Source organism: Streptomyces sp. NPDC048751, from assembly GCF_043198595.1.
Lineage (GTDB): Bacteria > Actinomycetota > Actinomycetes > Streptomycetales > Streptomycetaceae > Streptomyces.
Genome location: NZ_JBICUX010000001.1, coordinates 338226 through 395896, shown reverse-complemented (window position 1 = coordinate 395896; position 57671 = coordinate 338226). Strand labels below are relative to the sequence as shown.

The 57671-nt window shown below is 71.0% G+C and carries 49 protein-coding genes and 1 pseudogene (2 of these 50 cut by a window edge); 31 read left to right on the top strand and 19 right to left on the bottom strand.

Annotation, left to right across the window (positions count from 1 at the left end; all coding sequences use genetic code 11):
* The 4 genes and pseudogenes from ACGFNV_RS01740 to ACGFNV_RS01725 form a co-directional block, all read left to right on the top strand.
* Positions 1–797: pseudogene (locus ACGFNV_RS01740) on the top strand (ABC transporter substrate-binding protein) (it extends 173 nt beyond the left edge of the window).
* Complete coding sequence (locus ACGFNV_RS01735; protein ID WP_393618537.1) at positions 794–1567, top strand: ABC transporter permease; 774 nt, start codon at positions 794–796, stop codon at positions 1565–1567. The pseudogene ACGFNV_RS01740 and the gene ACGFNV_RS01735 overlap by 4 nt, the downstream one beginning before the upstream one ends.
* Positions 1564–2352 (top strand): ABC transporter permease, encoded by a 789-nt coding sequence (locus ACGFNV_RS01730; protein ID WP_393618536.1) that lies wholly within the window; start codon positions 1564–1566, stop codon positions 2350–2352. The genes ACGFNV_RS01735 and ACGFNV_RS01730 overlap by 4 nt, the downstream gene beginning before the upstream one ends.
* Before the next feature lie 13 nt (positions 2353–2365).
* Positions 2366–3193 carry an ABC transporter ATP-binding protein gene (locus tag ACGFNV_RS01725; RefSeq protein WP_393618534.1) on the top strand — a complete coding sequence of 276 codons (828 nt, stop codon included), beginning with the start codon at positions 2366–2368 and terminating at the stop codon, positions 3191–3193.
* A gap of 17 nt (positions 3194–3210) precedes the next feature.
* Here ACGFNV_RS01725 and ACGFNV_RS01720 read toward each other — a convergent pair whose 3' ends face one another.
* Positions 3211–3882, bottom strand: coding sequence for a hypothetical protein (locus ACGFNV_RS01720; protein ID WP_393618532.1), 672 nt, complete (start codon positions 3880–3882; stop codon positions 3211–3213).
* Between the two features lie 230 nt (positions 3883–4112).
* Here ACGFNV_RS01720 and ACGFNV_RS01715 point away from each other — a divergent pair, with 230 nt between their 5' ends.
* The 3 genes from ACGFNV_RS01715 (at position 4113) to ACGFNV_RS01705 (ending at position 5733) form a co-directional block, all read left to right on the top strand.
* Entirely contained in the window at positions 4113–4769 is a 657-nt protein-coding gene (locus ACGFNV_RS01715) for a helix-turn-helix domain-containing protein (RefSeq protein WP_393618530.1), read from the top strand.
* A 43-nt stretch (positions 4770–4812) separates the two neighbouring features.
* On the top strand, positions 4813–5337 hold the full coding sequence (locus ACGFNV_RS01710; protein ID WP_393619968.1) for a toxin-antitoxin system, toxin component: 525 nt from the start codon (positions 4813–4815) through the stop codon (positions 5335–5337).
* Between the two features lie 159 nt (positions 5338–5496).
* The gene (locus ACGFNV_RS01705; protein WP_393618529.1) at positions 5497–5733 is read left to right on the top strand and encodes a hypothetical protein; all 237 of its coding nucleotides are present in this window, start codon (positions 5497–5499) and stop codon (positions 5731–5733) included.
* Positions 5734–6298: 565 nt separating this feature from the next.
* Here ACGFNV_RS01705 and ACGFNV_RS01700 read toward each other — a convergent pair.
* Positions 6299–6991 carry a 4'-phosphopantetheinyl transferase gene (locus ACGFNV_RS01700; RefSeq protein ID WP_393618528.1) on the bottom strand — a complete coding sequence of 231 codons (693 nt, stop codon included), beginning with the start codon at positions 6989–6991 and terminating at the stop codon, positions 6299–6301.
* Positions 6988–7875, bottom strand: a complete 888-nt coding sequence (locus ACGFNV_RS01695) for a metallophosphoesterase family protein (RefSeq protein ID WP_393618526.1) — start codon at positions 7873–7875, stop codon at positions 6988–6990. Before ACGFNV_RS01695 ends, ACGFNV_RS01700 begins: the two co-directional genes overlap by 4 nt.
* 368 nt (positions 7876–8243) lie before the next feature.
* Here ACGFNV_RS01695 and ACGFNV_RS01690 point away from each other — a divergent pair, with 368 nt between their 5' ends.
* Positions 8244–9368, top strand: coding sequence for an ATP-grasp domain-containing protein (locus tag ACGFNV_RS01690; RefSeq protein WP_393618524.1), 1125 nt, complete (start codon positions 8244–8246; stop codon positions 9366–9368).
* A gap of 98 nt (positions 9369–9466) precedes the next feature.
* On the opposite strand, the gene ACGFNV_RS01685 is transcribed toward ACGFNV_RS01690, so the two are convergent.
* From ACGFNV_RS01685 to ACGFNV_RS01665, 5 genes are all read right to left on the bottom strand, one after another.
* On the bottom strand, positions 9467–9976 hold the full coding sequence (locus ACGFNV_RS01685) for a cupin domain-containing protein (protein WP_393618522.1): 510 nt from the start codon (positions 9974–9976) through the stop codon (positions 9467–9469).
* 254 nt (positions 9977–10230) lie between these two features.
* Positions 10231–11481 carry an alpha-L-fucosidase gene (locus ACGFNV_RS01680; protein WP_393618521.1) on the bottom strand — a complete coding sequence of 417 codons (1251 nt, stop codon included), beginning with the start codon at positions 11479–11481 and terminating at the stop codon, positions 10231–10233.
* Between the two features lie 2 nt (positions 11482–11483).
* On the bottom strand, positions 11484–14549 hold the full coding sequence (locus ACGFNV_RS01675; protein WP_393618519.1) for an alpha-mannosidase: 3066 nt from the start codon (positions 14547–14549) through the stop codon (positions 11484–11486).
* A 71-nt stretch (positions 14550–14620) separates the two neighbouring features.
* Positions 14621–15958, bottom strand: coding sequence for a 6-phospho-beta-glucosidase (locus tag ACGFNV_RS01670; RefSeq protein WP_393618517.1), 1338 nt, complete (start codon positions 15956–15958; stop codon positions 14621–14623).
* Complete coding sequence (locus tag ACGFNV_RS01665) at positions 15955–16719, bottom strand: DeoR/GlpR family DNA-binding transcription regulator (RefSeq protein WP_393619966.1); 765 nt, start codon at positions 16717–16719, stop codon at positions 15955–15957. Before ACGFNV_RS01665 ends, ACGFNV_RS01670 begins: the two co-directional genes overlap by 4 nt.
* A gap of 167 nt (positions 16720–16886) precedes the next feature.
* On the opposite strand from ACGFNV_RS01665, the gene ACGFNV_RS01660 reads away from it, so the two are divergent.
* The 8 genes from ACGFNV_RS01660 (at position 16887) to ACGFNV_RS01625 (ending at position 28277) form a co-directional block, all read left to right on the top strand.
* The gene (locus ACGFNV_RS01660) at positions 16887–17906 is read left to right on the top strand and encodes a carbohydrate kinase family protein (protein WP_393619964.1); all 1020 of its coding nucleotides are present in this window, start codon (positions 16887–16889) and stop codon (positions 17904–17906) included.
* A 70-nt stretch (positions 17907–17976) separates the two neighbouring features.
* On the top strand, positions 17977–19263 hold the full coding sequence (locus tag ACGFNV_RS01655) for an ABC transporter substrate-binding protein (RefSeq protein WP_393618516.1): 1287 nt from the start codon (positions 17977–17979) through the stop codon (positions 19261–19263).
* Entirely contained in the window at positions 19263–20234 is a 972-nt protein-coding gene (locus tag ACGFNV_RS01650) for a carbohydrate ABC transporter permease (protein WP_393618514.1), read from the top strand. The genes ACGFNV_RS01655 and ACGFNV_RS01650 overlap by 1 nt, the downstream gene beginning before the upstream one ends.
* A gap of 11 nt (positions 20235–20245) precedes the next feature.
* Positions 20246–21085 (top strand): carbohydrate ABC transporter permease, encoded by an 840-nt coding sequence (locus ACGFNV_RS01645; protein WP_393618512.1) that lies wholly within the window; start codon positions 20246–20248, stop codon positions 21083–21085.
* On the top strand, positions 21082–24054 hold the full coding sequence (locus ACGFNV_RS01640; protein WP_393618511.1) for a glycoside hydrolase family 2 TIM barrel-domain containing protein: 2973 nt from the start codon (positions 21082–21084) through the stop codon (positions 24052–24054). Before ACGFNV_RS01645 ends, ACGFNV_RS01640 begins: the two co-directional genes overlap by 4 nt.
* A gap of 44 nt (positions 24055–24098) precedes the next feature.
* Positions 24099–25925, top strand: a complete 1827-nt coding sequence (locus ACGFNV_RS01635) for a LamG-like jellyroll fold domain-containing protein (protein WP_393618509.1) — start codon at positions 24099–24101, stop codon at positions 25923–25925.
* A gap of 17 nt (positions 25926–25942) precedes the next feature.
* Positions 25943–27604, top strand: a complete 1662-nt coding sequence (locus ACGFNV_RS01630) for a PHP domain-containing protein (protein ID WP_393618507.1) — start codon at positions 25943–25945, stop codon at positions 27602–27604.
* Positions 27605–27848: 244 nt separating this feature from the next.
* Entirely contained in the window at positions 27849–28277 is a 429-nt protein-coding gene (locus tag ACGFNV_RS01625; RefSeq protein ID WP_393618505.1) for a peptidase inhibitor family I36 protein, read from the top strand.
* Positions 28278–28358: 81 nt separating this feature from the next.
* Here ACGFNV_RS01625 and ACGFNV_RS01620 read toward each other — a convergent pair whose 3' ends face one another.
* The 4 genes from ACGFNV_RS01620 to ACGFNV_RS01605 are packed head-to-tail and all read right to left on the bottom strand — an operon-like array spanning position 28359 to position 32152.
* On the bottom strand, positions 28359–28814 hold the full coding sequence (locus ACGFNV_RS01620; protein WP_393618503.1) for a MaoC family dehydratase: 456 nt from the start codon (positions 28812–28814) through the stop codon (positions 28359–28361).
* Between the two features lie 29 nt (positions 28815–28843).
* Positions 28844–30349 carry a long-chain fatty acid--CoA ligase gene (locus tag ACGFNV_RS01615; protein ID WP_393618501.1) on the bottom strand — a complete coding sequence of 502 codons (1506 nt, stop codon included), beginning with the start codon at positions 30347–30349 and terminating at the stop codon, positions 28844–28846.
* A gap of 10 nt (positions 30350–30359) precedes the next feature.
* Positions 30360–31235 (bottom strand): amidohydrolase family protein, encoded by an 876-nt coding sequence (locus ACGFNV_RS01610; RefSeq protein WP_393618499.1) that lies wholly within the window; start codon positions 31233–31235, stop codon positions 30360–30362.
* Positions 31235–32152: an SDR family NAD(P)-dependent oxidoreductase gene (locus ACGFNV_RS01605; RefSeq protein ID WP_393618497.1), complete on the bottom strand. Its 918-nt coding sequence runs from the start codon at positions 32150–32152 to the stop codon at positions 31235–31237. The genes ACGFNV_RS01610 and ACGFNV_RS01605 overlap by 1 nt, the downstream gene beginning before the upstream one ends.
* 192 nt (positions 32153–32344) lie before the next feature.
* On the opposite strand from ACGFNV_RS01605, the gene ACGFNV_RS01600 reads away from it, so the two are divergent.
* The 3 genes from ACGFNV_RS01600 to ACGFNV_RS01590 all read left to right on the top strand — a co-directional run bounded on the left by ACGFNV_RS01600 (position 32345) and on the right by ACGFNV_RS01590 (position 35372).
* Positions 32345–32806 carry a MarR family winged helix-turn-helix transcriptional regulator gene (locus ACGFNV_RS01600; protein ID WP_393619962.1) on the top strand — a complete coding sequence of 154 codons (462 nt, stop codon included), beginning with the start codon at positions 32345–32347 and terminating at the stop codon, positions 32804–32806.
* A gap of 10 nt (positions 32807–32816) precedes the next feature.
* The gene (locus tag ACGFNV_RS01595; protein WP_393618496.1) at positions 32817–33581 is read left to right on the top strand and encodes an IclR family transcriptional regulator; all 765 of its coding nucleotides are present in this window, start codon (positions 32817–32819) and stop codon (positions 33579–33581) included.
* A 387-nt stretch (positions 33582–33968) separates the two neighbouring features.
* On the top strand, positions 33969–35372 hold the full coding sequence (locus ACGFNV_RS01590) for a glycoside hydrolase family 16 protein (RefSeq protein WP_393618494.1): 1404 nt from the start codon (positions 33969–33971) through the stop codon (positions 35370–35372).
* A gap of 28 nt (positions 35373–35400) precedes the next feature.
* Here ACGFNV_RS01590 and ACGFNV_RS01585 read toward each other — a convergent pair whose 3' ends face one another.
* Both ACGFNV_RS01585 and ACGFNV_RS01580 read right to left on the bottom strand, forming a co-directional pair.
* On the bottom strand, positions 35401–35616 hold the full coding sequence (locus ACGFNV_RS01585; protein WP_393618492.1) for an aldo/keto reductase: 216 nt from the start codon (positions 35614–35616) through the stop codon (positions 35401–35403).
* A 61-nt stretch (positions 35617–35677) separates the two neighbouring features.
* Positions 35678–36583 (bottom strand): helix-turn-helix domain-containing protein, encoded by a 906-nt coding sequence (locus ACGFNV_RS01580; protein WP_393618490.1) that lies wholly within the window; start codon positions 36581–36583, stop codon positions 35678–35680.
* Between the two features lie 146 nt (positions 36584–36729).
* Here ACGFNV_RS01580 and tkt point away from each other — a divergent pair, with 146 nt between their 5' ends.
* The 8 genes from tkt to ACGFNV_RS01540 all read left to right on the top strand — a co-directional run bounded on the left by tkt (position 36730) and on the right by ACGFNV_RS01540 (position 47213).
* Positions 36730–38805 carry a transketolase gene (gene tkt, locus ACGFNV_RS01575; RefSeq protein WP_393618488.1) on the top strand — a complete coding sequence of 692 codons (2076 nt, stop codon included), beginning with the start codon at positions 36730–36732 and terminating at the stop codon, positions 38803–38805.
* Positions 38806–38824: 19 nt separating this feature from the next.
* On the top strand, positions 38825–39970 hold the full coding sequence (tal, locus tag ACGFNV_RS01570; protein WP_393618486.1) for a transaldolase: 1146 nt from the start codon (positions 38825–38827) through the stop codon (positions 39968–39970).
* Positions 39967–41508 (top strand): glucose-6-phosphate dehydrogenase, encoded by a 1542-nt coding sequence (gene zwf, locus ACGFNV_RS01565; RefSeq protein WP_393618484.1) that lies wholly within the window; start codon positions 39967–39969, stop codon positions 41506–41508. Before tal ends, zwf begins: the two co-directional genes overlap by 4 nt.
* Positions 41505–42431: a glucose-6-phosphate dehydrogenase assembly protein OpcA gene (gene opcA / locus ACGFNV_RS01560; RefSeq protein WP_393618483.1), complete on the top strand. Its 927-nt coding sequence runs from the start codon at positions 41505–41507 to the stop codon at positions 42429–42431. Before zwf ends, opcA begins: the two co-directional genes overlap by 4 nt.
* Position 42432: 1 nt before the next feature.
* Entirely contained in the window at positions 42433–44094 is a 1662-nt protein-coding gene (gene pgi, locus ACGFNV_RS01555; protein ID WP_393618481.1) for a glucose-6-phosphate isomerase, read from the top strand.
* A 2-nt stretch (positions 44095–44096) separates the two neighbouring features.
* Positions 44097–44978 (top strand): phosphogluconate dehydrogenase (NAD(+)-dependent, decarboxylating), encoded by an 882-nt coding sequence (gene gnd / locus ACGFNV_RS01550; protein ID WP_393618480.1) that lies wholly within the window; start codon positions 44097–44099, stop codon positions 44976–44978.
* A 7-nt stretch (positions 44979–44985) separates the two neighbouring features.
* Entirely contained in the window at positions 44986–45573 is a 588-nt protein-coding gene (locus ACGFNV_RS01545) for a histidine phosphatase family protein (RefSeq protein ID WP_393618479.1), read from the top strand.
* A 197-nt stretch (positions 45574–45770) separates the two neighbouring features.
* Positions 45771–47213, top strand: a complete 1443-nt coding sequence (locus ACGFNV_RS01540; protein ID WP_393618477.1) for a membrane-associated oxidoreductase — start codon at positions 45771–45773, stop codon at positions 47211–47213.
* A gap of 14 nt (positions 47214–47227) precedes the next feature.
* Here the strand turns inward: ACGFNV_RS01540 and ACGFNV_RS01535 are convergent, their stop codons facing one another.
* Together ACGFNV_RS01535 and ACGFNV_RS01530 are read right to left on the bottom strand one after the other, a co-directional pair.
* On the bottom strand, positions 47228–49048 hold the full coding sequence (locus tag ACGFNV_RS01535) for a bifunctional sugar phosphate isomerase/epimerase/4-hydroxyphenylpyruvate dioxygenase family protein (RefSeq protein ID WP_393618475.1): 1821 nt from the start codon (positions 49046–49048) through the stop codon (positions 47228–47230).
* A gap of 24 nt (positions 49049–49072) precedes the next feature.
* Positions 49073–49957 (bottom strand): shikimate dehydrogenase, encoded by an 885-nt coding sequence (locus tag ACGFNV_RS01530; protein WP_393618473.1) that lies wholly within the window; start codon positions 49955–49957, stop codon positions 49073–49075.
* A 163-nt stretch (positions 49958–50120) separates the two neighbouring features.
* Here ACGFNV_RS01530 and ACGFNV_RS01525 point away from each other — a divergent pair, with 163 nt between their 5' ends.
* Together ACGFNV_RS01525 and ACGFNV_RS01520 are read left to right on the top strand one after the other, a co-directional pair.
* Positions 50121–50786, top strand: a complete 666-nt coding sequence (locus tag ACGFNV_RS01525; protein ID WP_393618471.1) for a TetR family transcriptional regulator — start codon at positions 50121–50123, stop codon at positions 50784–50786.
* Positions 50787–50917: 131 nt separating this feature from the next.
* The gene (locus ACGFNV_RS01520) at positions 50918–52267 is read left to right on the top strand and encodes an MFS transporter (RefSeq protein ID WP_393618470.1); all 1350 of its coding nucleotides are present in this window, start codon (positions 50918–50920) and stop codon (positions 52265–52267) included.
* A gap of 55 nt (positions 52268–52322) precedes the next feature.
* Here the strand turns inward: ACGFNV_RS01520 and ACGFNV_RS01515 are convergent, their stop codons facing one another.
* On the bottom strand, positions 52323–52733 hold the full coding sequence (locus tag ACGFNV_RS01515; RefSeq protein ID WP_393618468.1) for a VOC family protein: 411 nt from the start codon (positions 52731–52733) through the stop codon (positions 52323–52325).
* Positions 52734–52964: 231 nt separating this feature from the next.
* Between ACGFNV_RS01515 and helR the strand changes: the two genes are divergently transcribed.
* The gene (helR, locus tag ACGFNV_RS01510) at positions 52965–55136 is read left to right on the top strand and encodes an RNA polymerase recycling motor ATPase HelR (RefSeq protein WP_393618466.1); all 2172 of its coding nucleotides are present in this window, start codon (positions 52965–52967) and stop codon (positions 55134–55136) included.
* A 76-nt stretch (positions 55137–55212) separates the two neighbouring features.
* Positions 55213–56136 (top strand): phosphotransferase family protein, encoded by a 924-nt coding sequence (locus tag ACGFNV_RS01505; RefSeq protein WP_393618465.1) that lies wholly within the window; start codon positions 55213–55215, stop codon positions 56134–56136.
* A 9-nt stretch (positions 56137–56145) separates the two neighbouring features.
* On the opposite strand, the gene ACGFNV_RS01500 is transcribed toward ACGFNV_RS01505, so the two are convergent.
* Positions 56146–57213 carry an N-acetylmuramoyl-L-alanine amidase gene (locus tag ACGFNV_RS01500; protein WP_393618463.1) on the bottom strand — a complete coding sequence of 356 codons (1068 nt, stop codon included), beginning with the start codon at positions 57211–57213 and terminating at the stop codon, positions 56146–56148.
* A 121-nt stretch (positions 57214–57334) separates the two neighbouring features.
* Positions 57335–57671: the 3' portion of a PPOX class F420-dependent oxidoreductase gene (locus ACGFNV_RS01495; protein WP_393618461.1), read on the bottom strand. 110 nt of this gene lie beyond the right edge of the window; only the last 337 of its 447 coding nucleotides appear in the window; the start codon falls outside the window, past its right edge — the gene reads right to left on this strand; its stop codon occupies positions 57335–57337.

Sequence of the window (57671 nt, the reverse complement as noted above, 5' to 3'; positions counted from 1 at the left end):
AGCAGGGCTTCTACGCCAAACGCGGCCTCGAGTTGCAGCTGATCCCCGCCCAGGGCGGGGCGGCGATCGTGCCCGGCGTCGTCTCGGGCCAGTTCCAGTTCGGCTTCAGCAACACGACGTCCCTGCTGGTCGCCCAGTCCAAGAACCTGCCCGTCAAGGCCGTGGCGAACGGTGTCGCGTCCACGGCCGAGGACGGCGCCGACTTCGCGGGCGTCACGGTGAAGAAGGGCAGCCCCCTCACCTCACCCAAGCAGTTGGCGGGCAGGAAGGTCGCCGTCAACACGCTCAACAACATCTGTGACACCTCCATCAGGGAGTCGGTCCGCAAGGACGGCGGCGACCCCTCGAAGGTCGATTTCGTCGAGATGCCCTTCGACCAGATGCCGGCCGCGCTCGACGGCGACCGGATCGACGCCGCCTGTACCCCCGAGCCCGCGCTCTCCACCGTCAAGGCCGCGGGCGGCAGGTCCATCGCGTCCAACTTCTTCGACGTGTCACCGGACCTGACCGTCGCGATGTACTTCACCTCGCAGCAGTACGCCCAGAAGAACCCCGAGTCGGTGCGGAAGTTCCAGGAGGCGACCGTCGAGTCCCTCCAGTACGCCGACAGCCACCCGGACGAGGTCCGCCAGATCCTCACCACGTACACGAAGATCCCCGACACCCTGCTGGACAAGCTCACCCTGCCCCACTGGCCCGCCGAACCGGACCGGGCCTCCATCGAGCGGCTCTCCGAACTCGCCCAGCAGGACGGCCTGTTCAAGCAGAGCCCGGACCTGGACAAGCTGCTGCCGTGAGGGGCTCGGGTGCCGTCCTGGGCACGGCCGGGCTCGCGGGGTTCCTCGCCCTGTGCGAGGCCGTCCCGCGCCTCGGTCTCGTCGACGAGGACTACTTCCCGCCAGCGGCCCGCGTCGCCGACGCGCTCCTCACCGAACTCGGCGACCCCGCGTTCTGGACCGCGCTCGGCGACACCCTCACCGGCTGGGCGCTGGGCCTCGCGATCGCGGTGACGGCCGGGATCCTCGCCGGGGTCGTGATCGCGGTCGTGCCCTTCCTGCGCGAACTCACCGCGTCCACCATCGAGTTCCTGCGCCCGATCCCCTCGGTCGCCCTGATCCCGCTCGCGGTGCTGCTGTACGGCACCGCATTGCGCTCGGTGCTCCTGCTGGTCGTCTACGCCTCTTTCTGGCAGGTGCTCATCCAGGTCCTGTACGGCGTCCGGGACGTCGACCCGGTCGCGGAGGAGACGGCGCGCTCGTACGGTCTCGGCACCTGGGCGCGGATCCGGTACGTGCTGTGGCCGACCGCGCTGCCGTACGTCATGACCGGCGTCCGGCTGGCCGCGGCCGTCGCGCTGATCCTCGCCGTCACGGCCGAACTCGTCATCGGAGCACCGGGGTTGGGCGCGCGCATCGCCGTGGCGCAGACCTCGCAGGCGGTCCCCGAGATGTACGCGCTGATCGTGGTGACCGGGCTGCTCGGGCTGCTGATCAACGTCGGCGCCCGCACGGTGGAGCGACGGGCGCTGGCCTGGCACCAGTCGGTGCGCGGGGAGGTGACCGTGTGAGCCGGGTACTCGTACGGCTGCTGTACGTCCTCGCTCTGCCGGCCGTGCTCGTGGCGGTCTGGTGGCTGGCGTCCGCCGACAGCACGAACGTGTACTGGCCGCCCCTGCGGACCGTCCTGGAGACCTTCCCGGACGTCTGGACGGCCGACCGGCTGCGCGCGGACGTCGTGCCGAGTGTGCTGCGGCTGACGGGCGGCTACGTCACGGCGGCCGTCGTCGGCGTCGCGCTGGGCAGCGTCATCGGCTCGTACCGGCGGGTGCGCGCGGTGTGCGAACCGGTCCTGGAGTTCCTGCGCGCGGTGCCGCCGCCCGTCCTGATTCCCGTCATCATGCTGTTCGCGGGCATCGGCGACACCATGAAGGTTCTGGTGATCGCGAGCGGCTGCGTGTGGCCGGTCCTGCTCAACACGGTCGAGGGCGTGCGGGCCGTGGACCCGGTGATGGCGGAGACGGCCCGCTCGTACGGGGTGACGGGCGTCGCGCGACTGCGGAAGCTGGTCCTGCCGTCGGCGGGCCCGCAGATCTTCGCGGGGCTGCGCCAGGCGCTGTCGGTCGGGATCATTCTGATGGTCATCAGCGAGATGTTCGCCGCCGGCAACGGACTCGGCTTCGCCGTCGTGCAGTTCCAACGGGGCTTCGCCATCCCCGAGATGTGGACCGGGATCCTGGTGCTCGGCCTGCTGGGGTACCTCCTCTCGGTCCTCTTCCAGCTGGTCGAGCGGCGGGCGCTCGGCTGGTACCACGGTCTGCGCGCCGCCGGTCGGCGGCCCGGCGAGCGCTCGTGAAGGGGCGGGGCTGATGGGGGACGCGATGCTCGACGTACGCGATCTGCGGAAGGTGTACGAGGCTGCCGGGCGGCGCGTGGAGGCGGTGCGCGATCTGTCCTTCACCGTCGGGGCCGGTGAACTCGTCTGTCTCGTCGGCCCGTCGGGTTGCGGCAAGACGACGCTGCTGAGGTGTGTCGGTGGCCTCCTCACGCCGACGGCGGGCGAAGTGCTGCTGCGGGGGCGGCGGGTGACGGGGCCTCCGCCGGGGTTGGCGTTCGTGTTCCAGGAGTACGGACGCAGCCTGTTCCCGTGGATGAGGGTGGGCGAGAACGTCGAACTGCCGCTGAGACAGAAGAGGCTGACGCGGGACGCGCGGCGCGTGCTGGTCGCCGACGCCCTGCGCTCCGTCGGCCTGGCCGACACCGCAGGAGCCTACCCGTGGCAGCTCTCGGGCGGCATGCAGCAACGGGTGGCGATCGCACGGGCGTTGGCGTACGAGCCCGATGTGCTGCTGATGGACGAGCCGTTCGCGGCGGTGGACGCGCAGACCCGCGCCGATCTCGAGGACCTCGTCCGGGCGCTGTGGCGGGAGCGCGGGATCACGGTCCTGTTCGTCACCCACGACATCGACGAGGCCGTCTATCTGGGCCAGCGGGTGGTCGTCCTGTCCGCCTCCCCGACCGTTGTGCAAGAGGAGCTGGAGATCGATCTCCCCCTGGAGCGCGACCAGTTGACGACACGGGTGGCCCCGCGCTTCGCGGAGCTGCGGACCCGGGTGTACCGGCAGATCCAGGCGGCGAAGCGGGGTACGGCGGTGGAGAAGACGGATGCCGCCGACCAGGCGCCGTCGGCGACCTGAACGCCGACGGTGCCCGGTCAGGCCTCGGGGGCGGGGACCACGCTGAGGTGACCCGCGGCCCGGCGAACCCGGCGGGGTCCGCGCGATGTGTGCGCGGGCCTGCGGGACTCGCGCAGGACCATCGTCAGCCGCGTGTAGTCCAGCTCTCGCAGGGTCCTCGGGGTCTCGTCGACGATACGGCAGTCGGTGGCGCCCCAGCGCGGGTCGGGGTGGAGCACCGAACGGACGGCGCCGTCCGGTTCGACGGCGCCCTCACCGACCGCGCGGATCCAGTGCGGCAGGCCGTGCCGGTAGGCGGCCTCCATGATCGGGTCCTGGGCGATCTCGCGGCGGATCGCCTGCAGTCCGTGGTCGTGGCCGTGTCGCTCCAGGGCGGCGGCGAAGTGCGCCAGCATCGGCAGGCACCAGCTCGACTCGTGATCGCCGAGGACCGTGGCCGCGTCCGGGTGGAACAGCACGAACCGGAGGAAGTTGTCGCCCGGCATGGCCGTCGCATGCGGCCCCACCCCGCGGAAGAGTGACGCGAAAGCGGTGTTGGCCAGGACGACGTCCCAGCGGTGGTCGAGCACGACGGAAGGGAAGGGGACGGCTTCCAGAAGCGCGGTGTAGTCCTGGAGATACGCCTGGGCCTCGCCACTCTCGGGGACGGGCCGCGGTGCCGGCCGCTGCCCTCCTGCCTGATACGCCATCGGGAGGTCACCCCTCTTGCCTGATGCGGCCTTACGCGGCGCCCCGATCCTGCGGCCCCGACACGAGTCGTGTCAACTATCGTGGCATTCCACGCCCGTTGACGGCTGAAATTGGCCACAGTTGTGGCGAGACCTGGATGTGAGTTCGAACCACCCGCTACTCTCCGGTCAGTTCACGGCGCACTTCCGTGCCCGTGAAGGGGGCTGGGAGAGACGTAGGAGACCTGTCGGTGACGGATGGCTACGAGGTCCCGGGCGCCACGGCGACGGTTTCGCTGTCCGCCGTCGTCGCCCGTGTCACGGCACTCGCCGGCCGGCTCGGGATCCCGAACGCGGAGGTCTTCGACACCGGCCGCCTGTCCGTCGGCTGCGGTGTGCCCGAGCCCGTGGTCAAGGCGCTGCTGAGCGGCCGGCCCACGGGCGAACCGGATGTGCAGGCCCGCTTCCTGCAACGCCTCGACCTGCTGCGCCGTACCCGGCTCAAACCCAACGGGCGCAAGTACACCCAGCAGGAGATCGCCGACGGCGCGGGCATGTCCCGGCAGCAGGCCGGCGCCCTCCTCAACGGCGACCGCAGGCCCACCATGGAGCACTGCGACGCCCTCCAGCGTTTCTTCCGCGTGCACGCCGGCTTCCTCACCGCCGAGGACCCCGAGGCGCTCGCGGGCGCCCTCCAGCGCACCGAGCAGGAGTTGCTGCAGAAGCTCGCCGACCGGGAGCGGGAGGCGGCCGCCGCCGCCGCGGACCCCCTGGAGCGTCTGCTGCAGGACCACGGCGTGCGCGGAATCGCCTGGCGGGCCGCGCAACTGCCCACCGACCAGCACCGCGACAAGGTCGCCGAGTGGTTGGACATGCTCCTGGAGAGCGTCAAGCGGCCCGAGTCGTGAACCTGTCGTGAACCTGGGGAGGACCGTGGGCATCGGTAGGCACATGCGGCGCCTGTGCGGCGAGCTGGTCTCGGAGCTGACCGTCCCGGCCCCGGCTCCGCCCGCCGACCTGTACGCCGCGCTGTGCGCGGCGATGAGCCGGCGCCGCGGCCGCCCCGTCCACTTCCGTACGGCCGTCTTCCCGCCCGGCACCGCCAGCGGGCTGTGGGTCGACATGACCGACCAGGACCTCGTGGTCGTCGAGGAACGCACCGCGCCCGACCACCAGTTGGTGATCCTCGGCCATGAACTGTGGCACATGAAGGCCGGCCACTGCGGCCACCACGTCGAGGGCGCCCGGGTCGCGGCACGTCTCCTCCAGGACGGCGCCGACCTCGGCCCCACCGTCCTCAAGGTCGCCGCCCGCACCCACTTCGACCTCGCCGACGAACAGGAGGCCGAGAGCTTCGGCCTGCTGCTCGCCAGCAAGTGCAGGGCGTGGCTGGCCGGGTCGTCGTTGCGGGGTCCCGTGCAGCGGGACGACCTGGCGGGCCGGATCGAGGCGTCGCTCGGATACGTGGGGCTGTAGCCGGCCACGGGTTCCGCAGGGTTCCCCCTCCGCTGAGCGGGCGAACGGACGCGGAGCGGGGACCGATTGTCAGTGGTGGACGGCAAGCTGGGGATGCGCCGCCGTACGGGGGCGTGCGCGCCCGCGGGCGCGTGGAGGACGAGACGGGGAGAGGCGACCATGCGCACTGCCGTACTGACCGACCGCGAGCGCACCGCCGTACAGGCCTATCTGCGGCTGCTGCACACCGTGCGGGCCGCGTTCGACGACGCGTCCGGCCCGCTGGACTGCCCCCGACCACCCGTCGTCCCGCCCACGGTGCTCGCCGAGGCGGAACGGGCCCTGGCCGAGGCGGGCCTCACGGGCAACGAGGAGGCGTTCTTCCGGCTGTTGCAGGGGTGGTGCCCGGAGGCATAGGGGTCCTTGCACTATGAGCGCCCGATGAGGTCGCGTGGTCTGGCGCCGTGCATCGCGAGGCGCCGGAGAGCCGCAGTAGCGGAGCTGTGCCTGTCCGATTAGTGATCACTGATGCCATGTGGGACCGGATCGAGCCGCTGATGCCGGCCGATCCGGTCCGCGTGCGGCGGCGGGCGACCACCGCCGCACGCTCGATGCATCGCGTGGAAGTACCGCACCGAACTCGCCCCGGCGGGACCTCCCCGACGAGCTCAGCTCGTTCCAGACCGCTCACAAACGGCTGATCTGCTGTGCCGTCGGCGGCACAGAGGAGAAAGGGGGCCGAAGGACGAAACGAGCCGCCCGACCACTTACTCCGTTCGGAGTTGCCATTACGCGCAGAGGCAAGCACCGGAATCGTGTCGGCATGGTTACGAGGGGCTCGCCAGTCCGTTGTAGGGGGCGCAAAAAGAAGCTGCGCGAACTACAAAGGTCGTCCAAAGGGTGTGCATCACGACGGAGCAGTGGCGCGGCCTGGCCACACGAACCGACAAAGCTCGCCCTCGCCTACCAGGCCGCACTCCACCTAGCCGCCGAAGTGCGGCACCGTCACCGCCGTGGCGACCAGGCCCCGTTGGACCGTCCAGCGGCCCTCGAAGTGGTCGAGGCGGTGACCGTCGACCACGGGGCCGGGGACGAGGAGGCGGGCGCGGAAGCCGCCGCTGAGGCGTTCGCCGGGGTCGGCGTGGAGGTCGAGCTCGGCCTCCGTGAACTCCAGCCACAGGCCGGTGAGGGGGAACCACGCCTTGTAGACGGACTCCTTGGCGCTGAACAGGAGCCGATCCCAGTGGACCTCGGGACGGTCCGCGGACAGCCGGTCCAACCGCTGCACCTCCACGGGCAGGGACACGGCGGGCAGGACGCCCTCGGGCAGCGCCTGGTGGGGTTCCGCGTCGATACCGAGGGAGGCGAGGTCGGTGGCGCGGACCAGGGTGGCGGCGCCGTAGCCGTCGCAGTGGGTCATGCTGCCGACCAGGCCTTCCGGCCAGCGCGGCGCACCCCGCTCCCCCGGCAGCACGGGCTGGGGCGGCACGCCGAGCTTCTCCATGGCGCGACGGGCGCAGGAGCGGACGACAGCGAACTCACGGCGCCGCTTGGCGACGGCCCGCACCACGAGCGCCGCTTCCTGCGGAAGCAGGCCTCTCTCGGCCTCGTCGGCGCCCTCGTCGCCGTACGCCTCCACGGCGACCACCGACTGCGGCAGCAGCTCCTCGATCACCTGCCCGCACCCTCTCCGCCCGCTCCGTCTTCCCCCTCCGGCCTCGGCAGGATGCGGCGCAGCCGGCCCGGCGGCTGCGGGCGCTTGCGCCACTCGCGCGGGTAGCCCACCGACACCTCCTCGAAGCGGACGCCCTCGTGCCACGTGGTCCGCGGGATGTGCAGATGGCCGTAGACCATGGTGGCGACGCGGAACCGGCGGTGCCAGTCCGCGGTCAGCCGGGTGCCGCACCACATGGCGAACTCGGGGTGCCACAGGATGTCGGTGGGGTGCCGGTCCAGCGGGTAGTGGTTGACGAGCACCGTGGGCAGGTCGTCCGGCAGTTCGGCGAGCCGGCGTTCGGTCTCGGCGACCCGTGCCCGGCACCAGGCCTCGCGGGTCGGGTAGGGGTCCGGGTGGAGCAGGTACTCGTCGTTGCAGACGATCCCGGTCCCCTGCGCGTACGCCAGCCCCTCCTCCTTCGTCGCGCAGCCCTTGGGCAGGAACGAGTAGTCGTACAGCAGGAACAGCGGCGCGACGGCGACCGGGCCGCCGGGGCCCTCCCAGACGGCGTACGGGTCCTCGGGTGTCAGCACGCCCAGGTCGCGGCAGAGGGCGACCAGATGCTCGTAACGGGCGACCCCGCGCAGCGTGACCGGGTCCTTCGGGTGGGTCCACAGTTCGTGGTTGCCGGGCGCCCACACGACCTGGCGGAATCGGCTCGCCAGCGTCTTCAGCGTCCAGGAGATGTCGGCCACGTTCTCCGAGACGTCGCCGGCCACGAGGAGCCAGTCGTCGTCCGTCTCCGGGCGCATCTCCTCCACGAGAGCACGGTTCTCGGGATAGCCGACATGCAGGTCACTGATGGCCAGCAGCTGTCCGGCACCACCGGCCGTCGACGTCACCTCTCGCCCCCTCTCGAGCACACGAATGGGTCCACGAGAACACATTCGAAGTCGGCGGGCAAGGACACCGGGCCGTCGATGGATCCGTTTCCGGCCGACGCCGGCTCCCCCTCGAAGCGGCCTCGGCTCGGCCTCGGGTCGTGCGGCTCGTTCCGGCGGATCACCGGTGCCGGTGCTCACGACAAGTTCATGATCGCAAAATCCGTAACACCCACGTTGCACGAGAGGGCCTCGGGAAGCCGTATGATCGCCCCAACACCACGGCACTGACACCCCTTCGACAGGGGCGCTTTGGTGACCCTTCCCATACCCCTGGCCGGGCACGGCCCTGCTTCGCCGTGCCCGCACACCCCCGAAAGGCGGCCTGCATGCTCTCTCGCGTACGCGTCTGGCTCAACCGCACGTACGCGGAGAACGTGTTCTTCATGGATCAGTTGCGGCGAAATCCCAGCGATCGGGCCGTCGAGATCCATGCCACGCACGGCGACGCCGACTCCCCCGTCCTGGCCGCCGCCGACACCGCCGAGCTGGAGCCGGAGGGCCTGTCCCCGGCCGCGTACGTCGAGTTCGCGCTCGCCCAGTGCCGGCGCCGCGGCATCGACGTGTTCGTGCCGCGGCTGCACCAGTCGGCGATCGTGGCGCACCGCGCCGATTTCGCGGCGATCGGCACGGCGCTGCTGGCGCCGCCGCCGGAGGCCGTGGCCGTCTTCGAGGACAAGGTGATCGCCTACGAGGCGGTCCAGGCGATCGGCGTGCCGGTGCCGCCCTGGTACCGGGTCCGCACGGCGGACGAACTCCTCGCGGCCGTCGAGGAGTTGGAGGCAGACGGCCACAAGGCGTGCTTCAAGCCGGCGTCCGGCGCCGGCGGGGTGGGCTTCCGGGTCGTCACCCGCGCCCCCTTCTCCCTCGCGCAGCTCAACGGGTTCCCGAGCCCGTACGTCCAGCTGGACATGGTCGTCGAGACGCTGCGGCGGGCCGACGAGCCGGTGGACTGGCTCGTGATGCCGCGTCTGGAGCAGCCGGAGGTGTCCGTCGACTGCCTGACCGGCCCCGACAACCGGGTCCGCCTCGCCGTGGGCCGCACCAAGAACGGCCGCCGTCGTGGCTTCACGCTCCACGAGCAGTGGCTGGAGCCGGCCCGGCGGATCGCCGAGGGCTTCGGGCTGCACTACCTGTCCAACATCCAGTTCCGCATGTACGGCGAGCAGCCGGTGCTGATGGACGTCAACACGCGCCCCGCGGGGGGACTGCACCAGCTGTCGCTGTGCGGGATCAACGCCCCCTGGGCCGCCGTGCAGCTGGCGCTGGGTGAGGATCCCGGGGAGATCGTGCCACCCTTCCTGGGGCAGGACTACACGGTGGTGTCGGGTCCGCGCCCGTTGCGGGCGGTGTCGATCCCTCAGCAGCGGGAGATCGAGGCGGGGCCGTTGCTGCATGCGGTGCCGGCGCCGGTCGAGTCCGTCGAAGCCGCGGCGCAGGCGCTGCCGCTGTAGCCCGCGGTCCGGGGCGGGGAGTTCGTGGCTTGTCGCGCAGTTCCCCGCGCCCCTTACCCACGTCGGCTCGTCCGGCGTGACAAGCAACTGCCCTGGCGTCAGCCCCGCGCCGCGAGCGCCTCGCGCCACACCGGGCTGTCGACGTAGTGGTTGTCGAACCGCTCCGAGGAGTCCTTGATCTCCTGCGGATCGGCCTCGCCGCGCATCACCCGGCCGAGGAGGCGCAGGTAGTCGAAGCGGTCCGCGCCCGGGGTGAAGACGAACAACACGTCGGCCGTCGCACCTGGAGCCGCGGCGAAGGCGTGCGGGGTGTGCGGCGGTACGAGCAGGAAGTCGCCCGCCTCCAGGACGGTGATCTCCTCGCCGACCAGGACCTGGAGCGATCCGTCGATCACGAAGAACAGCTCGGACGCCTTGGTGTGCAGGTGGGCGGGGGCGCCGACCGCGCCCTCGGCGAAGGTCGACCGGTAACTGGTGAGCCGGCCACCCGTGGTGGCGGAGTCCGCGAAGAGCGTCATCACGCTGCTGGGGTCCTTCGTCGTCTCGGCGTCGGCGGCGCGGGTGAGGACCGGAATCTCGTTCTTCGTCTCTGTCTTCGTCGTCGTCATGACCACGACTCTAGGCAGCCAGGTGACCGGCGACAGGGTGCATTCCAGGGGCGGAATCATGGGTCAATCAGCGGCGCGCGAGATTTCTTTTCCCAGGGGTGTATCAGGGGCCGGGCAGCGCGCTCATAAGAGTGAAGGGCAACGGGGCCAGCCGGGGGGGCTGGGGGAACGGGGGAACCGGGGGGAACGGGGGCTCGGGTCGGTCGGTCGCTGCAACGGGGGAGCGACCGACCGGCCCGAGGTGCTGTCCGGGGTCAGAAGCGGCCCGAACCGCGGTAGAGCTCCAGTTCGCCGTCGAGCTCGACGGCCAGCACCGTGGCGTGCGGGTCGAGATCCGCCTCGGCGGGCGGCTCGATCCACAGCACACCGACCGCCTCGTGCAGCCCGCCCACGACCCGGTGGGCGAGTTCCGTGCCGGTGCCGAGGACGGTGACCCTGCGGACCGCGGTCGCGAGACCGCGGACCCCGATCTCGGCGCGCGGTGCGTCGAACAGGGTGAGGTAGAGCGTGCGACGGTCCGCGGAAAGGGTGCTGGGCCCGTAGTGGTGCCCGGCCGGGAGCCCGCGCACCGTCCCGTACACGGCCTCCGCGTGCCTGCGGATCCACTCCCCCAGCGCCTCCAGCCGCTCCACCTGCGGCTGCGGGATCGTGCCGTCCTCCCTCGGGCCCACGTCGAGCAGCAGGTTGCCGCCCCCGCCGATGGTCTCGGTGAAGTAGCGGATCAGCTGGTCGACCGACTTGTGGTTGTGGTCCTGGTGCTGGTAGCCCCAGGAGTCGTTGATGGTCAGGCACAGCTCCCACGGGCCCTCGGGCGGCACCACCGGGGCGCCCTGCTCGGGGGTGGCGTAGTCGCCCTCGCTGAGCATGCGGGCGTTGAAGACGACGTCCGGGACGTACGACCGGACGAGCGCGGCGAGTTCGGGGATCCGCCACTGCTCCTCGCTGCGGTCCCACTCGCCGTCGAACCACATCAGGTCCGGCCGGTAGCGGGAGGCCAGCTCGCGGATCTGGCCGTCCCGGTAGGCGATGAACCGCTCCCAGGCGTCCAGGTCCTCGAACTCCGCCGCGACCTCCGAGTAGCGGTTGTCCTCCAGGTCCGGCGGGCGGCCCGGTTTGCGGGTGGAGGCGTAGTCGGGGTGGTTCCAGTCGGAGTGCGAGTAGTACAGGCCGACCTTGAGGCCCTTCTCGCGCAGGGCCTCGGCGTACCCGGAGAGGTAGTCGCGGCCCAGGTTGAGATCGCCGTACGCGGTGTCCCACAGGGCCACGCCGTCATGGTGACGGCTCGTCAGCACCGCGTACCGGGCACCGGCGCGGGCGAACAGGTCCGCCCAGGCCTTCGGGTCGTACTTGGCGCCCGTGAAGCGGTCGAGCTGGGACATGTACCGGTCGTGCGGCACGATGTCGTCGTAGAACGACCAGGACTCCTGGACGCCGTCGACGGCGTAGATGCCCCAGTGGACGAAGATCCCCAGCTTGGCGTCGGTGAACCACGGTTGCATGGGCACGGTCAGCTCACCCCTCCGCGCTTCAGACGCAGCGTCAGGACCTGGAAGGGGCGCAGCTCGACCGGGACCGCGCCGTCGGCGTCGACCTCGACGTCCGTGTCCTCCAGCGGCCGTTCCAGCAGGTCGGTGACATGGGCCGCGGCCAGCGGGAAACCGGTGCGCAGCGCGCCCGTGGCACGGCCGCCGCGGGACTCGTACAGGCGGACCACGACGTCGCCGGACGCGTCGTCGGCGAGCTTGACCGCCTCGACGGTCACGCCGTCGCCGGTGACGGAGACGACCGGCTGCGGGGCGCCCACCGACTCCGCCACGCGCAGCGGCAGGTTGAGGGCGTAGCCCTCGGCGACGGCGTCCTCGATGCTCGCGCCGGGCAGGAGGGAGTAGGTGAAGCGGTGCTTGCCCTGGTCGGCCTCGGGGTCCGGGATGCGCGGGGCGCGGACCAGGCTGAGGCTGACCTTGGTCGTCGTACCGCCGTCCTCGCGGACCGTGCGGGAGACGTCGTGGCCGTACGTCGAGTCGTTGATGACGGCGACGCCGTAGCCGGGCTCCGCGATGTGCACCCAGCGGTGGCCGGAGACCTCGAAGCGGGCCGCCTCCCAGCTGGTGTTGGTGTGGGTGGGGCGCTGGACGTGGCCGAACTGGATCTCCGCGGAGGAGTGCGGCGCGCGGACGTCCACCGGGAAGCCCGCCTTGAGGATCTTCTCGGCCTCGTGCCAGTCGATGTCGGTCTCGAAGTCGATGCGGGGGTTTCCGGCGCGCAGGGTGATGGTCTGGGTGAGCGTCGAGCCCTTGCCGAAGGAACGGGTGACGCGGATGGCGCCGAGCAGCGGGTCCTCCTCGACCACGGTCACCGAGTCCGGCTCCAGCAGGTCGGTGAAGCGGTTCTGGTAGTGCTTGTCGATGTCCCAGGCGTCCCAGTAGTTCGGGAGGTCGGTGTGCAGGCGGAGCAGGTTGCCCTGGCCGGCGAGGACCTCACGGTTGGCCCGGAGGTCGTACACGGACGACAGTGTTCCGTCTTCGGCCACCTCGACACGGACCAGGCCGTTGTCGAGGACCCGGCCCGAGACCGTCACCGGCTGCGGCGAGGCACTGCCGGCCGCGGCGAGGGGTGCGCTGCCGTTCGCGGGCACCTCGACGTAGGCCGGCGCGCCCGCGGAGGTGCGGATCACCTCGGCGCGGTCGTACGGGCTCGTGTTGAACACGCTCGTCCCGCCACCGCCCAGCGCGGCCACCGCTTCCGCGGTCAGCGCCTCCAACTCCTGTGCCACACGGGCGTACTCGGCCTCCGCCTCGCGGTGCACCCAGGCGATGGACGAGCCCGGCAGGATGTCGTGGAACTGGTGCAGCAGCACCGTCTTCCACAGGCGGTCCAGCTTCTCGTACGGGTAGGCGTAGCCCGGCGCGTGCAGGGCCGCCGCCGTCGCCCACAACTCGGCCTCGCGGAGCTTGTGTTCGCTGCGCCGGTTGCCCTGCTTGGTGCGGGCCTGGGAGGTGTAGGTGGCGCGGTGCAGCTCCAGGTAGAGCTCGCCGTTCCAGACCGGGGCGTCCGGGTACTCCTCGCGGGCCTTGGCGAAGAACTCGTCCGGGTGCTCGACGACGACCTTGGGCGAACCCTCCAGGTCGGCCAGCCGGCGCGCCCGTTCCATGATCTCGCGGGTGGGGCCGCCACCGCCGTCACCCCAGCCGAAGGGGGCCAGCGACCGCGAACCGCCGCCCTTCTCGGAGTAGTTGCGTACGGCGCGGTCCATCTCCTCGCCGCTGAAGCGGGCGTTGTAGGTGTCGATCGGCGGGAAGTGGGTGAAGATGCGGGTGCCGTCGATGCCCTCCCACCAGAAGGTGTGGTGGGGGAACTTGTTGGTCTGGTTCCAGGAGATCTTCTGGGTGAGGAACCAGTCGTTGCCGGCGAGCTTGGCGAGCTGCGGGTAGGCGGCGGTGTAGCCGAAGGAGTCCGGCAGCCACACGCCCTTGGTCTCGATGCCGAAGTGCTCGATGAAGAACCGCTTGCCGTGGATCAGCTGGCGGGCCATGGCCTCGCCGCCGGGCAGGTTGCCGTCGGCCTCCACCCACATGCCGCCGACCGGCGCCCACTGGCCCTTCTTCACGGACTCCTGGATGCGCGCCCACACGTGGGGGTAGTTGTCGCGCACCCACTCGTACTGCTGGGCCTGGGAGCAGGCGAAGATGAAGTCGTCGTACTCGTCGGCCAGGGACGTCACGTTGGAGAAGGTGCGGGACGTCTTGCGCTTGGTCTCGCGGATGGGCCACAGCCAGGCGGAGTCGATGTGGGCGTGACCGACGCCGGAGATGGTGTGGGCGCTGGCGTGGGCGGGCCTGGCCAGGACCGGGGCCAGCACCTCGCGGACGGCCTTGGCGCTGCCCGGGATGTCGTCCAGGTCGAGGGCGTCCATGGCGCGGTCCAGTGCGTGCATGATCTCGTGGCGGCGCGGCTCGTGCTCACCGAGGTGGACCATGAGCTCGCGCAGCACCTGGAGGTCGAGGTCGAGGTGCCAGACCTCCTCGTCGAGGACGGCGATGTCGGCCCGCAGGAAGGTGTACAGCGGACGGTCGCCCGCCGTCAGGACGTCGCCGAGCGGGGTCGGCTCAGCGAAGTTGTTCGCCAGGATGTCGGGGTTCGAGGCCGCCTCGACCAGGTAGTCGATCTGCTCCCCGCCGGTCGCCGGGTTGGCGATCGGCACGTACTGGTTGAGCGGGTTGACCGCCTTCAGCGGCCGGCCGTCGGGCAGGTGCACGAGCGCCTCGGCCTGGTTGCCCGGCCAGTCGCCCACGAAGCCGAGGTCGATGACCGCCTCGACGCGCCGCCCCGCCCACTCGGCGGGCACCTCGCCCCGCATGCGGAACCAGGTGGTGCCCCACGGCGGGCCCCACGGGGTGCCCATGGCGAAGGGCTGGTAGCGCGCGGCCGCGGCCTCCTCGAAGGAGACCGGCTCCCCCGGTGCCTGCCAGGCCTCGACCTCGAAGGGGACGGTGGCCGCGTAGATCGCGGGCTTGACGCGCTGGGTGTGGACGCGCTCGACGCGCTCCTCGATGCGGCGGCGTTCGTCGTGCATGAAGGTCTCCAGGGAGAGGTGCGGAGAGGAGGGCGGGCGGAGCGCTGGGGAAAGCGCTTTCGGCCGGGAGCTTACTTGAGGTACGCGAGGCCGGGGTGGACGGCCGTGTAGCCCTCGACGAGCCTGCGGGCCACGTTGACGGAGTCGACGAGCGGATGCAGCGCGAACGCCTTCACGGCCGTCGTACGGGAGTGGGACTCGGCGGCGGCGAGCACCTCGCGCTCGACCGCCTTGACCGCGCAGACCAGGCCGGTGGCGTGGTCGGGCAGCGGGGCGACGGCGACCGGGTGGGCGCCGTTGGCGTCGACCAGGCAGGGCACCTCGATGACGGCGTCCCCGTCGAGCACCGAGAGGGTGTCCTGGTTGCGCACGTTGAGGATCAGGGTGGTGCGTTCGTCGCGGGCGATGGCCCGCATCAGGGCGAGGGCCACCTTCTCGTAGCCGCCGGAGAGGTCGTCGGCGTCGCGCTCGCCGGCGCCCGCGGTCTCCCGGTTCTCGGCCATGTAGGTCGCCTCGCGCTCGGCGCGGGTGCGGTCCCAGGTGGTGAGGGCGGCAGCGTCCGGGTCGCGCATCTGCTCGTAGAAGCGGGCCTGCTGGTCGGCGAGGAAGGCTCCCCGGGTCTTCTCGGCCTGCTGGTAGGCGCGGACGGCCTCGCGGTTGAAGTAGTAGTAGTGCAGGTACTCGTTGGGGATCGCGCCGAGGGACTGCAGCCAGTCGACGCCGAAGAGCTTGCCCTCCTCGAAGGAGCCGAGCAGGTCGGGGTCGGCGAGCAGCCGCGGCAGCTCGTCCCGGCCGGCGACGCGCAGGCCGCGCACCCAGCCGAGGTGGTTGAGGCCGACGTAGTCGATCCAGGCGTCCCGCGGGTTCGCGCCGAGGACGCGGGCGATACGGCGGCCGAGGCCGACCGGCGAGTCGCAGATGCCGATGACCCGGTCGCCGAGGTGGCGGGACATGGCCTCGGTGACCAGGCCCGCAGGGTTGGTGAAGTTGATGACCCAGGCGTCGGGGGCGAGGCGGGCCACCCGCCGGGCGATGTCGGTGGCGACGGGGACGGTGCGCAGGCCGTAGGCGATGCCGCCCGCGCCGACGGTCTCCTGACCGAGGACGCCCTCCGCCAGGGCGACCCGCTCGTCCTCGGCGCGGCCCTCCAGGCCGCCGACGCGGATCGCGGAGAAGACGAAGTCGGCGCCGCGCAGTGCCTCGTCGAGGTCGGTGGTGGCGGTCACGGTGGGGGCGTCGGAAACGCTCGCGGCCTGTTCGGCCAGTACACGGGCGACCGCGTGCAGCCGGCTGTCGTCGAGATCGTGCAGAACGACTTCCGTGACCCGCCCCTCGGCGCGGTCCGTCAGGAGCGCCCCGTACACCAGCGGCACCCGGAACCCGCCGCCACCCAGAATCGTCAGTTTCACCCTTGCACCTTTCCTGCCACGACCACCTCGACGCCCGCCTCCTCCAGGGAGGACCGCGTCGTCACGTTCACCGGCGCGTTCGTCACCACCACGTCCAGTTCCTCCGGACCGCAGACCCTCGCCATGCCCGTACCCGGGAACTTCGCCGAGTCGGCGAGCAGGACGACCTTGTCACTGGCCTTGATCATGGCCCGTTTGACCGGCACCTCGACGACCGTCGTGTCCATCACCTGCCCGGCCGGACGCACCCCACTGGTGCCGAGGAAGAGCCAGTCGGCGTGCAGCTGGCGCAGGTTGTCCTCGGTGAGGAAGCCCACCAGGGAACGGTACTCACGGCGGACCATGCCGCCGAGCAGCACCAGTTCGATGCCCTCGTCGTCGGCGAGCTCCTCGTACACCACGAGGTTGCTGGTGATCACGGTGAGCCGGCGGCCGTGGAGTTGACGGGCGAGGCGGTAGGCGGTGGTGCCGATGTCGAGCAGCACCGAGTCGCCGTTCCCGAGCATCGCCGCCGCGTGCGCGGCTATGGCGTCCTTCTCGGGCACCCGCACCTCGGCGACTTCGGCGAAGGGCTGGTCGCCCTCCTCGACGACGGCACCGCCGTGCACACGCGTCAGAAGTCCCTCTTCCTCCAGTTTGAGCAGATCCCGCCGGATTGTGGCAGGGCTCACACGCAGCTGCTCGGAGAGATCGGTCACTGCCGCGGGGCCCCCGGAGCGCAGGGCGCGCAGGATGAGTTGGTGTCGTCGTTCTGCCAGCACGGCGTGAACACTACTCGTCATCTTCAATCATTTCCATGCTCGCTTCTGCTCGGGTATTGACCAATCTCCGAGGCGGCGCAACGATTCCGGTCACCGAAATGAAGAGTTTTGACGAGCCTCCCCGACCCGCTCCCCCACTTGCTCTGCCGACGAGAGGATGCATGCGCGTGGACGACGACCGGCCCGATGTGCTGCTGACCGGGCTGCTCTTCTACGACCTCGTCCTCACCGGTCTCGGCAGGCCGCCCACGCCGGGCGAGGAGATCTGGACCGCCGGGATGGGCTGCGGCCCCGGCGGCATCGCCAACCTGGCGGTGGCCGCGTCCCGCTTCGGCCTGCGCACGTCCCTGGCGACGGTCTTCGGCGATGACTTCTACGGCGCCCACTGCCAGGAGGTCCTCGCAGGTCAGGAGGGCGTCGACCTCTCCCTCTCGCGTGTCTCGGGCGGCTGGCCCACGCCGGTCACGGTCTCCCTCGCGTACGGCCACGACCGGGCCCTCGTCACCCATGGCCAGGAACCGCCGTACTCGCAGGACGAGCTGGTGGGCGACCCGCCCGAAGCGCGTACGGCCCTGGTGCACCTGGAGGCCGAACCGCGCCAGTGGCTCGCCAAGGCCGCCGCGAACGGCACCCACATCTACGCCGACGTCGGCTGGGACCCCACCCAGGAGTGGTCCAGGGACCTGCTCGACCAGCTCGCCCTGTGCCACGCCTTCCTCCCGAACGAGACCGAGGCGATGGCGTACACGCGGACCGACAGCGCCGTCGCGGCCCTCGGGACGCTCTCGGAGCTGGTACCGGTCGCCGTCGTCACACGCGGTGGCGACGGCGCGGTCGCCGTCGACCAGACGACCGGCGAGTACGCCGAGGTCCCGGCCCTCGACGTCGACGTCCTGGACGCCACCGGCGCCGGGGACGTCTTCGGCGCGAGCTTCGTCGCGGCCTCGCTCGGCGGCTGGCCGCTGGTGGAGCGGCTGCGGTTCGCGGTGCTCGCCGCGAGCCTGTCGGTCCGGCACCACAGCGGGGCACTGGCGGCGCCCGGCTGGTACGGCGTCGACCGCTGGTGGCGGTCGCTGACCGACCCCGAGCTGAGGAGCGCGTACGGCTTCCTCGCCGACCGGCTGCCGACGGATCCCGGTGCTCCCGTCCGGTACGCCCCCGTCACCCCACCCGCACGACAGCAGTGACCCCCTGTACCACCTGGCACCACTCACCCCCCATGCAAGAACCAAGAAGATCCGAAAGGCGGTGGGAGCTGTGCGGCTCTCACGAAGGGGCCTGCTGCGCGCGGGACTGGCCGGTTCGGCCGTGACCGCGCTCGGCGGCCTGGCGTCCGGCTGTGCCGTCCCGACCGGGTCGACCGGCCGGAACATGGTCGTGTGGTACTGGGACGGCGGCCTGGGCGACACGGTCATCAAGAAGGCCCGAGCCCGCTACGACAGCTCCGTCGACCTCCAGGCCATCAAGATCGGCGGCTACTACCGCTCCAAGCTGATCACCACGATGGCCGGCCGCGCCCACGTCCCCGACATCGCGGGCCTCAAGGGCGAGGACATGGCGTCCTACCTGCCCAACGCCGACCAGTTCGTGGACCTGCGCACGCTCGGCGCGGACAGGTTCAGGAGCCAGTACCTGCCGTGGAAGTGGGACCAGGGCATCGCCGACGACGGCTCGATGATCGGCTTCCCCATCGACTGCGGCCCGGTCGCGCACATCTACCAGTACGAGGTCTTCCGGAAGGCGGGACTGCCGTACGAACCGGCCGACGTGTCCAGGGAGTTGAACACCTGGGACGCGTTCTTCGCGGCCGGCGAGCGGCTGCGCAAGCGGATCCCGGGGACCTCCCTGCTCACCGACGTCAACAGCGTCTTCGAGAACGCGGTGCAGCAGGGCGGCAAGCGGTACGTCGACAAGGACCGTCACTTCATCGGTGACCAGCGGCATGTGCGGGACGCCTGGGCGCTCGCCGTCGAGGCCAAGAGGCGCGGGCTCGTCTCCGACCTCGTCAGCGGTACCCCGGACCAGCTGTCGGCGATCGAGGCGGGCAGGCTGCCGAGCCAGCTGGGCGCCTCCTGGGCCACCAACGACATCAAGAACGGCGTGCCGAAGACCAAGGGGAAATGGCGGGTCGCCGACATGCCGGTGCGGCCCTCCAACAACGGCGGATCGTTCCTGTCGATCACCAAGGCGTGCCGGGAGCCCGAGCGTGCCTTCGAGATCATCAGCTGGATGCTCGACGCGGGCAACCAGGCGCAGGGCTACGTCGACGCGGGTCTCTTCCCCTCCACCCCCGCCTCGTACGGCCTCAAGCAGCTGCGCGAGCCCGATCCCTTCTTCGGCGGCCAGGTCACGATGGACGTCTTCGGGCCCGCCGCGCAGAAGATCGCGGTCGCCTACAACAGCCCGTTCGACGTGGCGCTCGGGCAGCCGATCAAGGACGAGATCAAGAACGTCGGCGTCCTCGGCAAGGACCCCGAGAAGGCATGGAAGGACGCCATGAGCAAGTGCAGGCGGATCGCGGCGCACCTGGGGGTGAGCTACTGATGGCCACCCTCCCCGCCGTGCAGAAGCCCCGGCCCCCGGCGCCCGTCGTGGAGCCACCCGCCGCGCGGCCCAGGACGGGCTTTCGCAAGTACTGGCACCTCTATGCCGCCATCTCGCCCTTCTACCTGCTGTTCCTGTGCTTCGGCCTGATCCCGGTCGGCTTCTCGCTGTACCTGTCCTTCCACCGCTGGGACGGCCTCGGCTCGATGGAGTCGGCGGGTCTGTCGCAGTACGCGTACCTGCTGAGCGACAGCGACTTCTGGAGCTCGATCGGCAACACGATCATCATCTGGGCGCTGTCCACCTTCCCCATGATCGTCCTGGCGATGGTCACGGCCGTGATGCTCAACTCGGCGGTGCGGTTCAAGAACGTCTACCGCTTCGCGTTCTTCCTGCCGAACGTGACCTCCGTCGTGGCGGTCGCGATCATCTTCGGATCGGTGTTCTCCACCAACTTCGGCCTGATCAACGCCCTGTTGCAGGCGGTGGGGCTCGACCAGATCGCGTGGCTGAACACGCCGTGGGGCATCAAGATCGCCATCGCGACGCTGATGACCTGGCAGTGGACCGGCTACAACGCGATCATCTTCCTCGCGGGGCTCCAGACCATCCCGAGCGACCTGTACGAGGCGGCGCGCATCGACGGGGCCGGTCCCGTGCAGACGTTCTTCCGGATCACGTTGCCGCTGCTGCGGCCGACGCTGTTGTTCGTGCTGGTCGTCTCCACGGTGACGGGTCTGCAGAGCTTCTCCGAACCGCAGGTGCTGCTGCAGAACACCTCCAACGACTCGACGTTCTCGGGCGGTCCCGACCACGCGGGCCGGACGATGGTCCTCTACTTCTTCCAGCAGACCTTCGACAACAACGACTTCGGCTACGGCGCCGCCGTGGCCTGGGGCATCTTCCTCGTCGTCGTCCTCTTCTCGATCATCAACTGGCGCCTGGTGCAGCGCCGGGGCGAAGAACAGTGAGGCCGCACACCATGGCATCCCTCAAGGGCTCCGGGCGCCGGGGCATCGGACTGCATCTGTCGCTGATCGTCGGTGTGGTGCTGTCGGCCTTCCCGTTCTACTGGGCCGTCATCATGTCGACGCACACGACGACGGAGATCTTCTCCTACCCGCCGAAACTGCTGCCGGGCACGCACTTCCTCGAGAACGTCCGCAGCCTCTTCGACAACATCGACTTCTTCGGCTCGATGTTCAACTCGCTGCTGGTCGCGTGTTCGGTGACGTTCCTGGTGCTGTTCTTCGACTCGCTCGCCGCGTTCGTGTTCGCGAAGTTCGAGTTCCCCGGCCGCAAGGTGCTGTTCGCGCTGCTGATGGTGATCTTCATGGTGCCGACGCAGCTCCAGGTGATCCCGCAGTTCGTGATCATGGCGAAGATCGGCTGGATCGGATCGATGTCGGCGCTGATCGTGCCGGCCGCGGCCAACGCGTTCGGCATCTTCTGGATGCGCCAGTACATGCGCAGCGCCATCCACGACGAACTGCTCGACGCCTCCAAGCTCGACGGGGCGGGCTTCCTGCGCCAGTACTGGCATGTGGCGCTCCCGGTGGTCCGTCCGGGACTGGCGTTCCTCGGCATCTTCACCTTCATGGGCCAGTGGAACGACTACGCCTGGCCGCTGATCGCCCTCACCAACCCGGACAACGTCACTCTCCAGGTCGCGTTGTCCCAGCTCAACGGCGTCCACGGCACGACGGACTACGGCATGGTGATGACCGGCGCGCTGCTCGCGCTGGTCCCGCTGCTGATCGTGTTCGCGGTCGGCGCCCGACAGATCATCGGTGACCTGGGCAAGGGAGCGGTTCGAGGATGAACGATTCGTCGATCAGTGGGCGCGGGATCGTCGATCCCCTGGTCGCCCTGCGCCCCTGGGAGGCGCCCGAGATCACCTCCTGGGGACGCCTGCCCATGAACGCCGTCGACCGGCGCTCCGGATGCCTCTCCCTGGACGGCGACTGGCGCTTCCAGTTGCTGCCCGCTCCGGACGCGCCGGTCGGCGGTGTGTGGTCCTCGGCCCACGTTCCCGGTGTCTGGACCATGCAGGACACGGACGACCTGCCGCAGTACACGAACGTCCGTATGCCGTATGCGGAATTCCCTCCGCGGTCGCCCGCCGCCAACCCGACGGGCGTCTACGAGCGGACGGTCGACGTGCCCGCCGAGTGGGCCGGACGCCGGATCGTGCTCCAGGTGGGGGCCGCCGAGAGCGTGCTCCTCGTGCACGTGGACGGGCGGCCGGTCGGCATCTCCAAGGACTCCCATCTGGCCGCCGAGTTCGACCTGACGGGAGTCGTACGCCCCGGTGGGCGGGCCCTCGTACGGCTCACCGTGGTGAAGTGGTCGGACGCCTCGCACATCGAGGACCAGGACCAGTGGTGGCACGGCGGCATCACCCGGTCCGTGCTGCTGTACGCGACGGACCCGCTGTACCTCGCGGACGTGACCGTACGGGCCCGGCGGGACGGGGAGCTGCGGGTCGACTGCCAGGTGCGGGACACCCGCGGCGCGCTGCCCGAGGGATGGTCCATCAGCGGCGACCTGGACGGTCACGCGCTCCCGCAGGACAGGGAGTTCGACCGTGCCAACGCCGAGGAGGAGCGGGTCTCCGACTTCCTCGGTGAGGCGCGGCTGCGGACCACCGTGCCCGAGGTGCGCACCTGGACCGCCGAGACGCCCGAGCTGTACGACCTGACGGTCCGGCTGCACCGCGCCGACGGCAGCGTCGCCGACACCTCCCGCCACCGCGTCGGCTTCCGCGACGTCGAGATCGTCGGCCGGGACCTGCTGGTCAACGGCGAGCGCGTGTTCATCCGGGGCGTCAACCGGCACGACTTCCATCCGCTGACCGGCCGGACTGTGTCGTACGACGACATGCGCGCGGACCTCGTCCTGCTGAAGCGTTTCGGCTTCAACGCGATCCGCACCGCCCACTACCCGAACGACCCGACGCTGTACGACCTCGCCGACGAGCTCGGCTTCTACGTCGTGGACGAGGCGGACATCGAGTCCCACGACCACGCCCATGAGATCGCCGACGACCCGAGGTATCTGGGCGCGTTCGTGGACCGGGTCTCGCGGATGGTCCTGCGCGACAAGAACCACCCGTCGATCATCGTCTGGTCCCTGGGCAACGAGTCCGACTACGGCGCGAACCACGACGCGGCGGCGGGCTGGCTCCGCCGGCACGACCCGACCCGGCCCCTGCAGTACGAGGGGGCCGCCAAGCGCGGCTGGGCCGACCCGGACCTCGCCACCGACATCGCCTGCCCCATGTACGCCCCGCTGGAGGAGTGCGTGGCGCACGCGCTGTCCGGGGAGCAGACCAAGCCGCTCATCCAGTGCGAGTACTCGCACGCCATGGGCAACAGCAACGGCACGCTCGCCGACCACTGGGCGGCCATCGAGGCCACCCCCGGTCTTCAGGGCGGCTTCATCTGGGAGTTCTGGGACCACGGCATCCTCCAACGTGTGAACGACGGAAGACCTGCTGGGCGTGGGGGCGCCGGGCTCTTCGACAACGGTGTCGCCGCACCCGGTCATCGCTGGGCGTACGGCGGCGACTTCGGCGAGACGATCCATGACGGCGCGTTCATCGCCGACGGGGTCGTCTTCCCGGACCGCACGCCCAAGCCGGTGATGTACGAGCACCGGGAGATCGCCGCGCCGGTGCGCATCGACTGCTTCCGGCACGAGGGGATCGTCCTCTCCAACCACCAGCACTTCCGCGGCCTGGAGTGGCTGTCCGCCGAGTGGGAGCTGTCCCTGGCGGACGGCCGCACGCTGACCGCGCCGACCGAGCTGCCCGATCTGCGGCCGGGCGAGACGGCGGCGGTGCCGCTGCCGTTCGAGCTGCCGGACGGCGGCGGCGAGGCCTGGCTGACCCTGCGGGTGACGACGGCCGAGGACCAGCCGTGGGCACCGCGCGGTACGCGGGTGTGCGCACCGCAGGTGCGGCTGCGCGCGGCCGAGCGGCCCTACACGGCGGATCCCGTGGAGGTCACCGAGCCCCTCGGGGCGGGCCCCGCCGAGGTCGACGACGAGGGCCTGCTGCTCCATCCCCTGCTGACGGCCGCGCCCGCGCTGTCGCTGTGGCGGGCGCCCACCGACAACGACGAGCTGGGCGGGATCGCGCTGCGCTGGCGCGCCTGGGGGCTCGACTCGCTCGTACGCAAGGTCGTCTCGGTGCACCGGGAGGGGCCGGGCGTGACGGTGCTGGCCGAGTACGCCGGGGCCGTCGCGGTCGTGCGTCACCGGCAGGTGTTCACGCCGGTCGAGGGCGGGATCCGGGTCGAGGAGTGGGCGGAGCTGCCGGAGGACCTGCACGACGTGGCGCGGGTCGGCTCCGTGTTCGAGACGGTGCCGGGCCTCGATCTGCTGGAGTGGTTCGGTCAGGGTCCCTGGGAGTCGTACCCCGACCGCAGCGCGGGCGCGCCCGTGGGTCACCACTCCGTCCCCGTCGACCAGTTGTTCACCCCCTATCTGCGTCCGCAGGAGAGCGGCGGCCGGCACGGCGTACGGCGCTTCACACTGTCCGCGCCGGACGCCACCGGTCTCGCGGTCGAACTGGACGAGCCCCGCCAGGTCTCCGTCACCCGCTACCGCGCCGAGGACCTGGTCGCGGCGGCCCACCACGACGAGCTGGTGCCGAGGCCCGGCTGTGTGGTGCACATCGACGCGGCGCACCGGGGCCTGGGCACGGCCTCGTGCGGCCCCGACACCTCACCGTCGTATCTCGTCGCACCGGGCGTCCATCACTGGAGCTGGACGCTGCGCGTGCTCTGAACCCCCCACGCTTCGTTGTCACTTCCCTTCCCACGGAGCAACACGTGTGCAATTCCCATGAGCACGACCAGGGCGAGGCCGAGCAGGCCGGTGCCGGAAGACGCGGTTTCCTGCGGGCGACCGCGCTGCTGGGCGCCCTCGCCACGGCCGGGGTCGCCCTCCCGGCCACCGCGGAGGCCGCGACGTCGGACAGCTGGCGGCCCGACCCGGAGAGCCGCCGCTTCACGCTCGCCGTCATGCCCGACACCCAGTACCTCTTCGACGGGCCGAGCATCGACAGGGCACCGGTCGAGGCGTCCCTGCGCTACCTCCTGGAGCACGGCGAGGACGAGAACATCGTCTTCCTGTCGCACCTGGGCGACCTCACGCAGAACGGGGCCCAGGCCGAGGTCGACGCGATCAGCGCGGCGTTCGGGCTGCTCGACCGGCGGGGGGTCGGCTACAGCGTCCTGGCCGGCAACCACGACGTGAAGTCGTCGACGGACGACCAGCGCGGGTCGACGCCGTACCTGAAGGCCTTCGGTCCGCAGCGGTTCAAGGGGAAGCCGACGTTCGGGGGCGCCTCCGCGGACGGCTACAACACCTACCACCTGTTCAGGGCGGCGGGGCGGGAGTGGATGGTGCTCGCCCTGGACTGGCGGCTCTCGGCCAAGGGCTACGCCTGGGCGAAGGACGTCCTCGCCCGGCCCCCGAAGACGCCGGTCATCCTCACCACGCACGAACTGGTCGTCGAGGACGACTCCCTGTCGGCGTACGGGCAGCAGTTGTGGGACCAGCTGGTCCAGGACCACGACCAGATCTTCCTCACCCTGAACGGCCACTACTGGCCCGCGGGCAGGGCGACCCGCAAGAACGCGGCGGGCAACGAGGTCCACCTGCACCTGACGAACTACCAGAACCGCTACTTCGGCGGCGCGGCGATGATCCGCCTCTACCGCTTCGACCTGGACCGCAACGTCATCGACGTCGAGACGGTCTCCCCGTGGATCCTGGGCCGGGCCGCGAAGGGGCTCAACGAGCTGGAACGGCAGGAGATCGAGCTCAGCGGGGACGCCGACCGGTTCTCGGTCGAGATCGACTTCACCGAGCGCTTCTCCGGCTTCGACCCGGTGCCGGCCCGCCCGGCGCGGCCCGCGGCGAAGATGCTGGTACCGGGCACCGTCGCCTACTGGCGCTTCGACTCGCCCGTCTCCGGCACCGTCCACGACCTGTCCGACCACGGCAACGACCTCACCGTGGTCTCGGTGGGCGGCGGCACTCTCGGCTGGTCGGCGGACCACCACCCGGACCAACCCGGCCACGGCAGCCTGGAGTTCCAGGGCTACAAGTCCCCGCTGAAGGGCGCGTATCTGCGCACGGTCGACTCGGCTCCGCTCAACGCGGCCACGTTCAGGGACGGTTACACCATCGAGGCGTTCTACTGGCTGCCCGCCGACTGGGACGCCTCGCACAACGCCTGGTCCGGCCTCGTCAGCCGCACCGGCCGCAACGGCTCCGTCGGCACGGTCACCGACGACCCGGACGAGCCGCTGGCCACGCTGTCGATCTCCGACGGCCCCGGCCCCCAGTGGGCGGTGCACCCGCTCAACCAGCAGCAGCTCGCCACCAACTGGGGCGATGAGACCGCCCGCGAGACCTGGTGGCACCTGGCCGTGGTCAACGACGGACGGCACACGGTGATGTACGTCCAGGGCTGTCCGGTGGCCCGCAACCCGCACGCCCCCGCGATCGGCATCGCCTCGGCCGGGCGTCCCTGGCTGCTCGGCGGTTACGAGTACGCGGACAAGATCGACCAGATCCTGCACGGACGCCTCGGCGACGTCCGGATCGTCGCGCGGGCGCTGCCCGTCACCTCGTTCATGAACCACTGACGCCTCCGAGGACCACGATGACCGAGCAGCAACTGCCCGTGTGGGCCGACCCGTCCGTCTCCCCCGCCGACCTGGACGCCCAGGGCGTCTCCCGCCGTCAGCTCCTGCGCCGCGCGGGCCTGTTCGGCGCCGCGTTCGCCCTCGGCTCGGCGGCGATGCCCGAGGCGACCGCCGCCGACGCCTTCGGCGGCAACGACCCGAGACTCGCCTACCTCGTCGGCGACCACCACGTCCACAGTGTCTACAGCCACGACGCGAAGTACACCTTCTCCCAGCTGGCCACCGCGGCCGCCAAGTACGGCCTCGACTGGATGGTGTTCAACGAGCACTCCAACTTCGGGCACGCCTACTACGGCGCCGCGATGGAGCACAAGGAGATCCTCAAGGCCCGCGCCGAGAACCCCCGCCAGCTGATCTTCCAGGGCCTGGAGTGGTACATCCCGGCCGCCGAGCACTGCACGATCTTCGCCGCGCCCGGCCCTCACGAGGTCGACCTCCTCACCCGGTTCGAGCTGGCCTACGACGGCAAGCTGCTGGGCTACACGGACGGCGCTCCGGACAATCCGAACACCGCCCGCAACGAGGCGCACGCGGTCAAGGCCATCCAGTGGCTCGCCGAACAGCGCCGTACGGGATATGTCGACGACGTCCTCGTCTTCGCGAACCATCCGATGCGGCTGGGCATCGACTCGCCGCACGAGATGCGCAACTGGCGGGACGCGGCCCCCGAGATCATGATCGGGATGGAGGGAGCGCCCGGCGCGCAGGGCGGCGGCATCCCCGGCTGGGAGGGCCCCACCTCGCAGCGCGGCGAGTACACCAACAAGCCGTCCGTGAACTCCTGGGCGGGCTATCCGGAGAACGCGTACGTGCTGTACGGCGGTTTCGACTGGATGACGGCGACGGTCGGCGGCATGTGGGACGCGATGCTCGCCGAGGGCAAGCTGTTCACGATCACCACCAACTCCGACGTGCACCGTGTCGTCTTCGACACGTGGAAGAACGGCGACTGGCTGCCGGGGCAGAACTTCGACAACACCGGAAAGATCCCCGACCCGGTGAACACGGACTCGCCCCAGCCCGGCGGTGACTTCTGGCCGGGCCAGTTCAGCCGCACCCACGTCGGCGTGACCCGCTACGGCTACCGCGCGGTCATGGCGGGGCTGCGCGCGGGCCGGGTCTGGCTCGACCACGGGCATCTGCTCGACGGGCTCGACGTGCGGCTGAAGCGGGACTGCGACGGCGGTCCCGGTGTGACGCTGGGCGGCCGACTGCGGGTGCGCAAGGGCGAGAAGCTGACGCTCAACGTCACCGTGACCACTGCCTCCCGCCCCAACGCACAGGGCATCCTGCCCCAGCTGGCGCATGTGGACCTGATCCGGGGCGCGGTGCGCGGCCCGGTGACCGACCGGGAGGAGTGGCGGGCGCCCGACACCAGGGTCGCCCGCACGGTGGACGTGTCCGGCCGCACGGGGACGTACACCCTGCGCATCCCCGTCACCGCCGGGGACGAGTCCTTCTACGTCCGTCTGCGCGGCAGCGACGGCAAGCGCAACGGCATCGGCTACCTGGGCGCCGCGATCGACCCGCACGGCCCGATCCCGCACCCGCCGGGCGACGGGGACCCGTGGGAGGACACCTGGTTCTACTCGAACCCCGTGTTCGTGGAGGTGAGCTGAGGGGATGTGACCTGAGCGGACAGGGTCCCCCGATCCCCGACTCCGGCCACCTCCACGACGGACCGGCGGCGTCCGTGTCTGTCGCGTCCCAGCGCCGTCCCGGCGGCCGCGGGACGCCGCAGGCCGGGCGCGGCACGGCCGTCCCAGCGTCCCAGCGGGCACGGAACCCATTGCGACCGCCCGCCGACGATTGCCAGCCTCGGGCCGTCCAGAACGAACCACCCCCCTGTGAGGAGACTTCTCAGTGGCCCGTTTCGTGCCCCAGATCCTGCGCAACCGTCCGATGGCGGCTGCCTTGATGAGTGTCGCGGCCGTCGCTTCGTTCGCCCTGCCCGCCTCGACCGCCCAGGCGGCTCCCACCGCGGTCGACTGCGCGTCCGGCAATGTCTGCTTCTGGACCGGTGCCAACTTCACCGGCCAGAAGTGCAGCTGGAGCGACGCCGACCCGGACTGGCAGAGCGGCAGCATCCAGTGCTCCTGGTCGGCCACGCACAACGTCAAGTCCGTCTGGAACGCGGGGACGTCCTCCAGCTTCACCGGCGTCGTCTACTACAAGGGCGCCAACCAGGACGAGGACGACCGCGCCGGCTGTACCCGTCAGCAGCACGGCGGCAACCTGGCCGGCACGTACAAGCTCCGCTCGCACAAGTGGACCACGGGCCGCTGCGGCTGATCCGAACGACCGGAGGGCGGAGCCCCTTTGGGGGTGCTCCGCCCTCCGTCGGTTCCACGGCGCCACGGCGCTCGGGTGCCCTCAGGCGTAGAAGCGGGACAGGCTCTGCAGCACGGCCGCCGGCTTGGCGGCGCCCTCGATCTCGATCGTGCCGTCGACGGTGATCTGGACCCCGCCGGGCACATCCTCGACCGAGGCCAGCTTGCCGACCAGGCGGATCTTGGAGCCGACCTTCACCGGGGCGGGGAAACGCACCTTGTTCAGGCCGTAGTTGACCTTCGTCGACACGCCTTCCACATCCAGCAGCTCGGTGAACAGCGGGATGAACAGCGACAGGGTGAGGTACCCGTGGGCGATGGGGGCGCCGAAGGGGCCCTCAGCGGCCTTCTCGGGGTCCACGTGGATCCACTGGTGGTCGCCCGTGGCGTCGGCGAACGTGTTGACGCGCTCCTGTGTGACCTCGATCCACTCACTCGTGCCGAGGTCGCTGCCGGCGAGCTTCTTGAGTTCGTCGATGCCGTTGACGGTGATACCCATGTGGCTTTCCTTAGCTGGGAGTCGAGGGTTCAGGAGTCGGCGCCGAAGCGCTTGCGCACCCGGGCCTTGAGGAGCTTTCCGGAGGCGGTGCGCGGGAGTTCGTCCGCGAGCACCACCGACTTCGGGATCTTGTACTTGGCGAGGCGGCCGGCCAGGGAGGCCAGCACCTCGTCGGGGTCCAGCGAGACGCCCTCGCGGGGGACGACGACCGCGCGCGGCACCTCGCCCCACTTGTCGTCCGGCACGCCGATGACCGCGCACTCGACGATGTCCGGGTGAGCCAGGAGCAGGTCCTCGATCTCGGCGGGGTACACGTTCTCACCACCGGAGATGATCATGTCCTTGATGCGGTCGACGATGTGCACGTAACCGTCCTCGTCGACGCGCGCCGCGTCGCCGCTGCGGAACCAGCCGTCGGCGAAGGAGGCGGCCGTCTCCTCGGGCAGTCCCCAGTAGCCGGGCATGACGTGCGGTCCGCGCACCACGACCTCGCCGGTCTCGCCGACGTCGACGGGTGCCAGGTCCGGCCGTACCACCCGGACGTCGCTGAAGAAGTGCGGCACCCCGGCCGAACCGGCCTTGCTGATGGCGTGCTCGGCGTCGAGGAAGAGCGTGCCGGGGGCCGCCTCCGTCATGCCGTAGCCCTGGAGGAAGGTCAGGCCGCGCTCCTGGTACGCCGCGATCAGCGGAGAGGGCACGGGTGAGCCGCCGCAGGTCAGGATCCGCAGGGAGGACAGGTCCGCCCCGGGCCAGCGCGGATGCCGGGCCACCTGGTCGAACATGGTCGGCACGCCGAACATGAAGGTGATCCGGTGCCGTTCGATCAGGTCGAAGGTGGCGTCCGGGTCGAACGCCTCGACCAGCACGCAGGTGCCGCCCTTGAGCAGGACCGGCAGGGTCAGCATGTTCAGGCCCGCCGTGTGGAACAGCGGGGCCGAGACCAGGGCGCGTTCGTCGGCGATCAGGTCGGTGTCGACGAGGACGTTGATCGCGTTCCAGGTCAGGTTGCCGTGCGTGAGCATGGCGCCCTTGGGGCGGCCGGTCGTCCCCGAGGTGTACATGATGATGCAGGTGTCGTCGGGCCCGACCGGTTCGTCGATCGGCTCCTGGAAGGCGGCGGCCACCGCCTCCTCGTACTCGGCGCCGACCTCGACGTACGTCCGCACGTCGGTGTTGCCCGGCAGGCCCGCCACGAGTCCCGCGTGCGAGGGGCCGTAGACGAGGGCCTTGGCGCCGGAGTCGGCGAGCTGGTAGGCGATCTCGGGTCCGGCGAGACGGGTGTTGAGCGGGACGAAGACCGCGCCGAGAGTGCCGGCCGCGAACAGGGCCTCCAGGTAGGAGGGGTGGTTCGGGCCGAGGTAGGCGATGCGGTCGCCGCGGCGCACGCCCCGGGCGCGCAGGGCGTGCGCGAGCCGGGTGGTACGTGCGTACAGGGTGCCGTAGTCGGTCGACTGCTCACCGTGGACCAGGGCCGTGCGGTGTGGGGTCTTGCGGGCCCGGCGTGCGGGCCACGACCCCAGTCCCTCGTTGCGCATCTACGGCCCCTTATGGCTTGGTGAGCCCGAGCAGGCGGGCGGCGTTCTCCTTGAGGATCTTCGGCTTCACCTCGTCCTTGATCGACAGCTTCTCGAAGTCGGCGAGCCAGCGGTCGGGGGTGAGGACGGGGAAGTCGGAGCCGAAGAGAACCTTGTCCTTCAGCAGCGTGTTCGCGTACTGCACCAGCTGCGGCGGGAAGTACTTCGGCGACCAGCCGGACAGGTCGATGTGGACGCCCGGCTTGTGGGTGGCGACCGCCAGGGCCTCGTCCTGCCAGGGGAAGGACGGGTGCGCCAGGATGATCTTCAGATGCGGGAAGTCGGCGGCCACGTCGTCGACGTGCAGCGGGTTGGAGTACTTGAGGCGGATCCCGCCGCCCCCGGGGACTCCGGCGCCGATCCCTGTCTGCCCCGTGTGGAACAGGGCGATCGTGCCGGTCTCCTCGATCACCTCGTAGAGGTCGTACGCCACCGAGCGGTCGTTGGGGAAGAAGCCCTGGATGCTGGGGTGGAACTTGAAGCCCCGCACCCCGTACTCCTCGACCAGGCGGCGGGCCTGCTTCACGCCCGCCTTCCCCCGGAAGGGGTCGATGGAGGCGAAGGGGATGAGGACGTCCGCGTTGGCGGCGGCCGCCTCGGCGACCTCCTCGTTGGGGACGGGGGCCGTCCCGGTCGCGGACTCGGCGTCCACCGTGAAGATCACGGCGGCCATCCGGCGCTCGCGGTAGTACGCCGCCGTCTCCTCCAGGGTGGGCTTGCGCTTGCCCTCGACCTTGAAGTACGCGGAGGAGGCGTCGTGCAGGTCGTCGTCCAGGGAGGAGTGGCCCTTGGAGGACACCTCCGCGTGGGTGTGGACGTCGATCGCGACGAGGTCGTTCAGGTCCATCACGCCTCCGGGAACTTCGGGGCGGGGACGCCGACGGTCTGGAGTTCCGCGCCGACCGAGGTGGCCCACGCGGCGGCCAGGGTGTCGGGCGTCCAGCCGCCGTCGGCGTACGCCGCCTTGATCTCCTGCGGATGCGACCAGAGTGCCACCTTGTCGCCGCCGATGCCGATGGCCTGGCCGGTGACACCCCGGGCGGCCTCGGAGGCGAGGAACGGGACGAGGGCCGCACAGTCCTCGGGGGTGCCGAAGCCCTCGCCCTTGCGCAGGAAGTCCGGCAGCGGCTCGCCGTTCCTCATCGCCTCGATGTACGGGGCGAAGGCCGGGATGGTCTCGGTCATCGCGGTCGCGGCGACCGGCACGATCGCGTTGACGGTGATGTTCGCGCGGCCGAGTTCCATGGCCCAGGTACGGGCGAACGCGGCGATGCCGGCCTTGGCGGCGGCGTAGTTCGTCTGGCCGAAGTTGCCGCGCTGGCCTGCCGGGGAGCCGACCAGGATCAGGGTGCCGCCCTCGCCCTGCTCGCGCATCCGTACGGCGGCGGCGCGGGCGCAGGTGAAGGTGCCCTTGAGGTGGGTGGCAATCACCGCGTCGAAGTCGTCGTCGGTCATCTTCCACAGGACCTTGTCGCGCAGGATGCCCGCGTTGGTGACCAGGATGTCGAGCCGCCCGAACTCCTCGACCGCCCGGTTCACGAGCCGGTCGGCGGCCTCGGTGGTGCCGACGGCGACGACCTCGGCGACGGCCTTGCCGCCCGCCTCGACGATCGACTTCACGGCCTGCTCGGCCACGGCCTCGTCGATGTCGTTGACGACCACGGAGGCGCCGTGGGCGGCCAGGGCGTGCGCGTAGGCGAGTCCCAGGCCCCGGCCGCTGCCGGTGACGACGGCGACCTTGCCGGTGAGATCAGTGGTGGACACGAGCGAGTCCCTTCACGAACGGATGCGGGTCTGATGCGGGGGTGCTGCTTGGGGTGACGCGACTTCGAGATCGAAGCTAAGAGCAATAATTGTTGACGTCAATAGTTGTTGGTGACCTCAGGGTGCGGCATGCTGAAATCTCAGCAACCGCAGACCGAGCTCAGGGAGCCCGCCATCACCCGCCAGCACGCCATGAACCCGAGCCCCATCGACGCGGACGAGCCGTGGATGCGCGAGCTGCACGCGGACGCGGGCTACCTCCTGTACCGCCTGGGCCTGCGCTCCGGGCAACTGTTCAACACGTTCCTGCAGGAGTCGGGCCTGCGGCTGCGCCACTACGCGGTGCTGCGCTTCCTCGCCACCTCCGAGGGCGTGCTCCAGCGCGAGCTCAGCGCCCGCCTCGGCTACGACCCCAGCGCGATCGTCGGCCTGGTCGACGACCTGGAGAAGCTGGGCTTCGCGGAGCGCCGCCCCTCCCCCGACGACCGCCGCAGCCGGATCGTCGTCCTCACCGGCGACGGCCGCACCTTCCTGCGCGACACCGACGAGGCGGGACTGCGCGTGACGAACGAGCTGCTGGGCCCCCTCGACCCCGCCGAACGCCGGACCCTGCACGCGCTCCTGCTGCGCGTCGCCGAGGACGGACTCACCTGACGAGGACCGGATGACCGCAACGACCACCGCCCGCTCGGCGCCCGACCGGCTGCTGTCCGTGCTCGCCGCGTTCGACCACGAGCACACCGCGCTGTCCCTGACCGACATCAGCCGCCGGGCCGGCCTGACGCTGACCACCACGCACCGGCTGGTGGGCGCCCTGACCGCGTGGGGTGCCCTGGAGCGGGACGGCGCCGGCGTCTACCACGTCGGACTACGGCTGTGGGAGGTCGCGGCGCTCGCACCGCGCGGCCTCGCGCTCCGGCAGGTCGCGCTGCCCTACCTGGAAGACCTGTACGAGGCCACGCACGAGAACGTGCAGTTGGCGGTGCGGGACGGGGCGGAGGTCGTGTACACCGAGTGGCTCTCGGGACGTTCGGCGGTCGGCGTCCACATCCGCGTCGGCGCGCGCTGGCCCCTGCACGCCACAGGCGTCGGACTGGCGCTGCTGGCGCACTGCGCCCCGGAGGTCCAGGACCGGTACTGCGCGGGCCCCCTCGCGTCCTTCACCCCGTACACCATCACCGACGGGGAGCGGTTGCGCCGCGTGCTGGCCGAAGTGCGGCGCACCGACGTGGCGGTGAGCAGCCGTCAGGTCACCGAGGACGCCCTCTCGGTGGCCGCGCCGGTGCACGGGCCGGGCGGCGCGGTGGTCGCCGCCGTGTCGGTCGTCGTACCGCAGGCCGACGCACAGGTACCGGTGCTGGTCCCCGCGGTGCGGATGGCGGCACGCGGGATCTCCCGGGCACTGGGGTGGCAGCCGGACAAGGCCTGAGCGACGCGACCGAGTCGACGACGACCCGCGACCGCGACCGTCGACTCGGCCTGCTCAGGAGTCATGGAGACACCGCTGCCGCCGAAGCGACAGCGGCCGTCGGCGGTGGTGCCGCCCGCGCCCCTCGCGCCGGACATCGCCTCCCTGCACCGGCGTGCCGAGGTTACGGGCCGCCAGTCCCCGTACCGCCAGGTTCTCCAGCCGCGCGCACTTCACCGAGTGAACTGCCCCGGCCCAGAACGACATTCTCTGCTTCACCTCTTGACGACGGGATGGACCGGGAGCACATTGGGCGCACTTTGAGAGCGCTCTCAAAGGCTCTCGAAGCGCGTCCCAGGCACCTCCCAGGCACCCGCGCACCCCACTCCGTACCCGAGAGGCACCCCCATGAGTGAAACCTCCGGCATACCCCGCAGACGGCGTCCCCTGAGGCGGGCGCTCCTCGCCGTCATCGGCACCCTGGGCCTCACGGCGGCCGCCGCCACCGCCGCCGTCCTCCCCGCGAGCGCCTCCGCGCCCACGCCCCCGTCCGGCTGGAGCCAGGTCTTCCTGGACGACTTCAACGGCGCCGCGGGCACCGGCGTCAGCACCTCCAACTGGCAGTACGCCACCGGGACTTCGTATCCGGGCGGACCCGCGAACTGGGGCACCGGCGAGGTCGAGACGATGACCAACAGCACCGGCAACGTCTCGCTCGACGGCAACGGCAACCTGCGCATCACCCCGCTGCGCGACGCGGCCGGCAGGTGGACGTCGGGCCGTATCGAGACCAACCGCACCGACTTCCAGCCCCCGTCCGGCGGCAGGTTGCGCGTCGAGGCCCGTCTGCAGATGCCCAACGTGACCGGTACCGCGGCCGAGGGCTACTGGCCGGCGTTCTGGATGCTGGGCGCGCCCTATCGCGGCAACTACCAGAACTGGCCGGGTGTCGGCGAGTTGGACATCATGGAGAACGTCCAGGGCCGCAACACGGTGTGGGCCACGATGCACTGCGGCACCAACCCGGGCGGCCCGTGCAACGAGACCACGGGCATCGGCAACAACACCGCGTGCCCCAACACCACCTGCCAGTCCGGCTTCCACACGTACACCATGGAGTGGGACCGCTCGGTCAGCCCGGAGGCGATCCGCTTCTCCGTCGACGGCGTCACCTTCCACACGGTCACCGCGAACCAGGTCGACGCGACGACCTGGTCCAACGCCACGAACCACGGCTTCTTCATCATCCTGAACGTGGCGATGGGCGGCGCCTTCCCGGACGCGTTCGGCGGCGGCCTGGACGGCGACACGCGCTCCGGCGTCCCGATGGTCGTGGACTACGTGCAGGTGCTCCAGTCGACCGGTGGCGGGGGCGGCACCACTCCCCCGCCGACCGGCAACCGCGACGCCTACGGCGCCATCCAGGCCGAGTCCTACGACGGCCAGTCCGGCGTGAGCACGGAGTCGACCTCCGACACCGGTGGCGGCCAGAACATCGGCTCCCTGGCCAACGGTGACTGGGCCCTCTTCAAGGGCGTCAACTTCGGCTCCACCGCGGCCAAGCAGTTCTACGCCCGGGTCGCGAGCGGCGCCGCGGGCGGTGTCAGCGGCCTGGTCGAGGTCCGCCTGGACAGCCGCGGCAACGCGCCGGTCGGCAGCTTCTCGGTGGCCAACACGGGTGGCTGGCAGTCGTGGAGGACCGTCCCCGCCAACATCAGCTCCGTGACCGGCACCCACGACGTGTATCTGACCTTCACCAGCGGCCAGCCGTCGGACTTCGTGAACGTCAACTGGTTCAACTTCGGCCACTGACACGGCCGTTCACGGGTGCCCCGCGACCCTACGTCGTGGGGCACCCGTGCAGAAGGTCGCGGCGCTCCCGTTGGGCCGGGGTCAGCTGGAGGCGCGCCGCGGCGAGGTTCTCCTCGACGGGCCGCCACGGCAGGAACGCGATCCCGGCCGCCTCGCAGGCCGCGAGGACCGGCTCGTGCTCGCGGTCGAGCAGGTTGTAGCGGTTCTGCACGCTCGCCACGTCGATGGGCTCGGTCGACGTCATCCGCTGCCTGCCTCCCCCTTGCCCCAAGGCGCCACGCCAGCAGCGCGGTTGGCGCCCCGGCCTACCGCAGCTCCGCCCGGAACGCCGCCGGTGTCTGGTCCGTGTGCTGGTGGAAGAACTTGGAGAAGTTCGCCGCGTCGGGGAAGCCGACGGCCACGCCGACACGGCCGATGGGGAGGTCCGTGTGGGCGAGGAGGCGTTTGGCCTCCAGGACGACCCGCTTGTCGATGAAGCCCTTGGGCGTCTCGCCGGTGGCGGCGCGGACCGCCCGGACGAGGGTGCGGCGGGAGTAGCCGAGGGCGTCGGCGTAGGCGCTGACGCTGTGGTTGGTGGCGAAGCCGTTCTCGACGGCGTCCCGGAAGAGGGTGAACGTGGTGTCGGCCTGGCGGCGCTCCGCCTCGGCGGAACTGGCCGCGAGGTGGGAGAGGCGCAGCAGGAACGCCGTGAGGGAGTGGCGCAGTACGGCGGTGTGGAGGGTGGACGGCAGGGTCTCGGTGTCCTCGTACTCGCGTCCGAGCTGGGCGAGCGCCGCGCGCAGGGCGGTGCGGCGGGGCTCGTCGGGGTGCAGCAGGGGCGGCAGGTCGTAGCGGTACAGGCCGGTGGCCTCCACCGTGGCGCGTGGCAGGAAGCCGGGCTGCATGGTGAGGACGGTTCCGCGGTACTCGCTCGTGCGCGTGAAGCGGTGGACCTGGCCCGGGCGGATCCACAGCACGTCGCCGGCCGTGGCCTCGTACTCGGCGAAGTCGACCATGTGCCGGACCGGGCCGTCGTCGAACAGCATCACGACGTGGAAGTCGATGCGGTGGACCCGTTCGAGAGGGGCGTCGGCGTGCCAGGTGCGGTCGGTGCCCATCGGGCCGATCTGCATGCCGACTCCGCCGACGCTGAGACCGACCGGGAAGGGGAACGTTCTGATCGCGTTGGTGTCGCCTTCACCGTCCGCGGGTTGGATGGATTCGTCCGCCATGTCCTTCTCGTGCCGCCTCGGAGCTGATGCTGGTGTCCCACTTTCACCAAAGGCTGGCACACGGAGACCTACCCCCGTAAAAGTCCGACTTTTAAGTTTGAACACGTCAGAGCAGCTACCCGGCTCCTATCGAGGACTTCTTGAAGATGAGCACGCAGACGCCCGACAGCTTCGAGTGGACCGATCTCGACCGGCGTGCCGTCGACACCGCCCGCCTCCTGGCGGCGGATGCCGTACAGCAGGTCGGCAACGGCCACCCCGGCACCGCGATGGCCCTGGCCCCGGCCGCGTACACGATCTTTCAGAAGGTGATGCGCCATGACCCGGCCGACCCGGAGTGGACCGGCCGCGACCGGTTCGTGCTGTCCCCCGGGCACACCTCGCTGACCCTCTACACCCAGCTCTACCTCGCCGGCTACGAGCTGGAGCTGGACGACCTGAAGAACTTCCGCACGCACGGCTCGAAGACCCCCGGCCACCCGGAGTACGGGCACACGGCGGGCGTCGAGACGACGACCGGCCCGCTGGGCCAGGGCGTGGCGAACGCGGTGGGCATGGCGATGGCCGCCCGCTACGAGCGCGGCCTGTTCGACCCGGACGCCCCCGACGGCGCCTCCCCCTTCGACCACACCGTCTGGGCGATCGTCTCCGACGGCGACCTCCAGGAGGGCGTCTCCGCCGAGGCCTCCTCCCTCGCGGGCCACCAGAAGCTCGGCAACCTGGTCTTCCTCTACGACGACAACCACATCTCCATCGAGGGCGACACCGCCACCGCGTTCTCCGAGGACGTGCTGAAGCGGTACGAGGCGTACGGCTGGCACGTGCAGCGGATCGAGCCGGAGGAGAACGGCGACGTCGACGTGCACGCCCTGTACGCGGCGCTGAAGGCGGCGCAGGCCGAGACCGAGCGCCCCTCCATCATCGCGATGCGCACGATCATCGCCTGGCCCGCCCCGAACGCGCGGAACACCGAGGCCTCCCACGGCTCGGCGCTCGGCGAGGACGAGGTCGCCGCCACCAAGCGCGTCCTGGGCTTCGACCCGGAACAGACCTTCCAGGTCGCCGACGACGTCCTCGCCCACACCCGGACGGCCCTGGACCGGGGCGCCGAGGCGCACAACGCCTGGGACAAGCGGATCGCGGAGTGGCGCGACGCCCAGCCCGAGCGGGCCGAACTGTTCGACCGGGTCGTGGCCGGTCAGCTCCCCGAGGGCTGGGAGGACCACCTGCCGGTCTTCGAGGAGGGCCAGTCCGTCGCCACCCGCGCCGCGTCCGGCAAGGTGCTCCAGGCGCTCGGCTCCGTCCTCCCCGAACTGTGGGGCGGTTCCGCCGACCTCGCCGGTTCGAACAACACCACCATCGACAAGACGTCGTCGTTCCTGCCGAAGGGCAGTCCGCTGCCGGAGGCCGACCCGTACGGCCGAACGATCCACTTCGGCATCCGCGAGTTCTCGATGGCCGCCGAGATGAACGGCATCGCGCTGCACGGCAACACCCGTGTCTACGGCGGTACGTTCCTGGTGTTCTCCGACTACATGCGCAACGCCGTGCGGATGTCGGCGCTGATGCAGCTGCCGGTGACGTACGTGTGGACGCACGACTCCATCGGTCTGGGTGAGGACGGCCCCACCCACCAGCCGGTCGAACACCTGGCCGCCCTGCGGGCCATCCCGGGTCTGAACGTGGTGCGTCCGGCGGACGCCAACGAGACCGCGATCGCCTGGGCCGAGATCCTCAGGCGGCACGCCACCGACCCGGCCCCGCACGGCCTCGCCCTCACCCGGCAGGGCGTAGCGACCTACGCGCCGAACCCGGACGCCGCACGTGGCGGTTACGTGCTGAAGGACTCCTCAGGCGAGAGGCCGGACGTCGTCCTGATCGCCACCGGCTCCGAGGTCCAGCTCGCTGTCGCGGCCCGCGAGACGCTGGAGGCCGAGGGGATCGGCACCCGGGTGGTGTCGATGCCGTCGGTGGAGTGGTTCGAGCAGCAGCCGCGCGCCTACCGCGAGAGCGTGATTCCGCCGGCCGTGCGGGCCCGCGTCGCGATCGAGGCCGGGATCGGTCTGACGTGGTACCGGTTCACCGGAGACGCCGGACGCATCGTCTCCCTCGAGCACTTCGGTGCCTCCGCCGACGCGAAGACCCTGTTCGCCGAGTACGGCTTCACCCCCGAGAACGTCGTCGCCGCAGCCCGGGAATCGTTGGCCGCCGCGCGTGGTTGATCCGACCGCCAGAAAGAAGATGATCACTGTGAGCGAAGCAACCGCGAACGCGGGAGCACTGAAGCGCCTGTCCGACGAGGGCGTCTCGATCTGGTTGGACGACCTGTCCCGCAGGCGCATCGAGTCCGGCAACCTCGCCGAACTCGTCGAGACCCGGAACGTGGTGGGCGTGACCACCAACCCGTCCATCTTCCAGGCCGCCATCGGCTCGGGCGAGGGCTACGAGGAGCAGCTCGCCGAGCTCGCCGTGCGGGGCGTGACGGTCGAGGAGGCCGTCCGGATGATGACGACCGCCGACGTGCGCGCCGCCGCCGATGTCCTGCATTCCGTACACACGGCCACCGATGGCCGCGACGGCCGGGTCTCCATCGAGGTCGACCCCCGCCTCGCCCACCGCACGGCGGCCACGATCGCCGAGGCCAAGCAGCTCGCCTGGCTGGTCGACCGGCCCAACGTGATGATCAAGATCCCGGCGACCAAGGCGGGCCTGCCCGCGATCACGGAGGTCGTCGGCCTCGGCATCAGCGTCAACGTCACGCTGATCTTCTCCCTGGAGCGCTACCGCGAGGTCATGGACGCCTACCTCGCCGGTCTGGAGAAGGCGCGGGCGGCCGGCCTCGACCTGTCCCGCATCCACTCGGTGGCCTCCTTCTTCGTCTCCCGCGTCGACTCCGAGATCGACAAGCGCCTCACCGTCCTCGGCACGGACGAGGCCCTGGCCCTCAAGGGCAAGGCCGCGCTGGCCAACGCCCGGCTCGCCTACGAGGCGTACGAAGCCGTCTTCGCCGGCCCCCGCTGGACCGCCCTCGCCGGGGCGAAGGCCAACAAGCAGCGCCCGCTGTGGGCGTCGACCGGCGTGAAGGACCCGGCGTACAAGGACACCCTGTACGTGGACGAGCTGGTCGCGCCCGGCACGGTCAACACCATGCCGGAGGCCACGCTGGACGCCACCGCGGATCACGGCCGGATCTCGGGGAACACGGTCAGCGGCGGCTACGCCCAGGCCCGCGCCGACCTCGCCGCGGTGGAGCGGCTCGGCATCTCCTACGACGAGGTCGTGCGGCGCCTCGAGGACGAGGGCGTCGCCAAGTTCGAGGCGGCCTGGGAGGACCTTCTGACCGCCGTGACGAAGGCACTGGACAGCAAGGGAGTTGACGGGGAATGACCTCCGAACCGACCTCCGACTGGATCAACCCGCTCCGCGACGAACGCGACCGGCGGCTGCCCCGGATCGCCGGTCCGTCCGGGCTCGTCATCTTCGGCGTCACCGGCGACCTGTCCCGCAAGAAGCTGATGCCGGCCGTCTACGACCTGGCCAACCGGGGACTGCTGCCGCCGGGCTTCTCCCTGGTGGGGTTCGCGCGCCGCGACTGGGAGGACCAGGACTTCGCGCAGGTCGTGCACGACGCCGTCCGCGAGCACGCCCGCACCGAGTTCCGCGAGGAGGTCTGGCAGCAGCTCGCCGAGGGCATGCGGTTCATCCCCGGCGACTTCGACGACGACACGGCGTTCAAGCAGCTGCGCCAGACGGTGGACGACCTCGACGCGGCCCGCGGCACCAGTGGCAACTACGCCTTCTACCTCTCCGTACCGCCGAAGTTCTTCCCGAAGGTGGTCCGGCAGCTGAAGAAGCACGGGCTGGCCAAGGCGCGGGAGGGGTCGTGGCGGCGCGCGGTCATCGAGAAGCCCTTCGGGCGCGACCTGGCGAGCGCGCGTGAGCTGAACGCGATCGTGCACGACGTGTTCGAGCCGGACCAGGTGTTCCGCATCGACCACTACCTGGGCAAGGAGACCGTCCAGAACATCCTGGCGCTGCGCTTCGCCAACGAGATGTACGAGCCGATCTGGAACCGGTCGTACGTCGACCACGTGCAGATCACGATGGCCGAGGACATCGGCATCGGCGGCCGGGCGGGCTACTACGACGGCATCGGCGCCGCCCGTGACGTCATCCAGAACCACCTCCTCCAACTGATGGCGCTCACCGCGATGGAGGAACCCATCGCGTTCGACGCCGAGGCGCTGCTCACCGAGAAGCTCAAGGTGCTGAAGTCGGTGCGGCTGCCGGAGAACCTGGGCGAGCACACCGTCCTCGCGCAGTACGCGGAGGGCTGGCAGGGCGGCGAGAAGGTGGTCGGCTACCTCCAGGAGGACGGCATCGACCCCCAGTCGAAGACCGACACGTACGCGGCCATCAAGCTGGAGGTCGACAACCGCCGCTGGGCGGGCGTCCCCTTCTACCTGCGCACCGGCAAGCGGCTGGGCCGCCGGGTCACCGAGATCGCGGTGGTCTTCAAGCGGGCCCCGCACTCCCCCTTCGACTCCACCGCCACGGAGGAGCTCGGCCAGAACGCGATCGTCTTCCGCGTCCAGCCCGACGAGGGCATGACGGTCCGGTTCGGCTCCAAGGTGCCGGGCACCTCGATGGAGATCCGGGACGTGTCGATGGACTTCGCCTACGGCGAGTCCTTCACCGAGTCCAGCCCGGAGGCGTACGAGCGCCTCATCCTGGACGTACTGCTCGGCGACGCCAACCTGTTCCCCCGCCACCAGGAAGTGGAAGAGTCCTGGAAGATCCTCGACCCGATCGAGGAGTACTGGGCGACACACGGCAGGCCCGCGCGGTACCCCTCGGGCAGCTGGGGACCCGAGGAAGCGGACGAGATGCTCGCACGAGACGGACGGAGCTGGCGCAGGCCATGAAGATCGACCTGACCGACACCACGGCAAGCAAGATCAACAAGGCGTTGGTGCAGGGGCGCCGCGCCATCGGGACCCCTGCCGTGGGCATGGTCCTGACGATGGTGATCGTCACGGACGAGGAGAACGCCTACGACGCGATCAAGGCCGCCGAGGAGGCCTCGCACGAGCACCCCTCGCGCACCCTGGTCGTCATCAAGCGGCAGGCCCGCACGCCGCGCGACCGGACCCGCTCGCACCTGGACGCCGAGGTGCGCGTGGGCGCCGACGCGGGCACCGGCGAGACGGTGATCCTCCGGACGTACGGCGAGGTGTCCGACCACGCCGACTCCGTGGTGCTGCCGCTGCTGCTGCCGGACGCGCCGGTGGTCGTGTGGTGGCCGGTGGACGCGCCCGAGGTGCCCTCCAAGGACCCGCTGGGCGCGCTGGCGCAGCGCAGGATCACCGACCTGTACGCGGTGGACAACGCGCTCGACGTGCTGCGGTCGCGGGTCCGCACGTACGCGCCGGGCGACACCGACCTGGCCTGGACCCGGTTGACGCCGTGGCGCTCGATGCTGGCCGCGGCCCTGGACCAGGCCCGGGCGCGGATCGTCTCGGCGGCGGTGGAGGCCGAGGCCGAGAACCCGGCCGCCGAGCTGCTCGCGCGCTGGCTGGAGGCCCGCCTCGGCGTCACGGTCGACCGGGTCGTCTCCGCGGGACCGGTCGTCACCGCCGTGCGCCTCGGCACCGAGAACGGCGAGATCGTCATCGACCGCCCCGAGGGCCCGCTCGCCACGCTCACCCTGCCGGAGCAGCCCCCGCGCACCCTCGCGCTGAAGGTCCGCACCACCTCAGAACTCATCGCCGAGGAGCTCAGGCGCCTCGACGCCGACGAGATGTACGCCGTCGCCCTGCGCGGCGAGGGCACCAAGGAGACCGTCTGAGATGTCCGAGACGCCTGAGAACCCCCTGCTCACCCGGCGGCCCGAGTGGACCGCCCTGGAGGACCACCGCGCCGAGTGGCACACGCATCTGCGGGAGCTGTTCGCGGCCGACCCGGGGCGCGCCGAACGGTACGTGGTGCGCGTCGGTGACCTGCGCATCGACTACTCCAAGCACCTCGTCACCGACGAGACACTCGCCATGCTCCAGGAACTGGCCACCGCGACCGACGTGTTCGGGCTGCGTGACGCCATGTTCCGCGGCGAGCGGATCAACATCACCGAGGACCGCGCCGTGCTGCACACCGCGCTGCGCGCCCCGCGCGACGCGGTGATCGAGGTCGACGGCGAGAACGTGGTCCCCAAGGTCCACGCGGTGCTCGACAGGATGAGCGACTTCGCGCGTCGGGTCCGCTCCGGCGAGTGGACCGGCCACACGGGCCGGCGCATCCGCAACGTCGTCAACATCGGCATCGGCGGCTCCGACCTGGGCCCGGCGATGGCGTACGAGGCGCTGCGGGCGTACACCGACCGGTCGCTGACCTTCCGGTTCGTCTCGAACGTGGACGGCGCCGACCTCCACGAGGCGGTACGGGACCTGGACCCGGCGGAGACGCTGTTCATCGTCGCCTCCAAGACCTTCACCACGATCGAGACGATCACCAACGCCACCTCGGCCCGCTCCTGGCTGCTGAACGGCCCCCACGGCCTCGGCGAGGAGAAGGCGGTCGCCCGGCACTTCGTGGCGCTGTCGACGAACGCCGAGAAGGTCGCCGACTTCGGCATCGACGTGGACAACATGTTCGAGTTCTGGGACTGGGTCGGCGGTCGTTACTCCTACGACTCCGCCATCGGCCTGTCCCTGATGATCGCCATCGGCCCGGACCGCTTCGGTGAGATGCTCGACGGCTTCCGCATCGTCGACGAGCACTTCCTGAACGCCCCCGCCGAGGCCAACGCCCCCCTGCTGCTGGGTCTGCTGGGCGTCTGGTACAACAACTTCTTCGACGCGCAGACGCACGCCGTGCTGCCCTACAGCCACTACCTGTCGAAGTTCACCGCCTACCTCCAGCAGCTGGACATGGAGTCCAACGGCAAGTCGGTGGACCGTGACGGCAACCCGGTGCAGTGGCAGACCGGGCCGGTGGTGTGGGGCACGCCCGGCACCAACGGGCAGCACGCGTACTACCAGTTGATCCACCAGGGCACCAAGCTGATCCCGGCCGACCTGATCGGCTTCGCGCGTCCCGTCGCCGAGCTGAGCGACGAACTCAAGGCGCAGCACGACCTGTTGATGGCCAACCTGTTCGCGCAGGGGCAGGCCCTCGCCTTCGGCAAGACCGCCGACGAGGTGCGCGCGGAGGGCGTGGCCGAGGAGCAGGTCGCGCACCGCACCTTCAAGGGCAACCACCCGACGACCACGATCCTGGCGCGCGAGCTGACCCCGTCGGTCCTGGGCCAGCTCATCGCGCTCTACGAGCACAAGGTGTTCGTCCAGGGCGCGATCTGGAACATCGACTCCTTCGACCAGTGGGGCGTCGAGCTCGGCAAGGTCCTCGCCAAGCGCGTCGAACCCGCCCTGACCGAGGGCGCGGACGTCCCCGGCCTCGACCCGTCCACCTCCGCCCTGGTGGCCGCCTACCGTGAACTCAAGGAAGTGAACTGACCATGCAGCTCGGTCTCATCGGCCTCGGCAAGATGGGCGGCAACATGCGCGAGCGGATCCGCCGCGCGGGCCACACCGTCATCGGCTACGACCGCAACCCCGAGGTCTCCGACGTGGCGAGCCTCGCCGAACTGGTCGACAAGCTCCAGGCTCCGCGCGTGATCTGGGTGATGGTCCCGGCCGGCGCCGCGACCCAGTCGGTCGTCGACGAGCTCGGCGGCCTGCTCCAGTCCGGCGACACCGTCGTCGACGGCGGCAACTCCCGCTGGACGGACGACGAGAAGCACGCCGAGGAGCTCGGCGCCCGGGGCATCGGGTTCGTCGACGCGGGTGTCTCCGGCGGTGTGTGGGGCCTGCAGAACGGCTACGCCCTGATGGTCGGCGGCGACAAGGAGCACGTCGAACGCCTCCACCCGATCTTCGAGGCGCTCAAGCCGGAGGGCCCGTACGGCTACGTCCACGCGGGCAAGGTCGGCGCCGGGCACTTCTCGAAGATGGTCCACAACGGCATCGAGTACGCAATGATGCAGGCGTACGCGGAGGGCTGGGAGCTGCTGGAGAAGGTCGACTCCGTGGACAACGTCCGCGAGGTGTTCCGCTCCTGGCAGGACGGCACGGTCATCCGTTCCTGGCTGCTCGACCTCGCGGTCAACGCCCTCGACGAGGACGAGCACCTCGAGCGGCTGCGCGGCTTCGCCCAGGACTCCGGCGAGGGCCGCTGGACGGTGGAGGCCGCCATCGACAACGCGGTACCGCTGCCCGCGATCACGGCCTCCCTCTTCACGCGGTTCGCCTCCCGTCAGGACGACTCCCCGCAGATGAAGATGATCGCCGCCCTGCGCAACCAGTTCGGCGGTCACTCGGTCGAGTCGGCGAAGGAGTAGTACGACCGTGGGGGATCTTCTTCTGGTCCGCCACGGCGAGACGGAGTGGAGCGTGTCGGGACAGCACACCAGCTGGACCGACCTGCCCCTCACCCAGCACGGCGAGGAACAGGCCAAGTCCCTCGCTCCACTCCTGTCCGCCCGGACCTTCGCCCTGGCACTCACCAGCCCACTGCACCGCGCGCTCCGCACCGCCGAACTCGCGGGCCTCACCGGTGCCGTACCCGAACACGACCTGCACGAGTGGGACTACGGCGGCTACGAGGGTGTCACCACCCCGGAGATACACCGCACCCGCCCCACCTGGGACCTGTGGACCGACGGCACACCGCCCGGCGACGACGGCCGGCCCGGCGAGTCCCCCGAGGCGGTCGGAGTGCGCGCCGACCGGGTGCTCGCCCGCGTGGACTCGGCCCTCCCGGACGGCGATGTCGTCCTGGTCGCCCACGGCCACTTCCTCCGGGTCCTGACGGCCCGTCGCCTCGGACTGCCGCCCGCCGAGGGCCGGTTGTTCCAACTGGCGACCGCCACGGTCAGCCGACTGTCGACGGAACACGGGCGGCCGGTGATCGCGGAGTGGAACACGCGTCCCTGAGGCCGTCCCAGGTGACCCGGACGCGCCGCTTCCCGGAGGAGGACAGGGTCACGTAACCGTGTCCGGGGAGCCGCAGCGTGCCCCTCTGGTCGACGGCGGAGGTCAGGCGGACGACTTGCTTGCCGCCGTCGGCCGCCACGACCCGCGTCCTCCTGTGGCATTGACAGTGGTGGTCGATCACGTCAGAGTCCCCGCTGATGGAGATCAACGAACTCACGCCGGCCGAACAGCGCGTCTGGCGGGCCTTCGCCACGGGTGCGGAGGTGGACTTCCGCGCGGAGGCCGGCGACTGGGGGCCGCAACGGACCGTCCGGGCACGGGTGTTGCGGACACTGTTGCTGAACGGGCCGCACGAACCCGGGGAGATAGCGGCCCTCAAGATCAGGGGAGCGCTCGTCACCGGCTCGCTGGAGCTGCGGTACGCGGCGGTCGACAGTGTCATCCACCTGACCCACTGCCGTTTCGAGGCCGCCCCCGACTTCGTCGGCGCCCACCTGCGCTATCTCAGCCTGCGCGACTCCGAGATGCCCGGCCTGTCGGTGACACGGGCCCGGATCGACGGCAGCCTGCGGCTGACGCGATGCCGCTTCGGCGGGCCGGTGCGGCTGGACGGGGCGCAGATCGCGGGCGCGCTGTTCCTGGAGGGGGTGGAGGTCGACGTGGCGGCGCCCACGCACCCCGTGCTCCAGCTCAACCAGATCACCGTCGACGACGACCTGTGCGCCCGGGGCCTGCGCGCGCACGGTCTGATCCGGCTCGACGGCGCCGGTGTGGCCGGCTCGCTCGATCTGGAGGACGCCGAGCTGAGCAACCCCGGCGCCCAGGTGCTCGACGCGGAGGCCGTCGAGATCGGCGCCAACCTGCTGGGCCGACGGCTGCGCGCCCAGGGCCGGATCGACCTGCGCGGCGCCCGGATACCGGGCCGCGTGGATCTTCTGGACGCCCACCTGTCCAACCCCGGCGGCACCGCGCTGCGGGCCAGCAGTTGTGTGATCGGCGAGTTCTGGCTGCGCCGGGGGCCCCAGGTCGAGGGGCTGCTGAACCTGCGCCGGTCCGAGATCAACCAGCTCGACGTGGAACCGGAGATGCTGCCCGACCAGGTGCGGCTGCTCGACCTCACCTACACCTTCCTCACCCCTCACGAGCCCGCCGAGCGTCGGCTGCCGATGCTGGAGCGCGACGGCGAGGGGTTCGACCCGCACGCCTACGAGCAGTTGACGGCCGCGTACCGCCGCATCGGCGACGACCAGGCCGCCCGGCTCGTCCAGCTCGCCAAGCAGCGCCGCCGCCGGTCGACACTCCCCTGGTACGGCCGGGTGTGGGGCCACCTCCAGGACGCGGCCGTCGGCTACGGCTTCCGCCCGCTGCGCGCCGCCGTGTGGCTGCTGTCCCTGCTCGCGGTCGGCTCGGTCGCGTACGCCGGGCACCACCCGCCCGCGCTCAAGGCGGCCGAGGCGCCCGACTTCGACCCGGTCTTCTACACCCTCGACCTGCTCCTGCCGGTGATCTCCTTCGGGCAGGAGGCCGCGTTCGCCCCGACCGGCTGGTACCAGACGCTGTCGTACGTCCTCATCGTCACCGGCTGGATCCTGGCCACGACGGTCGTCGCGGGCGTGACCAGGACCGTCAGCCGGCAGTGAGGCGGTGCGCCGCGTCAGCGGGCCGCGTGCTGGGCGGCCAGCCTCACCTGCGCGTTCGCGGCGCCGTAGCCCTGGTAGCCGCCGTCGCGCTGGACAAGTTCGAAGAAGACCCGGCCCACGGTGTGGGTGTAGCAGTGCCGGAACACACCGTGGGCGTCCCGGTCGTAGAGGATGCCGAGTTCGCGGTACGTCTCCAGCTCGCCCTCGGCGAACCCGAAGCGTGCAGCGAGGTCGTCGTAGTAGTTGGCGGGGATCGGCAGCAGGCGGCCGCCGGACGCGGTGAAGCGGCGGGCCGCGGCGACCACGTCGTCGGTGGCCAGCGCGATGTGCCGGGCGTGCGCGGCGTCGTCGCCGGGCGCGGCGCCGACCGTGAGCGGGATCCGGACGCTGCCGTCGGCGGTGGTGACCGCGCGGCTGCGCAGCAGACCGTACGGGTCGGCGACGTCCACGCTCTCCTGGGCGTCGAGGCCGAGGACGCCGCGGTGGAAGAGGACGGCCTCGTCGTAGTGGTGCCAGGGCTGGGTGAGGGAGAGGTGGTCGATCCGGACCACGCCCCCGTCGGCCCCGGGGGCCCGCGTGACGTCCTCGAAGTCCGCCCGCCAGTTCGGCAGCCCGGGCCGGTCCGTCGCGCACAGGAAGAGTTCCGTGCCGTCGGGGGCGGCGACGGCGTCGAGCGGGGCGTCCTCGGGGGCGCGCCGGCGCGGCAGGACGGGGGCGAGCAGGGCCTCGGCGCGGCGGGCGGCGGCGGACGGGTCCGGTGACTCCAGGCCGATCGCGGCGAGGCAGGTGCCGTCGCGGCCTCCGGCCGGGCCGGTGTTGACCAGGACCCGGGCCTCGCCCTGTTCCCACAGGTCGACGGGCTTGCCGCGGTGGCGGGCGGTGCGGGTGAAGCCGAGCGCGGCGAGGACGGCGGAGACGGGCGCCGCGTCGGGCGTGACCAGTTCGGCGAAGGCGACCCCGGTGGGGACGGTGGGCGCGGGCAGGGCGGCGAGACCGGCCTTTCCCTCGCCGACCCCCCCGCCGATCTCCTCGCCGAGCACGAGCAGCGAACGGCGGGCGTCCACGGCGGTCGGGCCGGCCTCGGCCTGCCGGAACACGTCGTTGAAGACCTCCAGGGAGAGCGGCCCGTCGTAGCCGGTGCGCAGGACATGCCGGACGAGCCCGGCGACGTCGAAGCCGCCCTGGCCGGGGAAGCAGCGGTGGTGCCGGCTCCACTGGAGGACGTCCATGGCGAGCAGCGGGGCGTCGGCCAGCTGGAGGAAGAAGATCTTCTCGCCGGGGATGTCCTCGATGCCCGCGAGGTCCTTCGGGTCGGAGGTCCGGGACAGGATGTGGAAGCTGTCCAGGCAGGTGCCGAGCGCCGGGTGGTCTGCGGTGTCGACGATGCGCCAGGCGTGGTCGTAGGTGCTGACGTGACGTCCCCAGGCGAGCGCCTCGTAGGCGACGCGGATGCCGAACTCCTGCGCCAGGTCGGCGAGTCGGCAGAGCTGCTCGGCGGCGAGCGCGTCGTCGTCGACGGCGCGCGGATGGACGCTGGAGCAGACGAGGACGGTGTCCGCGCCGAGCTTGCCCATGAGGTCGAACTTGTGGCGGGCGCGGCGCAGGTTGCGGGCGAACTCGTCGGCGGGCACGGCCTCGATGTCCCGCATCGGCTGGTACAGGTCGATGCCGAGACCGAGGTCGGCGCAGCGGACGCGGATCTCCTCCGGGGTGAGGGGACTCGCGAGCAGGTCGTTCTCGAAGATCTCGACACCGTCGAAGCCGGCCCGGGCGGCCGCGGTGAGCTTCTCGGTGAGGGATCCGCTCAGGGAGACGGTGGCGATGGACGTGCGCACCTCGGTACCTCTCTCTCCTGGTCTCTACCGGGGGGCCTTGACGGCCTCGGCCAGCTCGGCGAACGCGGCGAGCATCCGTGCGCTGTCGGGTTCCCGGCCGGTGAACAGACGGAACGCGTCGACGGCCTGGAAGACGGCCATGCCGCCGCCGTCGAGGGTGACGCAGCCCAGCGCGCGGGCGGTGCGCAGCAGCTCGGTCTCCAGCGGTCGGTAGACCACGTCGGCGACCCACAGCCGGGGGTGCAGCAACTCGGCGGGCAGGGGCGGTCCGGGGTGGGCGGCCATGCCGGCGGGGGTCGCGTTGACAAGGCCGCCGACGCCCTGGGCCTCGGCGAGGAGCTGGGGCAGCCGGTCCGGGGCCGCGGCGGCCGCCCGGTCCTCACCGAAGCTCCGGTTCAGGGACGCGGCGAGGGCGGCGGCCCGCTCGGGCAGCGCGTCGACGACGGTGACCCGTTCGGCGCCGAGGGTGAGCATGGCGTGCGCGACGGCCGCGCCCGCGCCGCCGGCGCCCAGCTGCACGACCCGCTCCAGCGGTACGTCGGGCAGGCCGCGCGCGAAGGAGGCGGCGAAGCCGGTGACGTCGGTGTTGTGGCCGACCGCGCGTCCGCCGTCGAAGACGACGGTGTTGACCGCGCCGAGCGCCTCGGCCTGCGGGGAGAGCGCGTCCAGGTGCGGGATGACCAGCTGCTTGCAGGGGTGGGTGACGTTCAGCCCGTCGAAGCCCAGGTCCCGGGCGGCCCGCACCAGATCGCCCACCGCCTCGGGCGGGACGCCCAGGCGGTCGATGTCGATCAGCCGGTAGAGGTAGCGCAGACCCTGCCGGTCCGCCTCGCGCTGATGCAGCGCCGGACTCAGCGAGGGGCCGATACCGGAGCCGATCAGCCCGACGAGATACGAGTCCTTGGGCACAGGGCCTCCCGAGCCGCTCAACAATGTACGAACTGGTGAGTTAGTCATAGCAGCCGGAAGGCGCCCCTGGGAACCCCTCCCCGGGGAACCCGCACGTGCCGGGCCTCCCCCACAACCCAGCTTCTACAATCACCGGCACAGGCCCTACGCCCGAAGGAACCCGATGACCAGCGTCGACGAACCGGCAGCATCGAACGGGCGCATCCGTGACGCCGCCCGCACCCGGGCCGAGATCCTCGACGTCGCCACGCAGGAGTTCGCCCGGGCCGGCTACGACGGGGCCCGCGTGGACGAGATCGCCGCCCGCACCCGCACCACCAAGCGGATGATCTACTACTACTTCGGCGGCAAGGAACAGCTGTTCACGGCCGTCCTGGAGCGGGCGTACGGCGTGATCCGCGAGGCCGAGCAGAGCCTCGACGTCGACCACCTCGACCCCGTCGCGGCCATCCGGCGCCTGGCCGAGCTCACCTTCGACCACCATGAGCAGCACCCCGACTTCATCCGCCTGGTCAGCATCGAGAACATCCACGGCGCGGAACACATCGCGGCCTCCGAGAAGCTCGGCCGGATCGGCTCGCCCGCCCTCGACGTGATCCGCCGGATCCTGGCGTCGGGCCGGGAGTCCGGCCTGTTCACGGCCGACGTCGACGCCGTCGACCTGCACGCGATGATCAGCTCGTTCTGCTTCTTCCGGGTCGCCAACCGGCACACCTTCGGCGCGCTCTTCGGCCGGGACCTGGTGGACCCGGCCCAGCGCGAGCACTACCGCACCATGCTGGGCGACATGGTGATCGCCTACCTGACGGCGGAGCGCTCGGCGGAGTGAGCGCGCCGCGCGCGACCTCTTGACACCCGGGGAAACAACGGCGCAACATCCCACCCACCGCGACTAACTACCCAGTGGGTTAATTAGCCGAGATCCGGCACCTCCCCGCCTCCGCTCACAAGGAGCACGCCGTGTCCGTCCCCGCCCCGTCCCCGCCCACGGGCCAGCCGAAGAAGGCCGCCACTGCGGCCTGGATCGGCAGCGCCCTGGAGTACTACGACTTCTTCATCTACGGCAGTGCCGCCGCGCTGATCTTCCCCGAGATCTTCTTCGACAAGTCCGACCCGGCGACCGCCACCCTGCTGTCGCTGGCCACGTTCGGCGTCGCGTACGCCGCCCGTCCCGTCGGCGCCCTGTTCCTCGGGCACTTCGGCGACCGGGTCGGCCGTAAGAAGATCATGGTCTTCACGCTGATCCTCATGGGCCTGTCGACGTTCCTCATCGGCTGTCTGCCCACCCGCGCCCAGGTCGGCACCCTCGCTCCCGTCCTGCTGGTCCTGTGCCGGGTGCTGCAGGGGATCTCGGCGGCGGGCGAGCAGGCCAGCGCCAACTCCATGACCCTGGAACACGCGCCACCGCACCGGCGCGGTTTCTTCACCAGTTTCACGCTCAGCGGCACCCAGGGCGGGCAGCTCCTCGCCACGCTGGTCTTCATCCCGGTCGCCGCGCTCCCCGACGACCAACTGCTGTCCTGGGGCTGGCGGATCCCGTTCTGGCTGAGTGTCGCGGTCGCGGTCGTGGGCTACGTCATCCGGCGCAAGCTGGAGGAGACCCCGGTCTTCGCGGAGCAGCAGGCCTCGGGCGAGGGCGTCGCCAAGCTGCCGCTGGCGGTGCTGCTGCGTGAGCACTGGGCGGATGTGCTGCGTGTGATCGCGGGCGCGCTCGTCGCCTCGGTCAGCACGATCTTCACGGTGTGGGCGCTGGCGTACGCGACGAGTGACTCCGTCGGGATGAGCCGCTCCTCGATGCTGTGGGTGGGCGCGCTGGCCAACCTGGTCGCGCTGGCCGCGATCCCCCTGTGGGCCACGCTGTCGGACCGCGTCGGCCGGCGTCCGGTGTACCTGGTCGGCGCCGCGGGCAGCGCGGTGACGATGTTCGCCTACCTCTGGGCGATCTCGACCGGCTCGTACCCCCTGACCCTCCTGCTGGGCATCGTCGCCTTCGGGGTCGTCTACAGCGCCGCGAACGGCGTGTGGCCCTCCTTCTACGGCGAGATGTTCCCGACCCGCGTCCGGCTGTCCGGCATGGCCGTCGGCACGCAGATCGGCTTCGCCGTCGCCGGCTTCGCGGTCACCTTCGCCGCGCAGATCGCCGGCCCCGACGGCGACGACTGGTCGGCGGTGGGCCTGTTCACCGCGGCCCTGTGCGTCCCGCCGGTCGTCGCCGCGCTGTCGGCCCGCGAGACCGCGAAGGTCCCGACGGAGCAGCTCGGCGAGCGGGCACGGCGGGAGGAGTCCCCGGCGGAGACGGTGACGGCCTGACGGCTCCTCACGACCGAAGCCCATGCGCCGGGGGTCCCCGACCCCCGGCGTCCGCCTACTGGTTGGACCAGCCCCGTCGGCACAGCACCAGCCGGTAGCCGTCGGGGTCCTCGATCGTCACACCCCACTCGTTCCAGTACGGGTTGGGCGACGCGACCCGCTTCCCGCCGTGCTCCTCGAGGCGGGCCACCAGATCCTCCGGCACGGGCCCGTCGACGTACACGACGAGGAGATCCTCCTCGGTGGGCCGGGGTTCGACGGGGTGGGCCGCCTCGTGCACGAGTTCCAGATGCCAGTCGGCGTCCGGCCACCCCACCATCAGCAGATCGTGCTCCCCGGGTTCCGCCCCGCCCTCGGCCCGCCATACGATCCCCAGCCCCAGCCCGTCCACCCAGAACCGCTCGGCCGCGGCGAGGTCGCGGGAAGGACGGGCGACGCGGATGTGACTGCGACCGTTGACCGGCATGAAGGCTCCTCTTCGTCCAGGGCGTTGCCCGGTCAGCGTAGAAGAGGAGAGGGAGAAGAGGGGGAGCAGACGGGAAAGGGGAGTACCCACTCCTTTCCACTCTCAACATATAGCGCACTGGGGGGCTTGCGGCAAGGCCCCGGGCGTACCGCAGAATTGCCGACCTACCCCACCTGGATGCCTTGCCGTGCGCCATGGCCGCGAACCGGCCTCTTCATCGGAGCTGATGCAGTGAACCCCCTGTCCACCAGTGCCTTCGACCTCCCCGACACCCTCTCCGCCAAGGCCGACCCAAAGCTGATCGCCGGCGACGAGCAGCACTTCGCGGCCATCGCGGAGTGCCTCGAGCAGTCGATCGCCGAACTGTCCGACCGTCTCGACGCGGAGCGCAGGGCGCCCGGCGGCCTGGGCCGACAGGCGATGGACCGGGACGCGGAGATCCACCGGCTGACCGCGCGCCTGCGCGCGCTGCGCCGCTTCGGTCTGGACCTGTGCCTCGGACACATGGTCGGCACGGACGACGACGAGCCCGTGTACGTGGGGCGGCTCGGCCTGACGGACAGCGAGGGCCGTCGGCTGCTGGTCGACTGGCGCTCCCCCGCGGCCGAACCGTTCTTCGGAGCCACCCACGCCAACCCGATGGGCCTGGCGAGCCGCCGCAGGTACCGCTGGACCCGAGGCCGGATCAGCGACTACTGGGACGAGGTGTTCACCTCGGACGGGTTCGTCGGGCACGCCGCGCTCGACGACCAGTCCGCCTTCATCGCCAGCCTGGGCAGCGACCGTTCGCCACGGATGCGTGACGTGCTCGGCACCATCCAGGCCGACCAGGACGCCATCATCCGCGCGGGCTCCCGCGGCGCCCTCGTCGTCGACGGCGGTCCGGGCACGGGGAAGACCGTCGTCGCCCTGCACCGCTCCGCCTATCTCCTGCACTCCGAGCCCCGTCTCGGTCACCGCCGCGGCGGCGTGCTGTTCGTCGGCCCGCACCGGCCCTACCTGGCCTACGTCGCCGACGTCCTCCCCAGCCTCGGCGAGGAGGGCGTGCAGACGTGCATCCTGCGGGACCTCGTGGCCGAGGGAGCCGAGGCGACCGTCGAGGCCGACCCGGAGGTGGCCCGCCTGAAGTCGTCCGCGGACCTGGTGAAGGCGATCGAGAGGGCCGTCACGTTCTACGAGGAGCCGCCCGCCAAGGGGATGACGGTCACGACCCACTGGTCCGACGTGCGGCTCAGCGCCGACGACTGGGCCGTGGCGTTCGAGGCGGCGGAGCCGGGCACCCCGCACAACGAGGCGCGCGAGCAGGTCTGGGAGGAGCTGCTCACGATCCTGATGGACAAGCACGACGGCGACGCCCCGCCCGCCCTGCTGCGCAAGTCGCTGCTGCAGAACAGGGAACTGGCGGCGGCGTTCCACCGTGCCTGGCCGCTGCTCGAAGCAGCCGACCTGGTCGGAGACCTGTGGACGGTGCCCGCCTACCTGCGGATGTGCGCTCCCTGGCTCGCGCCCGACGAGGTGTCACTGCTGCAGCGCCCGCAGGCCCAGGCCTGGACGGTGTCCGACCTGCCGCTGCTGGACGCGGCACGGCAGCGGCTCGGCGACCCGGAGGCGGCGAGGCGCACCCGCCGGCACAAGGCCGTCCTCGCCGCCCAGCGCGAGCGTATGGACCAGGTCGTCGACAACCTGATCCGGGCCGTGGCCGACTCCGGCGCCGACGGAGACGACGGCGAAGGCCTGGTGACGATGCTGCGCGGCGAGGACGCCAAGGTCAGTCTGGTCGACGACGCGGAACTGACCGTCGCCGACCCGGACCTGCTCGCCGGCCCGTTCGCGCACGTCGTCGTGGACGAGGCGCAGGAACTGACCGACGCGGAGTGGCAGATGCTGCTGCTGCGGTGCCCGTCCCGCAGCTTCACGATCGTCGGGGACCGCGCCCAGGCCAGGCACGGCTTCACGGAGTCGTGGCGGGAACGGCTGAAGCGGGTCGGTCTCGACCGGATCGACCTGACCTCACTGAGCGTCAACTACCGTACGCCGGAGGAGATCATGACGGAGGCCGAGCCGGTCATCCGGGCCGTGCTCCCGGACGCCAACGTGCCGACCTCCATCCGCAGCGGCGGGGTCCCCGTCGTCCACGGCTCCGCCTCGGACCTGCACTCGATCCTCGACACCTGGCTCGCGGCACACGCCGAGGGCATCGCCTGTGTCATCGGCGATCCCACGTTCCGGCCGACGTCGTCCCGCGTCCGCTCGCTGACCCCGCAGCTGTCGAAGGGGCTCGAGTTCGACCTGGTCGTCCTCGTCGACCCGGAGAAGTTCGGCGAGGGCGTCGAAGGAGCGGTCGACCGGTATGTCGCGATGACCCGCGCGACCCGGCAACTGGTCGTCCTCAGCGGCTCCTGACGTCGTGCGCGTGTACGCGCGCCGACCGTCAGAAATACGTTGCCGTACGACAACCAGTCCGCCTACGGTCTCGATCATGCTGCCTCCGGTGGAAACAGACGAAGAATGGGACGCGGTCATTGCCGACGAGACGGTGATGCGGGCCGGGGCGGAGGACCTCTGCGGGCGCCTCGGTCTGGCGGGCGCACCGCTGACCCGCTTCCCGGACGGGACGCAGCCGGTCTACGCCGTCGGTGACGACCTCGTCCTCAAGCTGTTCCCCGGATCCGCCGCGCGGGACGGCCTCGCCGAAGGGCGTGTGCTGTCCCATCTCCACGGGTTGCTGCCCGTGCCGACCCCCCGGGTGGAGGACTTCGGGGCGTACGAGAACGGCTGGCGGTACGTCCTGATGTCGCGGCTGCCCGGCGAGAACCTGGCCCACGTCTGGGAGCGCGTGCCGCAGGCCGACCGGGAGCGGCTGGTCGCCGAGATCGGCCAGCTCCTCGCCGTACTCCACTCCCTGGACCCCGCTCCCCTGGAGGACGTGCTGGGGCCCGGGAGTTGGGGCGCGTTCACGGACCGCCGGCGCCGCGAGACCGTGGAGCAGCAGCGCGGGCACGGGCTGTCGGCAGCCTGGCTGGATCAGATCCCGGAGTTCCTCGCCGCGGTTCCCCTGCCGCCCGCTCCGCGCCGTTCCCTGCTGCACACCGAGATCATGCGGCAGCACTTCCTGGTCGACCCCGACGGCTGGCGTCTGACGGGGCTCTTCGACTTCGAGCCGGCCATGATCGGCGACCGTGCGTACGACTTCGTCGGGGTCGGCCTGTTCGTCACCCGGGGCGACCCGAAGCTGCTCGGCCGCCTCGCCAACGCGTACGGACATGCCTTCGAGCCGAGGGTGCTGCTCGCGTACACGCTGCTGCACGTGTACAGCGACCTCCCCTGGTACATGCGGGAACTGGGCACCCCCGCCGAGGAGACACTGCCCGCGCTGGCCCGGGCGTGGTTCCGCACGGCGTGACCTCGGTGGTCAGCCTTCCTTCCAGACCAGGACCTTCAGCACCGCGCCGGTGACCCGCACCGGCACCGTCTCGAAGGCCTTCAGCCGGATGCGCATCTGACGGCCGGAGCCGATGCGGCCGGTGATCGGTAATTTGCCGAACGTCTCGCCGGAGGTGCCGACGAGTTCGCCGATGGGGTGGTCGGTGACGTACCCGCCGGTGGCGTCGACCTCCGACTGGCGGACCTGGAGGACACGGCCCGCCGCGAGGCCGGAGACCCGCAGGTTGAGTTCGCCGGTGAAGCGGGCCGGGCCGCGGACGAAGACGGAGCCGTCGTTGGCGTGGCCGCCGGGTTCGTCGGCCCACTCGGCGGTGAACTCTATGGCGTCCCAGGCGCCGCCGGGCCGGAGCGCGAAGGGCGCGTCGATGCCGAGGTTGACGTAGAGGGGCATGGGGTCCTCCTTCTCCCAGCGGCCGGCCGGCAGTGCCAGGCAGTCGGCCAGATCACGGCGGAAGTCCTTCATGGCGAAGCCGCGCGGGTCGGGCTTCCAGTCGCTCCACTCCAGGTGGCCGATCGCGCTCTTGTGGCTCCAGCCGTGGGCGCGGCAGATCGCGGCGTTGGCCTTGACCATCGCGACGTACTGGGCGCGCGGCCACGGGTCTTTGCCGGTGCCGAGGTTCTCGCACTCGAAGCCGTAGAAGTGGCGGTTGCCGTCGACCGCTCCGCTGGAGCCCTCGTGCTGGTGGGGCGCGGGCGGGCGGTCGCCGTACGACTCCGCGCGCACGGCGGCGAGTACGGCCCCGTCGCCCCCGCCGGCGTGGTTGGCGCGACCGTTGCCGACGAGGTGGACGACGCCGTCCTTGGTGATGCAGCCGGTGGCCAGCGGGCCGGGCAGGTCGCTGCGGCCGTCGTAGATGAGGTCGACGACGTCGACCCCTGGCCCGGTCGCGGTGTGGTGGTCCATCACGCCGTACACCGGGCCCCAGGCGCCCACACCGTTGCGGTTGTGGGTCCGCCAGCCGCGGACCTCGTGCACGGTGCAGCCCTCGGCGAGCAGTGCGGCGAGCAGTCTGGCAGCGCTGAGCGGTGCGGCCATCGGGCCTCCGATCCCTCTCGTCACCCCTTACGCAGGGTAGGACGGCAGGGCGGGCTCGGCTGGAGGAATCCAAGCCATCACAGGAGCGCACAGTTGTCGCTCGAACACCCCTCCGGCCCGATCAGGCCTGGGCGGCCTCGGGGATGCCGTACGCCCGGTCCACGCGCAGCCGGACCACCAGGCGGCGGTCCCGGACCATGGCGGCCCGGAAGTCGTCCCAGTCGGGGTGCTCGCCCTGGACGTCGCGGTAGAGACGGACCAGTTCCTCGACCGTCTCGTCGTACGGGTCCTTCGCGACCGGCGCGAGGTCGGCCGTGCCCTCGACGACCGTGTAGGCGCGGTGGCCGGGGGTGGTCACGTGGTACGAGGCTCGCGGATCCCGGCGCAGGTTGCGGGTCTTGGCGCGGTCGTCGGTGACGGAGATCCGGACGATCCCCTCCTCCGGGTAGTAGTGGTGG

Excerpts from the sequence above, each read along its gene's own strand:
- ACGFNV_RS01725 (WP_393618534.1), top strand. The coding sequence starts at position 2,366 with ATGGGGGACGCGATGCTCGACGTACGCGATCTGCGGAAGGTGTACGAG.
- ACGFNV_RS01720 (WP_393618532.1), bottom strand. The coding sequence starts at position 3,882 with ATGGCGTATCAGGCAGGAGGGCAGCGGCCGGCACCGCGGCCCGTCCCC.
- ACGFNV_RS01710 (WP_393619968.1), top strand. The coding sequence starts at position 4,813 with ATGCGGCGCCTGTGCGGCGAGCTGGTCTCGGAGCTGACCGTCCCGGCC.
- ACGFNV_RS01705 (WP_393618529.1), top strand. The coding sequence starts at position 5,497 with ATGCGCACTGCCGTACTGACCGACCGCGAGCGCACCGCCGTACAGGCC.
- ACGFNV_RS01690 (WP_393618524.1), top strand. The coding sequence starts at position 8,244 with ATGCTCTCTCGCGTACGCGTCTGGCTCAACCGCACGTACGCGGAGAAC.
- ACGFNV_RS01685 (WP_393618522.1), bottom strand. The coding sequence starts at position 9,976 with ATGACGACGACGAAGACAGAGACGAAGAACGAGATTCCGGTCCTCACC.
- ACGFNV_RS01675 (WP_393618519.1), bottom strand. The coding sequence starts at position 14,549 with ATGCACGACGAACGCCGCCGCATCGAGGAGCGCGTCGAGCGCGTCCAC.
- ACGFNV_RS01650 (WP_393618514.1), top strand. The coding sequence starts at position 19,263 with ATGGCCACCCTCCCCGCCGTGCAGAAGCCCCGGCCCCCGGCGCCCGTC.
- ACGFNV_RS01645 (WP_393618512.1), top strand. The coding sequence starts at position 20,246 with ATGGCATCCCTCAAGGGCTCCGGGCGCCGGGGCATCGGACTGCATCTG.
- ACGFNV_RS01640 (WP_393618511.1), top strand. The coding sequence starts at position 21,082 with ATGAACGATTCGTCGATCAGTGGGCGCGGGATCGTCGATCCCCTGGTC.
- ACGFNV_RS01630 (WP_393618507.1), top strand. The coding sequence starts at position 25,943 with ATGACCGAGCAGCAACTGCCCGTGTGGGCCGACCCGTCCGTCTCCCCC.
- ACGFNV_RS01620 (WP_393618503.1), bottom strand. The coding sequence starts at position 28,814 with ATGGGTATCACCGTCAACGGCATCGACGAACTCAAGAAGCTCGCCGGC.
- ACGFNV_RS01615 (WP_393618501.1), bottom strand. The coding sequence starts at position 30,349 with ATGCGCAACGAGGGACTGGGGTCGTGGCCCGCACGCCGGGCCCGCAAG.
- ACGFNV_RS01610 (WP_393618499.1), bottom strand. The coding sequence starts at position 31,235 with ATGGACCTGAACGACCTCGTCGCGATCGACGTCCACACCCACGCGGAG.
- ACGFNV_RS01600 (WP_393619962.1), top strand. The coding sequence starts at position 32,345 with ATGAACCCGAGCCCCATCGACGCGGACGAGCCGTGGATGCGCGAGCTG.
- ACGFNV_RS01595 (WP_393618496.1), top strand. The coding sequence starts at position 32,817 with ATGACCGCAACGACCACCGCCCGCTCGGCGCCCGACCGGCTGCTGTCC.
- ACGFNV_RS01590 (WP_393618494.1), top strand. The coding sequence starts at position 33,969 with ATGAGTGAAACCTCCGGCATACCCCGCAGACGGCGTCCCCTGAGGCGG.
- ACGFNV_RS01585 (WP_393618492.1), bottom strand. The coding sequence starts at position 35,616 with ATGACGTCGACCGAGCCCATCGACGTGGCGAGCGTGCAGAACCGCTAC.
- ACGFNV_RS01580 (WP_393618490.1), bottom strand. The coding sequence starts at position 36,583 with ATGGCGGACGAATCCATCCAACCCGCGGACGGTGAAGGCGACACCAAC.
- tkt (WP_393618488.1), top strand. The coding sequence starts at position 36,730 with ATGAGCACGCAGACGCCCGACAGCTTCGAGTGGACCGATCTCGACCGG.
- tal (WP_393618486.1), top strand. The coding sequence starts at position 38,825 with ATGATCACTGTGAGCGAAGCAACCGCGAACGCGGGAGCACTGAAGCGC.
- zwf (WP_393618484.1), top strand. The coding sequence starts at position 39,967 with ATGACCTCCGAACCGACCTCCGACTGGATCAACCCGCTCCGCGACGAA.
- opcA (WP_393618483.1), top strand. The coding sequence starts at position 41,505 with ATGAAGATCGACCTGACCGACACCACGGCAAGCAAGATCAACAAGGCG.
- pgi (WP_393618481.1), top strand. The coding sequence starts at position 42,433 with ATGTCCGAGACGCCTGAGAACCCCCTGCTCACCCGGCGGCCCGAGTGG.
- gnd (WP_393618480.1), top strand. The coding sequence starts at position 44,097 with ATGCAGCTCGGTCTCATCGGCCTCGGCAAGATGGGCGGCAACATGCGC.
- ACGFNV_RS01540 (WP_393618477.1), top strand. The coding sequence starts at position 45,771 with ATGGAGATCAACGAACTCACGCCGGCCGAACAGCGCGTCTGGCGGGCC.
- ACGFNV_RS01525 (WP_393618471.1), top strand. The coding sequence starts at position 50,121 with ATGACCAGCGTCGACGAACCGGCAGCATCGAACGGGCGCATCCGTGAC.
- ACGFNV_RS01515 (WP_393618468.1), bottom strand. The coding sequence starts at position 52,733 with ATGCCGGTCAACGGTCGCAGTCACATCCGCGTCGCCCGTCCTTCCCGC.
- ACGFNV_RS01505 (WP_393618465.1), top strand. The coding sequence starts at position 55,213 with ATGCTGCCTCCGGTGGAAACAGACGAAGAATGGGACGCGGTCATTGCC.
- ACGFNV_RS01500 (WP_393618463.1), bottom strand. The coding sequence starts at position 57,213 with ATGGCCGCACCGCTCAGCGCTGCCAGACTGCTCGCCGCACTGCTCGCC.